Origin of the sequence: Nocardia donostiensis, assembly GCF_002081715.1 — a bacterium.
GTDB lineage: Bacteria > Actinomycetota > Actinomycetes > Mycobacteriales > Mycobacteriaceae > Nocardia > Nocardia donostiensis.
In genome coordinates, this window is record NZ_MUKP01000028.1 from 1 (window position 1) to 57,671 (window position 57,671).

48 protein-coding genes, 1 tRNA gene and 1 pseudogene (1 of these 50 running past the window's edge) are annotated in these 57,671 nt (G+C 65.5%); 30 read left to right on the plus strand and 20 right to left on the minus strand.

The annotated features are described in order from the left end of the window. The first annotated feature begins 103 nt into the window (after nucleotides 1–103). A complete protein-coding gene (locus tag B0T44_RS17855; protein WP_175647899.1) occupies nucleotides 104–1,162 on the plus strand; it encodes an NAD(P)H-dependent flavin oxidoreductase in 1,059 nt (352 codons plus the stop codon). A gap of 97 nt (nucleotides 1,163–1,259) precedes the next feature. Further along, on the plus strand, nucleotides 1,260–1,652 hold the full coding sequence (locus tag B0T44_RS17860) for an SCO5389 family protein (protein WP_077114284.1): 393 nt from the start codon (nucleotides 1,260–1,262) through the stop codon (nucleotides 1,650–1,652). Nucleotides 1,653–1,807: 155 nt separating this feature from the next. On the opposite strand, the gene B0T44_RS17865 is transcribed toward B0T44_RS17860, so the two are convergent. Further along, nucleotides 1,808–3,445, minus strand: a complete 1,638-nt coding sequence (locus tag B0T44_RS17865) for a long-chain fatty acid--CoA ligase (protein ID WP_077114282.1) — start codon at nucleotides 3,443–3,445, stop codon at nucleotides 1,808–1,810. Between the two features lie 628 nt (nucleotides 3,446–4,073). Here B0T44_RS17865 and B0T44_RS17870 point away from each other — a divergent pair. After that, the gene (locus B0T44_RS17870) at nucleotides 4,074–5,561 is read left to right on the plus strand and encodes a flavin-containing monooxygenase (protein ID WP_077114279.1); all 1,488 of its coding nucleotides are present in this window, start codon (nucleotides 4,074–4,076) and stop codon (nucleotides 5,559–5,561) included. Next, nucleotides 5,552–5,624: transfer RNA gene (locus tag B0T44_RS17875), tRNA-Arg, on the plus strand. Before B0T44_RS17870 ends, B0T44_RS17875 begins: the two co-directional genes overlap by 10 nt. Nucleotides 5,625–5,832: 208 nt before the next feature. Here the strand turns inward: B0T44_RS17875 and B0T44_RS28110 are convergent. Both B0T44_RS28110 and B0T44_RS17880 read right to left on the minus strand, forming a co-directional pair. Continuing rightward, the gene (locus tag B0T44_RS28110) at nucleotides 5,833–5,958 is read right to left on the minus strand and encodes a hypothetical protein (protein ID WP_254893693.1); all 126 of its coding nucleotides are present in this window, start codon (nucleotides 5,956–5,958) and stop codon (nucleotides 5,833–5,835) included. A 117-nt stretch (nucleotides 5,959–6,075) separates the two neighbouring features. Then, complete coding sequence (locus B0T44_RS17880; protein ID WP_077114277.1) at nucleotides 6,076–6,582, minus strand: carboxymuconolactone decarboxylase family protein; 507 nt, start codon at nucleotides 6,580–6,582, stop codon at nucleotides 6,076–6,078. A 136-nt stretch (nucleotides 6,583–6,718) separates the two neighbouring features. Here B0T44_RS17880 and B0T44_RS17885 point away from each other — a divergent pair, with 136 nt between their 5' ends. After that, nucleotides 6,719–7,606 (plus strand): LysR family transcriptional regulator, encoded by an 888-nt coding sequence (locus B0T44_RS17885; RefSeq protein ID WP_077114275.1) that lies wholly within the window; start codon nucleotides 6,719–6,721, stop codon nucleotides 7,604–7,606. On the opposite strand, the gene B0T44_RS28590 is transcribed toward B0T44_RS17885, so the two are convergent. Next, the gene (locus tag B0T44_RS28590; protein WP_139347638.1) at nucleotides 7,597–7,839 is read right to left on the minus strand and encodes an acyl-CoA dehydrogenase family protein; all 243 of its coding nucleotides are present in this window, start codon (nucleotides 7,837–7,839) and stop codon (nucleotides 7,597–7,599) included. The two genes, B0T44_RS17885 and B0T44_RS28590, sit on opposite strands and share 10 nt — an antisense overlap. A gap of 505 nt (nucleotides 7,840–8,344) precedes the next feature. On the opposite strand from B0T44_RS28590, the gene B0T44_RS17895 reads away from it, so the two are divergent. The 6 genes from B0T44_RS17895 to B0T44_RS17920 all read left to right on the plus strand — a co-directional run bounded on the left by B0T44_RS17895 (nucleotide 8,345) and on the right by B0T44_RS17920 (nucleotide 14,277). Next, entirely contained in the window at nucleotides 8,345–9,319 is a 975-nt protein-coding gene (locus tag B0T44_RS17895) for an LLM class flavin-dependent oxidoreductase (protein WP_077114273.1), read from the plus strand. A 37-nt stretch (nucleotides 9,320–9,356) separates the two neighbouring features. Further along, a complete protein-coding gene (locus tag B0T44_RS17900; RefSeq protein ID WP_077114271.1) occupies nucleotides 9,357–9,887 on the plus strand; it encodes a cupin domain-containing protein in 531 nt (176 codons plus the stop codon). Continuing rightward, on the plus strand, nucleotides 9,887–10,333 hold the full coding sequence (locus tag B0T44_RS17905) for a Zn-ribbon domain-containing OB-fold protein (RefSeq protein ID WP_077114269.1): 447 nt from the start codon (nucleotides 9,887–9,889) through the stop codon (nucleotides 10,331–10,333). Before B0T44_RS17900 ends, B0T44_RS17905 begins: the two co-directional genes overlap by 1 nt. Continuing rightward, on the plus strand, nucleotides 10,330–11,502 hold the full coding sequence (locus B0T44_RS17910) for a thiolase family protein (RefSeq protein WP_077114267.1): 1,173 nt from the start codon (nucleotides 10,330–10,332) through the stop codon (nucleotides 11,500–11,502). Before B0T44_RS17905 ends, B0T44_RS17910 begins: the two co-directional genes overlap by 4 nt. 25 nt (nucleotides 11,503–11,527) lie before the next feature. After that, nucleotides 11,528–13,078 (plus strand): long-chain-fatty-acid--CoA ligase, encoded by a 1,551-nt coding sequence (locus tag B0T44_RS17915; protein WP_077114265.1) that lies wholly within the window; start codon nucleotides 11,528–11,530, stop codon nucleotides 13,076–13,078. 83 nt (nucleotides 13,079–13,161) lie between these two features. Then, entirely contained in the window at nucleotides 13,162–14,277 is a 1,116-nt protein-coding gene (locus B0T44_RS17920) for a TetR/AcrR family transcriptional regulator (protein WP_139347622.1), read from the plus strand. A 59-nt stretch (nucleotides 14,278–14,336) separates the two neighbouring features. On the opposite strand, the gene B0T44_RS17925 is transcribed toward B0T44_RS17920, so the two are convergent. Beyond that, entirely contained in the window at nucleotides 14,337–15,176 is an 840-nt protein-coding gene (locus tag B0T44_RS17925; protein WP_077114261.1) for a class I SAM-dependent methyltransferase, read from the minus strand. Between the two features lie 112 nt (nucleotides 15,177–15,288). Between B0T44_RS17925 and B0T44_RS17930 the strand changes: the two genes are divergently transcribed. Beyond that, the gene (locus B0T44_RS17930; RefSeq protein WP_077114726.1) at nucleotides 15,289–18,255 is read left to right on the plus strand and encodes an ATP-binding protein; all 2,967 of its coding nucleotides are present in this window, start codon (nucleotides 15,289–15,291) and stop codon (nucleotides 18,253–18,255) included. Nucleotides 18,256–18,267: 12 nt separating this feature from the next. On the opposite strand, the gene B0T44_RS17935 is transcribed toward B0T44_RS17930, so the two are convergent. The 4 genes and pseudogenes from B0T44_RS17935 to B0T44_RS17950 form a co-directional block, all read right to left on the minus strand. Then, complete coding sequence (locus B0T44_RS17935; RefSeq protein ID WP_217697409.1) at nucleotides 18,268–18,903, minus strand: hypothetical protein; 636 nt, start codon at nucleotides 18,901–18,903, stop codon at nucleotides 18,268–18,270. A 267-nt stretch (nucleotides 18,904–19,170) separates the two neighbouring features. After that, on the minus strand, nucleotides 19,171–19,887 hold the full coding sequence (locus tag B0T44_RS17940) for a histidine phosphatase family protein (RefSeq protein ID WP_081512264.1): 717 nt from the start codon (nucleotides 19,885–19,887) through the stop codon (nucleotides 19,171–19,173). 575 nt (nucleotides 19,888–20,462) lie between these two features. After that, a pseudogene (locus tag B0T44_RS17945) lies at nucleotides 20,463–21,203 on the minus strand (DUF1906 domain-containing protein); the annotation flags it as partial. Between the two features lie 910 nt (nucleotides 21,204–22,113). After that, nucleotides 22,114–22,983, minus strand: coding sequence for a phosphatidylinositol mannoside acyltransferase (locus B0T44_RS17950; RefSeq protein ID WP_077114257.1), 870 nt, complete (start codon nucleotides 22,981–22,983; stop codon nucleotides 22,114–22,116). Nucleotides 22,984–23,784: 801 nt separating this feature from the next. Between B0T44_RS17950 and B0T44_RS17955 the strand changes: the two genes are divergently transcribed. Next, nucleotides 23,785–24,381, plus strand: a complete 597-nt coding sequence (locus B0T44_RS17955) for a hypothetical protein (RefSeq protein ID WP_139347620.1) — start codon at nucleotides 23,785–23,787, stop codon at nucleotides 24,379–24,381. Between the two features lie 213 nt (nucleotides 24,382–24,594). Here B0T44_RS17955 and B0T44_RS17960 read toward each other — a convergent pair whose 3' ends face one another. Then, nucleotides 24,595–29,220 carry an FHA domain-containing protein gene (locus B0T44_RS17960; RefSeq protein WP_139347619.1) on the minus strand — a complete coding sequence of 1,542 codons (4,626 nt, stop codon included), beginning with the start codon at nucleotides 29,218–29,220 and terminating at the stop codon, nucleotides 24,595–24,597. 209 nt (nucleotides 29,221–29,429) lie between these two features. Here B0T44_RS17960 and B0T44_RS17965 point away from each other — a divergent pair, with 209 nt between their 5' ends. The 4 genes from B0T44_RS17965 (at nucleotide 29,430) to B0T44_RS17980 (ending at nucleotide 36,013) form a co-directional block, all read left to right on the plus strand. After that, complete coding sequence (locus B0T44_RS17965) at nucleotides 29,430–31,187, plus strand: WXG100 family type VII secretion target (RefSeq protein ID WP_077114251.1); 1,758 nt, start codon at nucleotides 29,430–29,432, stop codon at nucleotides 31,185–31,187. Nucleotides 31,188–31,360: 173 nt separating this feature from the next. Next, nucleotides 31,361–31,630 (plus strand): Fic family protein, encoded by a 270-nt coding sequence (locus B0T44_RS17970; RefSeq protein WP_217697408.1) that lies wholly within the window; start codon nucleotides 31,361–31,363, stop codon nucleotides 31,628–31,630. 837 nt (nucleotides 31,631–32,467) lie between these two features. After that, nucleotides 32,468–33,910, plus strand: coding sequence for a rifampin monooxygenase (rox, locus tag B0T44_RS17975; protein ID WP_077114246.1), 1,443 nt, complete (start codon nucleotides 32,468–32,470; stop codon nucleotides 33,908–33,910). A gap of 147 nt (nucleotides 33,911–34,057) precedes the next feature. After that, complete coding sequence (locus tag B0T44_RS17980; RefSeq protein WP_081512266.1) at nucleotides 34,058–36,013, plus strand: ABC transporter ATP-binding protein; 1,956 nt, start codon at nucleotides 34,058–34,060, stop codon at nucleotides 36,011–36,013. A gap of 237 nt (nucleotides 36,014–36,250) precedes the next feature. Here B0T44_RS17980 and B0T44_RS17985 read toward each other — a convergent pair whose 3' ends face one another. After that, nucleotides 36,251–36,748 (minus strand): C40 family peptidase, encoded by a 498-nt coding sequence (locus B0T44_RS17985; RefSeq protein WP_077114244.1) that lies wholly within the window; start codon nucleotides 36,746–36,748, stop codon nucleotides 36,251–36,253. A 317-nt stretch (nucleotides 36,749–37,065) separates the two neighbouring features. Further along, nucleotides 37,066–37,650 (minus strand): helix-turn-helix transcriptional regulator, encoded by a 585-nt coding sequence (locus B0T44_RS17990; protein ID WP_077114242.1) that lies wholly within the window; start codon nucleotides 37,648–37,650, stop codon nucleotides 37,066–37,068. A gap of 92 nt (nucleotides 37,651–37,742) precedes the next feature. Between B0T44_RS17990 and B0T44_RS17995 the strand changes: the two genes are divergently transcribed. The 4 genes from B0T44_RS17995 (at nucleotide 37,743) to B0T44_RS18010 (ending at nucleotide 42,150) form a co-directional block, all read left to right on the plus strand. Continuing rightward, nucleotides 37,743–38,342, plus strand: coding sequence for a class I SAM-dependent methyltransferase (locus B0T44_RS17995; protein WP_077114240.1), 600 nt, complete (start codon nucleotides 37,743–37,745; stop codon nucleotides 38,340–38,342). Between the two features lie 111 nt (nucleotides 38,343–38,453). After that, nucleotides 38,454–40,667, plus strand: a complete 2,214-nt coding sequence (locus B0T44_RS18000; RefSeq protein WP_081512267.1) for a CocE/NonD family hydrolase — start codon at nucleotides 38,454–38,456, stop codon at nucleotides 40,665–40,667. Between the two features lie 65 nt (nucleotides 40,668–40,732). Beyond that, nucleotides 40,733–41,734: an adenylate/guanylate cyclase domain-containing protein gene (locus B0T44_RS18005; protein ID WP_077114238.1), complete on the plus strand. Its 1,002-nt coding sequence runs from the start codon at nucleotides 40,733–40,735 to the stop codon at nucleotides 41,732–41,734. Nucleotides 41,735–41,898: 164 nt separating this feature from the next. Beyond that, nucleotides 41,899–42,150 (plus strand): hypothetical protein, encoded by a 252-nt coding sequence (locus B0T44_RS18010; protein ID WP_077114236.1) that lies wholly within the window; start codon nucleotides 41,899–41,901, stop codon nucleotides 42,148–42,150. 135 nt (nucleotides 42,151–42,285) lie between these two features. On the opposite strand, the gene B0T44_RS18015 is transcribed toward B0T44_RS18010, so the two are convergent. Then, entirely contained in the window at nucleotides 42,286–42,675 is a 390-nt protein-coding gene (locus tag B0T44_RS18015) for a hypothetical protein (protein ID WP_077114234.1), read from the minus strand. 410 nt (nucleotides 42,676–43,085) lie between these two features. Here B0T44_RS18015 and B0T44_RS18020 point away from each other — a divergent pair, with 410 nt between their 5' ends. The 4 genes from B0T44_RS18020 (at nucleotide 43,086) to B0T44_RS18035 (ending at nucleotide 46,132) form a co-directional block, all read left to right on the plus strand. Next, nucleotides 43,086–43,988, plus strand: coding sequence for a helix-turn-helix domain-containing protein (locus tag B0T44_RS18020; protein WP_077114724.1), 903 nt, complete (start codon nucleotides 43,086–43,088; stop codon nucleotides 43,986–43,988). After that, nucleotides 43,978–44,184: a DUF397 domain-containing protein gene (locus tag B0T44_RS18025; RefSeq protein ID WP_077114233.1), complete on the plus strand. Its 207-nt coding sequence runs from the start codon at nucleotides 43,978–43,980 to the stop codon at nucleotides 44,182–44,184. Before B0T44_RS18020 ends, B0T44_RS18025 begins: the two co-directional genes overlap by 11 nt. 213 nt (nucleotides 44,185–44,397) lie before the next feature. Continuing rightward, the gene (locus tag B0T44_RS18030; protein WP_077114230.1) at nucleotides 44,398–45,195 is read left to right on the plus strand and encodes an RluA family pseudouridine synthase; all 798 of its coding nucleotides are present in this window, start codon (nucleotides 44,398–44,400) and stop codon (nucleotides 45,193–45,195) included. Nucleotides 45,196–45,358: 163 nt separating this feature from the next. Beyond that, nucleotides 45,359–46,132 (plus strand): metallophosphoesterase, encoded by a 774-nt coding sequence (locus B0T44_RS18035; protein WP_077114228.1) that lies wholly within the window; start codon nucleotides 45,359–45,361, stop codon nucleotides 46,130–46,132. A 120-nt stretch (nucleotides 46,133–46,252) separates the two neighbouring features. Here B0T44_RS18035 and B0T44_RS18040 read toward each other — a convergent pair whose 3' ends face one another. Both B0T44_RS18040 and B0T44_RS18045 read right to left on the minus strand, forming a co-directional pair. Further along, nucleotides 46,253–47,308 (minus strand): AraC family transcriptional regulator, encoded by a 1,056-nt coding sequence (locus B0T44_RS18040; protein ID WP_077114226.1) that lies wholly within the window; start codon nucleotides 47,306–47,308, stop codon nucleotides 46,253–46,255. 32 nt (nucleotides 47,309–47,340) lie between these two features. Then, nucleotides 47,341–48,255, minus strand: a complete 915-nt coding sequence (locus tag B0T44_RS18045; RefSeq protein ID WP_077114723.1) for a cation diffusion facilitator family transporter — start codon at nucleotides 48,253–48,255, stop codon at nucleotides 47,341–47,343. Nucleotides 48,256–48,332: 77 nt separating this feature from the next. Here B0T44_RS18045 and B0T44_RS18050 point away from each other — a divergent pair, with 77 nt between their 5' ends. From B0T44_RS18050 to B0T44_RS18070, 5 genes are all read left to right on the plus strand, one after another. After that, complete coding sequence (locus B0T44_RS18050; protein ID WP_425436782.1) at nucleotides 48,333–50,513, plus strand: ABC transporter ATP-binding protein; 2,181 nt, start codon at nucleotides 48,333–48,335, stop codon at nucleotides 50,511–50,513. Beyond that, nucleotides 50,510–51,247 (plus strand): energy-coupling factor transporter transmembrane component T family protein, encoded by a 738-nt coding sequence (locus B0T44_RS18055; protein WP_077114224.1) that lies wholly within the window; start codon nucleotides 50,510–50,512, stop codon nucleotides 51,245–51,247. The genes B0T44_RS18050 and B0T44_RS18055 overlap by 4 nt, the downstream gene beginning before the upstream one ends. A 109-nt stretch (nucleotides 51,248–51,356) precedes the next feature. Beyond that, nucleotides 51,357–51,890 (plus strand): YbaB/EbfC family nucleoid-associated protein, encoded by a 534-nt coding sequence (locus tag B0T44_RS18060; RefSeq protein WP_077114222.1) that lies wholly within the window; start codon nucleotides 51,357–51,359, stop codon nucleotides 51,888–51,890. Continuing rightward, nucleotides 51,887–52,198: a WXG100 family type VII secretion target gene (locus B0T44_RS18065; RefSeq protein WP_077114220.1), complete on the plus strand. Its 312-nt coding sequence runs from the start codon at nucleotides 51,887–51,889 to the stop codon at nucleotides 52,196–52,198. The genes B0T44_RS18060 and B0T44_RS18065 overlap by 4 nt, the downstream gene beginning before the upstream one ends. 229 nt (nucleotides 52,199–52,427) lie before the next feature. Next, nucleotides 52,428–53,078 carry a DUF8020 domain-containing protein gene (locus B0T44_RS18070; protein ID WP_077114218.1) on the plus strand — a complete coding sequence of 217 codons (651 nt, stop codon included), beginning with the start codon at nucleotides 52,428–52,430 and terminating at the stop codon, nucleotides 53,076–53,078. 108 nt (nucleotides 53,079–53,186) lie between these two features. Here B0T44_RS18070 and B0T44_RS18075 read toward each other — a convergent pair whose 3' ends face one another. The 5 genes from B0T44_RS18075 to B0T44_RS18095 all read right to left on the minus strand — a co-directional run. Further along, nucleotides 53,187–53,366: an antitoxin gene (locus tag B0T44_RS18075; RefSeq protein ID WP_245839011.1), complete on the minus strand. Its 180-nt coding sequence runs from the start codon at nucleotides 53,364–53,366 to the stop codon at nucleotides 53,187–53,189. A gap of 166 nt (nucleotides 53,367–53,532) precedes the next feature. After that, a complete protein-coding gene (locus B0T44_RS18080) occupies nucleotides 53,533–54,027 on the minus strand; it encodes a hypothetical protein (RefSeq protein ID WP_139347617.1) in 495 nt (164 codons plus the stop codon). Nucleotides 54,028–54,747: 720 nt separating this feature from the next. After that, nucleotides 54,748–57,150, minus strand: a complete 2,403-nt coding sequence (locus B0T44_RS18085) for an ATP-dependent DNA ligase (RefSeq protein WP_077114215.1) — start codon at nucleotides 57,148–57,150, stop codon at nucleotides 54,748–54,750. Nucleotides 57,151–57,205: 55 nt separating this feature from the next. After that, nucleotides 57,206–57,442, minus strand: coding sequence for an antitoxin (locus B0T44_RS18090; RefSeq protein WP_245839013.1), 237 nt, complete (start codon nucleotides 57,440–57,442; stop codon nucleotides 57,206–57,208). 49 nt (nucleotides 57,443–57,491) lie between these two features. Then, nucleotides 57,492–57,671: the 3' portion of an MBL fold metallo-hydrolase gene (locus B0T44_RS18095; protein ID WP_077114720.1), read on the minus strand. It continues 951 nt past the right edge of the window; the window shows 180 of its 1,131 coding nt (coding positions 952–1,131); its start codon lies off the right edge, out of view; the stop codon is at nucleotides 57,492–57,494.

The following is a 57,671-nucleotide window of genomic DNA, read 5'->3' on the forward strand; positions in this document are numbered from 1 at the left end:
CGCCGTGACGGGAACTCTACCCGGTCGTGACCATTTCGCAACCTTGCCCGGGGTTTAGCCGGATATCCGCAGCTCAGCGGGGCAGATGAGCGAGACTCGGGGCGTGATAATCGATGAGCTGAACACACCGATCGTGCTAGCCCCGATGGCGGGAGGCCCCTCGACCCCTGAGCTCACGGCCGCGGTCGCCGAAGCAGGCGGCTTGGGCATGCTGGCCGCCGGCTACCTGAGCGCACCGGCCCTCGCCGACCGTATTGCCGCAACCCGGGAACGCACCACCGCCCCGATCGGGGTCAACCTCTTCGTGCCCGGCCCCCGCGCCCGGCCCGAGGACTACACCGCATATCTGGACGAACTGCGCGGCGAATACGAGGTGGGCGAACCCACCTACGACACCGACGACTGGGATGCCAAACTCCAGCTGCTGACCGATGAGCCGGTCTCCGTCGTGAGCTTCACCTTCGGCTGCCCGTCGGCCGCCGATATCGCGCGCCTGCACACCGTGGGCTCCGAAGCATGGGTGACCGTCACCAGCCCCGCCGAAGCCGAGCAGGCCATCGCAGCGGGCGCCGACGTGCTGGTCGCGCAAGGAGCCGAAGCAGGCGGGCACCGCGCCACGTTCACCGATCACCCCGAGGACGACCCCACCGACCCACTTGGCTTGCTCGCGCTACTGCAACTGCTCACCGCGCGCACCGAGCTGCCCGTGGTTGCGGCGGGCGGCATCTGCACCGGAGCGGGGATCGCCGCCGCACTCGCCGCGGGAGCCGTAGCCGCCCAACTGGGCACAGCCTTCCTACTGTGCCCGGAGGCAGGCACCAATACGGTAGTGCGCGCGGCCATAGGCAGCGACACCCCGACCATGCTCACCCGCGCCTTTACCGGGCGGCGCGCCCGTGGCCTGCGCAATCGTTTCCTGACCGAACACACCGCTTCTGCCCCGGTGGCCTATCCGGAAATCCATTACGCCACCGCACCCTTGCGCGCCGCGGCCCGGACTTCCGGCGACGCCGACGCGGTGAACATCTGGGCGGGACAGACTCATTCTCTCGTACCGAACCTTCCCGCCGCGGAACTGGTGCGTACCCTCGCCGCCGAGACGAAAACCGCGCTCGAACAGGCACTTTCCCGGAATCTATCACTTTCGCGGCGAAACAAGTGATCTTGACAACCACTATCGTTTAGACTCGATGGGCAGTGTTCTGCAGCCCCGGTGAACTCGAAATCCGCTGGAGCACAAGCCGACCCAGGAGAGCGATATGTCCCTCGATGTCCCCGCCGCCTTACTGGAACGCGCCGAACGTGGCGAGATAGAAGATGCCGACTTCGTCGAATGTGTCCGTACCTCGCTGCCCTATGCATGGGAAGTGGTCAGCCGGGTCGCCGGTGAACTGAAAACGGGCACTGCCGAATTCGCCGACAACGAAGTCCCGCCGCCGGACGAGGTGGCCCGCGGGCAGCTGCTGCGCGCCTTGGCCTCCGATGCCATCCGCGGCGGGCTGGAGCGGCATTTCGGCGTGAAACTGGCCTTCCAGAACTGCCATCGCGTGGCGGCTTTCCCGCTGTCGGCCGTGGGCAGCGAAACCTACAGCACCTTCATCAGCACCAGGGCGCAGCTGCTCAACCAGAGCCCAGAACTGCGCAACTGCTGAGCGTACGCGTACCTTCGTATTCGCTCCGGCCATGCGCATTTGAGTGCTCCTCCGCATTCGCGCTGAGTGTGTGTGGTCACTTCGCGAGCTCCTAGGAGAACAACAACAGACGATGGCCCGGTGCTTGTGCGCCGGGCCATCGTTGTGTGGGTGGATCAGGTCAGGGTGATGATGGTGAGCTCGCCGTCGGAGTACTGGGCGCGCAATCGCTTCTTGTCGAACTTGCCGACGCTGGTCTTGGGTACCTCCGCGATAAACGTCCAGTTCTCCGGCAGCTGCCATTTCGCGAACTTGTCCGCCAGGAACTCGCGCAGCTCCTCGGCTTTCGGCTCGGATCCCTGCGCGGGCACGATCGCGACCAGCGGTCGCTCGTCCCATTTGGCGTCCGGGATACCGATCACTGCGGCTTCCGCCACGGCCGGGTGGCCCATAACCGCATTCTCCAACTCGACCGAGGAGATCCATTCGCCGCCGGACTTGATCACATCCTTGGACCGGTCCACCAGGGTCAGATAACCGTCGGGACTGATCTTGCCGACGTCACCGGTACGCAGCCAACCGTCGTGGAATTTTCCGGGATCGACAGGACTGCCGTCGGGCGAATAGTAGGAGGCGGTGATCCACGGGCCGCGCACCTCCAGCTCGCCCAGGGATTTCCCGTCATTGGGCACCACCTCGTCGTTGTCGCCGACCAGCCGCGCCTGCACACCGGCGGGGAAACGGCCCTGGGTGATCCGGTATGCCCATTCGTCTTCGCCGGTCACCCCGGCAGGCGGGCGGGCGACACTGCCCAGCGGGGAGGTCTCGGTCATCCCCCATGCGTGCAGCACTTGCACCCCGTGCTTTTCCTGGAATGCGCGCATCATCGCGGGCGGGGCCGCCGCACCGCCGACCACAACCGAACGCAGATGCGTGATGTCCTGCGGCGCGGCCTCCAGCGCGGCGAGCACCCCGCCCCAGATGGTGGGCACCGCCGCCGCGAACGACGGACGCTGCGCGGCCATGATCTCCAGCAGCGGCCCTGGTTGCAGAAAACAGTCCGGCATCAGCAGGTTCGCGCCCGACATCAGCGCCGCGTACGGCAGCCCCCACGCGTTGGCGTGGAAGAGCGGGACGACGGCCAGCACGGTGTCGGTGCTTTCCAGGCCCAGCCCGTTCGGCGCGGCCGCCTGCATGGCGTGCAGCCAGTTGGAGCGATGCGAGTAGACGACACCTTTCGGGTCGCCGGTGGTGCCGGAGGTGTAGCACATGGCGGCGGCGTTGCGTTCGTCGACAACGGGGAAATCGAAGGTGTCCGGCTGGGTGGCGAGCAGTTCGGTGTAGGAGTGCACCTGCACGCCCTCGGGTGCCTCCACTGTCGCGACATCACCGTTGGCCACGATCACGTGCCGGACCGTTTTCAGCTTCGGTAGCAGCGGGTTGAACAGCGGCACCAGCGAGCCGTCGACGAGCACCACCTGGTCTTCGGCGTGGTTGGCGACGTAGACGACCTGATCCGGGAACAGCCTGATGTTCAGTGCGTGCAGTACCGCACCCATCGCCGGAATCCCGATATAGGCGACCAGGTGCTCGTTGTTGTTCCACATGAAGGTGGCCACCCGGTCGCCCTCGCCGATGCCGAACCCGCGCAGTGCGTTCGCCAACCGGGCTGCGTCGGCGCCGACTTCGCGATAGGACATGGTGCGCACATCGTCGCCGGTCCAGGTGGAGACCGTGGAATCCCCCAAGAACGTGGACGCGTAGCGCAGTAGCGTGGCCAGCGACAGCTGGTCGTCCTGCATGGTGCTCAACATCGGAATTGCCCCTAACTCATCAGGCGGAACAGACGTAACGCGGCGCACTCACCTCACCGGAGCAGAACTCACGGAATGGCGCATGACCCACATCACAGTCGGGAGACTACCCAAGAGTAGGCATACGCGGGAGCCGGTCATAGAACCCGATCCGGCCGGTAGGCGCCACGACCGCCAGACCCCGGCTACCTGCGCCCGCGATAACACCCGGAGCCGGTAGACACCTCCAGTGCCGGCGGCACCCCCTGCACGCCGCCGGCACTACGCCCGGACATACCGGACGCGTAAATGGTGATAACCGCCGTGGCACATCTGTGCCAATACTGGCCACGAAATGAGACCCGAACGAGATGGAAGCCGAGTAGCATTCGCCCGCCCAACGCGAGCGATAGACGAGGCGATACCGCTTTGACCTGGCTATTCCGTGGAACCCCCGCAGCAGCTCATGGGCCGCAGGTTCACGCACATATGCACGCGCATACCGTTGCGGGTGGCAGACAGGGGCTGACCATTGCGTTCAGCCCCTGGGCTCGGACCGCCACGGTAACCCACCTGGTATGGCCGAAAATGTGGATCGACTGACCGGCTATCTCTTCGGACCTGCCAACCCCCGGCTTACTCTCGATACATGGCAACGCCGTCGATCACGATTATCGGAGCCGGGTTCGGTGGGCTCGGCATGGCACTGGAACTGCTGCGCTGCGGCATCGACGACTTCACCATCCTGGAACGCGCCGATGATCTGGGCGGAGTGTGGCGGGAGAACACCTACCCGGGTGCCGCCTGCGATGTGCCTTCCCCGCTGTACTCGTGGTCGTACGAACCACGAACCGATTGGCCGCGGCGGTTTTCCGAACAGGCCGATATCCATGAGTACATGCACCGGGTCGTCGACAAATACGGTCTGCTCGGCCGTATTCGCTTCGGTGTCGAGGTGACCGACGCCGAGTTCGACGAGCAGACCGGTCGGTGGCAGGTCCGCACCGCCGACGGCAACCAGCTCACCACCGATGTGCTGATCTCCGCGGTCGGTCAGCTGTCGCGTCCCGCGATGCCGAATATCCCCGGTATCGACACCTTCACCGGCGCGGCCTTCCACTCCGCCGAATGGAACCACGACGTCGACCTCACCGGTAAACGAGTCGCCTGTATCGGCACCGGCGCCAGCGCGATCCAGTACATTCCACGCATCCAGCCGATGGCCGAGCACCTGACCCTGTTCCAGCGTTCCGCCGCCTGGCTGCTGCCGAAACCGGATGTGGAATACAGCTCACGCCATCACGCCATGTTCAAGCACTTCCCGCCGAGCCGCTGGGTGGAACGTTTCGGGATCTGGCTGTTCTTCGAAGTGATGGCGTTGGCGCTCACCGACCTCCCCGGCATCCGCAAACCCACTGCCAAGCTCGCCGACAAGTTCCGGGAAAAGCAGGTGCCCGACCCGGTGCTGCGCGCAAAGCTGACCCCCGATTACGAGGCAGGCTGTAAACGCGCCCTGTTCTCCAACGACTACTTCCCGGCGCTCGGCAGGCCCAATGTCGCGGTGGAAACCACCGCCATCGAAGCCATCACCCCCACCGGTGTGCGCACCGCCGACGGGGTGGAGCACGAAGTGGATGTCATCATCTACGGCACCGGCTTCAAAGGCACCGAATTCCTGGCCCCCATGAACATTTACGGCATCGGCGGCCGCAAACTCGCCGATGCCTGGGCCGGGGAAGGCGCCCGCGCCTACCTGGGTATCTCGGTCCCGCACTTCCCGAACCTGTTCCTGATGTACGGCCCGAACACCAACGTCGGTTCCGGCTCCATCATCTACATGCTCGAATCGCAGGCCCGCTATATCCGCCAGATCATCGAATACCTCGTCGACCGCCCCGGCCGCACCCTCGCCGCCCGCGCCGAGCGCGAACAGCAGTGGGACGACTGGCTGCAACAGCGCCTGAAGGACACCCCATGGAACTTCTGCTCCAGCTGGTACCGCAACGCCTCCGGTCGCGTCACCAACAACTGGCCCGGCGCCACCCTGCTCTACCGCTGGAAAACCCGCCGCTTCGACCCCACCGACTATGACCCGGTAGACTCCCACCGTCCCGGTCCACCGGCCAGGCCCTCGTAGCTCAGGGGATAGAGCACCGCTCTCCTAAAGCGGGTGTCGCAGGTTCGAATCCTGCCGAGGGCACAGTCATCACTGCGTTTACATAACTCAGCGCGGTATTTTCGGGTCGCAGGTTCGATTCCTCGAGGACTCCGTTTCACCGTTCAGCTTCGATTTACGATCTATACGCGTAGGTCAAATCGGTGCGACTGCAGCCGTCGTCGCGACTGATATTCCCGGCAAGCGCACGTGATGACCCTGCCCGGCTCCCGAATCGACCTGTTCGCTGTAATCAGGCGGGATGCCCGGCGAGGTAGCCGAGCCACTTCCGGATGCTCGACCAGCGTGGGCGTAGATCGACGAGGGCGGCGAATTCGCCGCCCTCGACCACGTGGAGGTCAGCGCGGCCTGATCCCACCGCCCCGCTCGTCCGGGCGGGGCGATCCACGCACATCCCGCAAGGAGCACCATGTCCACGGCATTCGAACCGGTCCACCTCGCGGGCAGGCGGCTGACCAACCGCATCGCGATGGCGCTACGGGGTCGGCACGGGAGTCCACTGCCGAGACGGTGATACCCCGGGCAGTGGCTTGCCGATCACAGCGAGCGGGACATAGAAGTTGACCTCGCCGATCACCATTGCCAGCGTAGCGATCTCCCGATCGCTGTAATGGCTCGATACTTGTTCGTACAGGGCATCGGAAACGCGCTCGGTCGAGGCCGATGGTTGCAGCACTGCTTCGACCAGAGCCAGGGCGGCACGCTCGGCGGCGGAGAAGTACGGCGAGGTCGGCCAGGTCGCAACGGCGGCGATCCGTTCCTCGGATTCGCCGTTCTTACGCAAGGTGGAGGTGTGCAGGACAGCCAGGTACGTGCTCCCGACGATCTGTCCGGCACGCAGCTGCACCAATCCGACAGTGGCCTGGTCGATCGTGCCGTTGCCGGTCACGCTACGCAGTGCTGCGGCGGTCTGGCCCATCTCCGGCACAAGCTGAACCGGATTCGGCATACGCGAGACCGTCGTCTGTTCCGCGGTGGTCATTGTCATGTTCCTTCCTCTCCACCGACAGCCGATCAATCGCTGTCGTGCGAGATCAACGATCGGCTCGCGCGGCTGGAGGAACAACGGCGAAGTGTGCAACGCTGCGTTAACCGCTGTATTGACAGACGAGGTAGACGTGGAGATTCGCGATATCGAGATCTTTCTGACGCTGGCAGAGGAGCTGCATTTCGGTCGCACTGCTGCCCGGTTGCATGTCTCGGTTGCCCGTGTGAGCCAGGCGATCAAGAAGCAAGAACGCGCGATCGGCGCCCTGCTGTTCGACCGTGACAACCGCAATGTTCGGCTGACCGCTGTCGGTTCGCGGCTGCGGGAGGATCTCATTCCGGTCCGCGACGGTTTACACGCCGGTCTGCAACGGGCCCGCTTGTCCGCGCTCGGCACGGGCGGCGCGCTGCGCGTGGGATCGCTGCTGCTCAGCGGCTACGACCTCGAGCGGTACTGGGCCTGCTTCCGTGAGCGGCATCCACAGTGGGAGATTCAGCTGTCCTTCGCGCGGTTCGTCGACCCGTTCGCCGGCTTACGTCGAGGCGATATCGATGTCCTGATCGCCTGGTTGCCTGTCGAGGAGCCCGACCTCACGGTCGGACCGACCATCACCGTCGAGCGGCGTATCCTCGGCGTTTCGGCGGACCACGCGCTGAGTGCTCGAGCGTCTGCTTCGGTGGGGATGCTGAGCGATTTCTGCCACCCGACCACAGAGTCGGCACCGAACTACTGGGTGAACAGTTTCACGTCCGCGCGGGCTTCGCATGAATCGCGAACAGGGCGGTCCCGCGTTGTCACCAACACGGAGGATCTCGTTCATCTGACCGCGACAGGTGACATTGTCACTGTCCAGCCCTGCCATGCGGCCCGCTACTGGAATCGACCGGATCTGCGTTGGCTACCGATCACCGACATGCGCCCGCTCCGATATGCGCTCGTGTGGAAGACATCCGCCGAAACCGACGTGATTCGAGAGTTCGCCGATGTGGTGCGCGAACTCGGGCCACGTTACGAGTAGCGCAACCTCCGCCACCTGTCTCCACAGTGTGCGGGCCCGGCCGTGGAACGACAAAGGCTCGGCTCGAGCATGAATCCGTAGCCACCGAACAGTTGCAGGCAGCGGTCGAGCACTTCGCCCTGCGCTTCGGTGGCGTGCGCCTTGGCCATGGACGCCGCTGAGACGTCGAGGGTGCCGCCCAGGTAGGCCAGCCCACATTCGTCGACGAACGTGCGAGTGGTGCGCGCGAGGATCCCGCAACGGCCGCCGCGCTATCGGCCGGCAGCAGCCGTTGCGCGCCAGCTGCGACATCACGTAGCCGAATCCCGCTCCGTTTTCGCCGAGCAGGTTCGCGGCGGGCACCCCGCATATCGGTGAAGAAAGTTCCGCGGTGTCCTGGACGTGTAGCCCGATCTTGTCCAGACGCCTGCCCACGCGGAACGATGCTTCATCTGGGCCTCCCGGATCCATATCGGATTCCGAACCGCAATCCGCGCGAGCAAAAATCTATTACCAATGTACTTACCGATGCTAGCCCGCAGGAGACCCCCCACACATCACCTACTCCAGAATTTATAGCTAGGAGCTATCGTCGCTAACTTGCAGTTCATACTCCGAGAGACTGCCCGTAGCGTTGCAGATGGAGAGGCAACCTATTGATCAGCAAAACCCGAGATGCTAGCCTGTGGTCCAGATCATATCTAATGGCAAGATACTTATTGCTCCGGTATCAAGTCCGGCCGTCGTGGGAGAGTCCCGATGTCACTAACCTTGTCGTGCTCACTTACCAGTTCGCTGCGCAGTCATGAGCACACCCGAATCGCCGAAGAACTGGGATACACGCGGGCATGGTTCTACGACTCGCCCGCGCTGTACGCTGATGTCTGGGTGCAACTCTGTCGCGCCGCGGAGATCACCGAACGAATCACCCTGGGTCCTGGCGTACTGGTGCCTTCCCTGCGTCACCCCATGGTGACCGCCTCTGCCATCGCGCAACTGGTTTCGATTGTGGGCACCGAACGGGTCGTGGTCGGCGTAGGCTCCGGGTTCACCGGCCGAGTCAGTTTGGGGCAGCGTCCTTCTCGGTGGCGTGATGTCTGCGCCTACATCGAAGCCGTCAAGGGCCTACTTGCCGGCAAAAAGGTCGAATGGGACGGCGGCCTCATGCAGATGCTGCACGAGGCCCCGTTCGCGCCCCCGCGGCCGATCGAAGTGCCGTGGCTGGTCGCCGCCGAAGGCCCCAAAGGCATCGCCGCCGCACGCGAACACGGCAACGGCGTCCTCTCGGTCACCAAACCGATCCCCGGATTCGACTGGAGCGCCCAGGTGGTGTTCGGCACCGTACTGGAACAGGACGAAAGCCCCGGCACCGAACGCGCAATTGCCGCGGCGGGGCACGGCGCGAGCGTGCTACTGCACGTCGCTGCCGAATTCGGCATGTTCGACCTGATCCCCGGTGCGCAGGAATGGGCCGAAACCGCCTACAGCGATGTGCCGGAAAAAGAACGCCACCTCGCCCTGCACGAGGGGCACCTGCATTCGGTGAACGACCGTGACCGCCCGTTCGTCACCACTGAACTGATGGCCGCCACCGGCGCCGCGCTCGAACCCGCACAGTGGCGCAACAAGCTCGCAGAACTCCGCGAGGCGGGGGTTACCGAAATCGTGTACCAGCCGGCCGGCCCGGACATCCCCCGTGAACTCGAGGCATTTGCCACGGCCTTCCAGAACTGATCACCGCCATCTCGAACAACCGAAAGAGTTGACACACATGAGCAATCGTCGCGTCGTCATGGGTACCTCGGCAGACGGGAACACGGTCGTACTGAGCGATGGCCCCGTCGAGCCGGTAACCGCAACCCTCCTGCCCGGCGTCGAGATCTACCGATGCTGGGAGCTCGACAAGCCCTCGATACCGGTCGCAGCAACTGAAGACGGCGGCCGTAAGTCCACGTTCTTCCCTCCCCCCGGCGGCATCAGGTTCGGTTTCCTGACCATCCCGCCAGGTATCGATTACATCCCCGCGCCGGACGCCGACCTCAACGCTGCGGCGGCCGAGATGGAAGAGAAGCTGCCCGGAGCGGCGGCGACGTTCTCCACCGAACGCCCTGGCGAACACACCACACAGTCCGTCGATTACATCATCGTGCTGTCCGGTAGCGCCGTTATGCGCGCACCCGGTGTGGAGGTGCGACTGAACAAGGGCGATTGCCTGATCCAGAACGGGACGCCGCATGCGTGGTTCAACGACGGCGACGAACCACTGGTCCTCGGCTATACCTTGACCGGCGTGGAGGGCTGATGACCGGCCCCGACACCGGTCCGACGCCCATCGCCGACCACCTGTTCACCGGTGGGCCCGATCGTCCGCGCCTGATCGGGAGCCGGTGCCCGCACTGCTCGGTCATGACGTTCCCGATCCAGTCCAGCTGTCCGCGCTGCGGCCGTTTCGACATGCGCGACACCGAATACGCCGAAACCGGCTCGCTGTGGTCGTTCACCACGCAGAACTTCCCCCCGAAATCCCCGCCTTACGCCTACCCACCCTCCCCGGATTTCGCGCCGTACGCCGTGGGATATGTGGAGTTCGCCGGCCAAGGACTGGTCGAGGGCCGGATCGACTGCACCGACCTTTCGGAGTTGCGGATCGGTATGCCGATGCGAACCGGGATCTGTTCTTTCGGCGGAGCAGACGCCGGACCCGAACGATGGATCCACTGTTTCCGACCGATAACGGACGAGGTATGAGCACTACGGACGTGGCGATCGTCGGAATCGGCCTCTACCCGTTCGGCAGACACCCCGGGGTGTCCGCCGTCGCGATGGGCGCAGCGGCCGCCCGCACCGCATTGCGCGACGCCGGCGTGGAGTGGAGCGATATCCAGTTCGCGTACGGCGGATCCTACGGCGCCCATATGGTCGGCGGCGAGGGCACCACGGCCGATTCGATGGTGCGGTGGCTGGGGTTGACCGGTCTTCCGTTCGTCAACGTCTCCAACGGTTGCGCGACCGCCGGCAGCGCAGTCTCGATGGCATACAATACAGTCTCCTCCGGCCAGGGAGATCTCGGCCTGGTGGTCGGCTTCGACAAACATCCGCGCGGTTCTTTCGACGTGGACCCCACCCTCTTCGGCCTGGAGCAGTGGTATGGCGAGACCGGGATGATGCTGACCACCCAGTTCTTCGCAATGAAGATCAACCGGTATCTGCACGACCACGGGATCGATCCCTCCGTACTCGCCGCGGTCGCGGCCAAGAGCTACCGGCACGGCGCCGCGACCCCGACGGCGTGGCGACGGGAGGCGTTCTCCGAGGAGCAGATCGCGGGATCGCCCATGCTGAACTACCCGCTGACCAAGTACATGTTCTGTTCTCCCAGCGAAGGCGCTGCTGCTTTGATCGTATGCCGCGCCGACCGCGCGCATCGCTACACCGATACGCCCGTCTATATCCGGGGAGTCACAGTGCGCACCAGGCTGTTCGGCTCGTTCGAGGTGTTCTCCACCTCGCTCCCCGAGCAACGGGCACCCGCTCCCACCGTCGCCACCGCGGCGGCCTGCTTCGATATGGCCGGAATCGGCCCGGAGGAGGTGCGGGTGGCGCAGCTACAGGACTCCGAGGCGGGCGCCGAGATCATCCACCTGGCGGAAAACGGATTCTGCGCCAACGGCGATCAGGAGCGAATGGTCCACAACGGGGACACCGCCATCGGTGGAAAGCTTCCCGTCAACACCGACGGGGGGTTGCTGTGCAACGGCGAACCCATCGGGGCGTCCGGTCTGCGCCAGATCCACGAGATCTGCGTCCAGCTCCGCGGACAGGCCGGTGCCCGCCAGGTACCCGGCAACCCGAATGTCGGCTACACCCAGGTCTACGGCGCGCCCGGTGTCGCCGCGTGCACCGTCCTGACAACTTGACGCATCCCACCGTCCAGGACAACCCATGTACCTCACCCAAGGACTGCATCGCGCAGTCACCCTCGACCCCGGCGGGATCGCTACCATCCACGGTGATCGCGTCCGCACCTTCGCCGAACAGGCCGACCGTGTGAGCCGATTCGCGGCCGGTCTGTCCGCGCTCGGCGTCAGGCCCGGCGACCGCGTCGGCATGCTGGCACTCAACTCCGACCGATACATCGAGTATCTCCTCGCTACCTGCTGGGTCGGCGGAGTCATCAATACGGTCAACATTCGCTGGAGCGTCGCCGAGATCGCCGATTCGATCAACGATTGCGACACCCGCATCCTGTGCGTGGACAACAGCTTCGCGGATCTCGCCGATGCGCTGCGCGAACGCTGCTCCGGACTGAAACACATCGTCCACTGCGACGATGGCCCGCCTCCCGACGGTTTACTCGGCGTCGAGGATCTCATAGGGAGCCACGCGCCCGTCGAAGACGAACGGCGGGGCGGAGATCAGCTGGCCGCGCTCTTCTACACCGGCGGCACGACGGGCCGCGCCAAGGGTGTCATGCTCAGTCACGACAACCTGCTGGCCTCCGCGCTCGGTTCGATATCCACCTGCGGTTTCGCGGCGCCCGGCGGCGCGATGCTGCACGCCGCGCCCATGTTCCACCTCGGTGACCTGACAGGCTGGGTCGCACACACCCTGCTCGGTAACACCCATGTGGTGATCCCCCGCTTCGATCCGGTGGAGGTATTGCGCGCGGTCCACCAGCACAGCGTGACCGACCTGCTGTTGGTGGCGACCATGGTCCAGATGGTGTTCGAACACCCCGACGCCGACACCGTTGATCTGAGCAGCCTGCGCCGGTTGGTCTACGGTGCCGCACCCATCCCCGCCACGGTGCTAGAGCATGTTCTCGCGAAGATACCTCAGCTCGAGTTCATCCAAACCTACGGTATGACCGAGCTATCGCCCGTCGCGACAATACTGACCCCCGACGACCACCGTGCGGGTGGCGACCGGCTGCGTTCGGTCGGCCGAGCCGCGGTGCATTGCGAGGTTCGCGTCGTGGATCGGGACGACCGGCCGGTCGCACCCGGTGTCGTCGGTGAGGTCGCCGTGCGCGGCGACGGCGTGATGCACGGATATTGGAATCTCCCCGACATCACCGCCGAGGCGCTGCGCGGCGGCTGGATGCACACCGGCGACGGTGGTTACCTCGATGCGGGCGGCTATCTTTTCTTGGTCGACCGGATCAAGGACATGATCATCACCGGAGGGGAGAACGTGTACTCGATAGAAGTGGAGAATGCGGTGACCCGCCACCCCGGAGTCGCCGTATGCGCGGTGGTGGGCGTCCCCGACGACCGTTTCGGCGAGCGCGTCCACGCGGTCGTGGTTCCGCGTCCCGGAACCCGGCCCGAACCGGAGGAGATCCGCGCCTTCACCAAGACGTTCATCGCGGGATACAAAGTGCCACGCTCCATCTCGTTCACCGAGGAACTGCCACTCTCGGCGGCGGGCAAAGTGCTCAAACACGTCCTGCGTGAACGGCTCGCCTCAGCAGACGCCACGGACACCTTGTGACAGACAGCTCGGCCGGCGGGGGCGAGAGCACCGCCCGCCGACCCCGGGATCGCCGGCTCAGGGTCGCCCGGGAAGCGGCGGAAATGTTCGCCGCCCACGGGTTCGCGGCGGTCCGCATGGACGATATCGCGCGTGCTGTCGGTGTGACGGCACGCGCACTGTACCGTCACTACCCCAGCAAACACGATCTGCTGTTAGCGGTGGCGCTGGCCTCCCAGGACGGTTACTACACCGCGTTCGAGGCGGCCGACGCCGTCGAAACCCCGCACGACCGGTTCCTGGCAGCGATCACCGCACTGGTGCAGGTGACACTCGACGAGCGTTCGCATGCGGTGCTCTGGCAGCGCGAGGCACGGCATCTGCGCCGAGAGGACAGGGCAGCCGTGCGAGGCAGGCTGACTGCGATAGCGCACCGCCTCGCCGAGCTGATAGGCCGGTATCGGGACCAGCCCGCGGACGATCCCACCGTGGAACTGCTCGCCTGGGCGGTGCTGTCCGTGGTGACGAGCCCGGGCCACCACACCCGGACGCTGCCCCGCCCGGAAGCCGACCGGCTCCTCATCGAGGTCGCCGATACCCTCGCCCAACTGAAGCTACCACCACCACTGGCAGGAACCGTCCGGGTCACCGCACGTCACCTCACCTCGCGACGCGAACGCATTCTCGCGGAATCGGCACGTCTGTTCGGCGAGCGTGGCTATCCCGCGGTGTCCGTCGAAGACATCGGTGAGGCGGTCGGCATCCTGGGCCCCAGTGTGTACCACTACTTTCCGGGCAAGCAGCACATTCTGGGTACGCTGATCAACCGAATGTACGAGTGGGTCACCTTCGGCCTGATCACGGCAGGCGAGGAAAGCGAACCCTCCGAGGCCGTAGCGCGAATGACCGGGTTCTATGTTTCCTTGGCCCTGCGCTTCCCTGATCTCGCCGGCATCGCGGTCACCGAGGTGCTGTACCTGGGGGAGTCGGAGGCGGAGTCCCTACGCCGGGTGCGCTCGGAACTCGTCGCCGAATGGGCAGGCATGCTGGCGGCGGCGCGACCCGACCTCCCCATACCCACCGCAAACCAATTCGTCGAGATCGTCATCGCCCTCACCGGCAACCTCGCCCGCACCCCGCACCTCCACTCCTCCGACGTCGTGGACCGCATCACCGCACTGGCCGAAGCTGTCTACACCACTGCGCTCCCTATTCCCTGACGGGCCGATACCGCTGACCGAGTAGGCTATGCAGAACGCGGTGAACCCGTTTGTGCCGGTCACCCTCGAGCAGGCTTGTGCGCGGTGTACAACCACCCCCGGACGGGAATCCACACGAGGTCGGTCTCGTGCGGCCGCAGCGTCGCTTCGACGGCGGCCTTGGCTTTGCGTACGGCCATCGCGTCGGCGCCCGCGACGAACGAACGCAGTTGGGCGTCGAACAAGAATTCGGTCGCGTCGCGGCGGTCGCGGCCGAGGACGGCCCGGGTCTCGAAACCGGTCGCGGTGACGGCGGCGAAGCCCGCGGCGGTGAGTACGTCGCGAACCTGATCGGGATCGGCGAAGTCGGTGCTACCGGGGGCGAGGACGGCGAAACCGGAAGTCGGCAAGTGCTCGGCCAGCGCCGCGAAGATCGCGGCAACGGAGTCGCCCGGCTCCCGATGACAGGTGAACACCAGCCGGCCGCCTGGCTTCACGGCGGTGGCGATGTTGGTGAACGCGGCGACGGAATCTGCGAAGAACATCACCCCGGCGCGGCTGATCACCGCGTCGAATCGGTCAACGGTGAACTGGTGGACCTGTGCGTCGCCCTGCTCGAACGTGACGTTGGTGAGCTTCTCGGATTCGGCGATCTGTCGTGCGCGGACGAGCATCGGCTCCGAGAGATCGAGCCCGACTACTTGCCCGCGGTGGGCCATCCGGGCAGCGGTGCGGGTGGTCTGCCCCGTCCCACAGCCGATATCGAGCACGTGACTGTGTTCGCCGAGCGCGGCGGCTTCGAAGAGATGCTCGTTGTAACCGCTGGCCATGGTGTCGTATCGGACGTGGTGATCGGCCCAGTGGTGTCCGTCAGCTCCGTTCCATACCTGGAACTGCTCGGTGTTGCTGATGTGCGCCATAGCGATTCTCCTTGGGGACGCGGTCGTTGGGATCGACTGTGTCCCACGGCCCTGCTGAACCGGTGTCGGATGTCTGTCACCGACCCCGATGGCCACCCTGGAGAATCGTGGTGTGCGCATCGAGGTTCTGGGTCCGCTGCGGGTTGTCGCCGACGGCCGGAGCGTGGGTGTGGGTGGGGTGCGGTCGCGAGCGCTGCTGATACGGCTGGCGCTGGAGGCGGGCCGTGTGGTGTCCACGCGGACACTGGTGGAATCGGTGTGGCCGGAAGATATTCCGGATCATCCGGATGCCGCTCTCCACTCGCTGGTGGCGCGGTTACGGCGGGCGCTGCCCGAATCGGCGATGCTGCTTGCGGAGTCGGCGGGTTACCGGCTGGACGTTCCCGCCGAGACGGTCGACGCCGTACGTTTCGAGCGACTGGCAGAGGAAGGGCGCCAGGCCCTCGGAGCCGGGCACCGCGGCGCAGCCCAGGAACTGCTCACCGAGGCGCTGGGGTTGTGGCGGGGCGAGCCGCTGGCCGATGTCGCTCATCTGCCGTTCGCAGCCGCGGTGGCCGCGCGGCTGGACGAACTGCGGCTGACTGCCACCGAAGACCGGATCGAGGCGGTACTGAGCGGGTCTTCCCCAGAGCGCGCTCTGCTATCGGTGGAGCTGAGTCAGCTGATTGCCGCCAACCCGCTGCGGGAACGATTGCGTGGCCTTCTCATCCGTGCTTTGGTTGCCAACGGCAGGCAGGCAGAGGCGCTGTCCGCGTACGAAGACTACCGAAGCGTGCTCGCAACGCAATTGGGTACCGATCCCGGCCCGGAACTGCGCGAGCTGCATATGCGAATGCTGCGCGGAGACACGGAGTGGTCGCACATCCGCGGGAACCTGCGTGCGCCGTTGACAAGTTTCGTCGGCCGCGAGGCCGATCGGCGTCAGGTCGGCCGGCAGTTCATGGACAATCGGCTGGTGACCTTGGTCGGCCCCGGCGGAGTGGGCAAGACCCGCCTCGCCACCGCGACCGGCGCCGAGCTGGATATCCCGGTCTGGCTTGTGGAGCTCGCGCCGGTGATACGTCCTGATGAAGTGCCCCGCGCGGTGGTGGCCGCCCTCGGCCTGCGGGACTCGGCGGATGCGACATCTCGTCTGGTCGAGATGCTCGCGAACCGTGAGGCGGCGGTCATCCTCGATGGTTGCGAGCATGTGATCGGGGCGGCAGCACAGCTGACATCGGAGCTACTCGGCCGTTGTCCCCGGCTCCGGATACTGGCCACCAGCCGCGAACCGCTCGGTATCACCGGCGAGGTGCTGTTTGCGGTAGCGCCGCTGGAAGCGGGTCCCGCGGCGCAGCTGTTCACCGATCGGGCGCGAGCCGTGCGACCCGATTTTGTGCCGAGCGACGATGTCGATCGGGTCTGTCACCGCTTGGACTGCTTGCCGCTGGCCATCGAGCTGGCCGCCGTCCGCCTGCGATCAATGTCGATCGAAACGCTCGCTGCCCGGCTGGACGACCGATTCCGGCTACTGACCGGCGGCAGTCGCACCGCGCCTCCCCGGCACCGGACGTTGCGGGCTGTAGTGGAGTGGAGTTGGGACCTGCTGACCGACACCGAACGCGCCGCGGCGGAGCAAGCAGCCACCTTCCCCGGGAGCTTCTGCGGTGAGGCCGCCGAATATGTCGGCCTCACCGCAGACACCCTGCATGCTCTGGTCGATAAATCGCTGCTGGAGTACGCGGGGGACCGATACCGGATGCTCGATACTGTCCGCGAGTTCGGTGTCGAGCAGCTGGCCGCGACTGGCCGCCTTGCTGCCGCTCGCACCACCCATGCCGCCTACTTCCTCGAGCTGGCCGAACGGGCAGAACCGCACTTGCGCGGCTCCGGACAGCTCTCGTGGCTCACGCGCCTCGATACGGAACGGGACAACATGAACGTGGCACTCGCGTTCGCCGTGGACAGCGAAAACACCGATACAGCCGTCCGATTGGGCGCCGCACTCGGTCAGTTCTGGACCGTTCACGGCGCTCACGCGGAAGCCACCGGGAAACTGCGCGAGGTCCTCTCGATGCCCGGTTCGGCCCCGGCCGAGGCCCGACTGCGCGCGATCGCCGCCTACCTGCTCAACGCGACCTTCGCGGGCAGTCTCGGCACCACCGCGGCCACCGTGGAACGCCCCGGCGCCACGCATGAACCGATCGCGGCGTTCATCTGTGCCCTGCTCGCCCTCGCGACCGGCAAGACCGACGACGGATTGGCAACGCTGGAACCGCACCTGGAGCACCCCGATCCGTGGACGCGAGGAATGCTGTGGTTCGCACGCTCGCTGTTGCATAGTGCAGCGGGCCGGGCCGACAACGGCCGACTTGCTATCACCGCAGCCGTCGAGGGGTTTCGCGGCTGCGGTGAGCGATGGGCGTTGTCGCTGTCGCTGATGTCGCTGGCAAGTACATTGATCACTGCCGGTGACACCGTCGAGGCCCTGACCATGCTGGACGAGGCGGCGCTGCTCTCCCGTGAACTCGGCATCCACGACGGGCAGCAAGCCTGGCTTGCCATGGTCCGCATCGACGCCGGAGATATCGATACCGCGCGCAAGCAATTGACGGAAGTTCTCACCCGGGGCGCCGCTCCGCGCGAGGTCACCCTCGCCCGGATCTCCCTCGCCGACCTGGCTCGTCACGACGGCGACCTCACCGAGGCGAAGCGGCACCTCGGCTACGCCGCGGATGCCACTGATCCGCCCGAGCGTGCCTTGTATGCAGCCGGTGCGGGATATCTCGCCGCGGCTACCGGCGATTTCACCGCCGCCGCACGCTACCTGGGCGAAGCGCGAGATATCGCCGTCGGCCTGCCCGATATGCCGATGTTGGCCCATGTGGCGGTCGGGATGGCCGACCTGGCCCACCGGCGAGGCGAGCCCGATCGGGCATCGGAGATTCTCGGCGTGGCCCACGCATTGCGGGGCGGCCCCAACTCCGGTAACCCCGACGTCGCGCGGTTGGCAGCTGCTCTGCGGGGATACCGAGACGATTATGAGCGCGGATGCGGCCTCGGCCCCGCGAGCGCACTCGCCGAGGTCCAGGCATACTGACCGCGCCTGCGGTCACGACCGCGCGGCCTTCTCCCGTTTCGCTACGTACCCGGCGCGGCAGCCGCGGCAACAGAATGCATACAGCTCGCCATCGATCTCGATGGTGGGGGTGTTGTCATCCAATGGAACGAGCACTCCGCACATCGGGTCCTTCAACGCCTTCCCCATCTCCGCGTCCTCGCGGTACGGATCACTGAGCATCTCGACGAGGTCTTTGGACTTCACCATCTTTCCGAACATCCCGATGCTCCCCTCCGAGATCCCGAGGACGTGGACCTGTACCGTCGGCCGGCGGTAGGGCAGCTCCCGATCGTCGAACTCGTCGGAGATGATGCGTGTCGCGTAGGAGATCAACGTCTCGCTCAAATCCTTCCGCCACGGTCCCGGAACATGAATTCGGACCAGACAGTGCGGAGGATCCTGATCGGTAAGGGCATGCTCACCGGCAACCCAGACCTGCGGCTCGTGCACCACCACTTGAAACATCGACGCGAACACGGCCGCCGAACGGGGCGCCATCTCGTCTCCGCCGCCGTCGGGTTCGCCGGCCCCCAACTCGTGGATCGTGCCCAGACGCCGGGCTACCCGCCGCCGTTGCGCCGGATCGAGCGCGCCTTCGGACAAGAACAATTCGATGAACATCATCATCTGTCACCTCCCCGCGCAGCGTCCCGAAGCGGCCTGCTGGATCGCTGTCGAATCACTGCCGCCGGTCGTTCGAAGGCACCTGGTGGTTTGACGGATCGGTAGTGCGCACGACTTTTTCGGGTGCCGCAGGGGCCCGCCGTCATCGCCAGGGCATGGGCCGCCCAACTCTGCTGGCAGCGGCCCATGCCCTGCGCCTCGCATCGCGGCGGTCAATTGCCCACCAACTCACCTGCCGACGCGGACCGCGGGGGACAACGAGATGCGGGTTCAGGCGGCGGGATGGCCGTCCCACGAGACGAGCTTCCAGCCCTTCGCCGGGGTGCCCTTCACGACCACTTGGCCGGTGTTGTGTAGCGGATCGGACTGCAGCTTGCTCATATCAGGATTGGAGACGGACATGAGTACCCAGAACATGATGGCACCGCCATGGGAAAAGATCACCGCACGCTTGCTGCGGCGGTCCTGGATATCCTGGATGGAGTCGTCCATGCGCTTTTTGAACTCGTGACCGTTGATCGAGCCGGGGATCCGAGCATCCAAGTTGCCCTGCAGCCACTGGATCGGTGCAGCCAAGTAGCCCTCGCGCGCGTCCTTCTCGGGCGTGCCCTCGTAGATGCCGGCCTCGATCTCGTGCAGTCCCTCTTCGACGACTGTGGAATGACCACAGAGCTGCGAGGTCGGCTCCGCCGTCTGTTGGGTCCGGATCATCGTCGACGCGTAGACGCCGTCGAACTTGCAATCGGCCAGCAGCCGGGATACCGCAGCGGCTTGCGCCCACCCCTTCTCGGTCAGGCCGGGTCCGGGGACAGAAGTGTCGATCAAACCGGAACTATTGCCGGCCGATTCGCCGTGGCGGACAAAGGTGAGGAACATTTCACCTGTGTGTGGTGCTGCGGCCGCGCTACCTGCTCCGGCTGCCATGAGCGCCACCGCGGCGATGATCGCTCCGATCATCGCAACCAGGCGAGACTTCATCAGATTCATAGGGACTCCGTCGTGGATGGGTCGGACCACACTGGGACGTGCCAGTGGCTGGAGTCACACTAAGATCGGCTCGACAGGCCCCCAATAACGCGTCCCGGTGGACGGGAACCTTCGGCCATCTTCTTACCCGCCCACACCGCAGGCTTCGCGAAAACGGTCAGCGGCGCCGACTACAGTCGGGAGGAACATCCTCCCAGGACAGGGTCACGTTTCCCATTCGCAGGTGGATTTGCGCGATGGGATGGGTGAGGGCGTCGATGAGACCGTTACCGGAGAAGCGGATCCCTTTGACCGAAGCATCGGGGATCTTGTGCCCCCGCCGAGAGCACAACATCGACGCAGGTCTATCCTTTGAACTCGCCAGGGAGATCGGCCTCGAATTCTTCCTTGATCCGCTGCGCGGTACCTTCACCGGCCAGCTTGTCGAGAATCTCAGCCATGTATCGCTCGGTCAGGGCTGCCCGTTTGTCGATCCAGGCCAGCATGAAACTGGCATCGACCGGGATACCGCGGTAGTTTTTGATATCTTCCGTCCAGGCCACGTCGCCCGCCTCTCCTGAGCCCGATAGTGTGTCCCTGCTTATGGACCATTGGCCGTAATCGGCGGCCAGAATGTCGTTCACATCGACCGAAGAGCCGTCGATCAACGGCCCAGGATTGCTCGGGGTATCGATCACCCGCTGGAACAGCACCGCCGCCGGCTCACGTGCGCCATACGACCAGGCTCTGGTCTGCCAGGCCCAATACTTACCCTCGCTGGTGCGGCCGATCACGCTGTCCTCGATGGCCCAGGCGCAGACCCGGGAATGGCCATAGATACCAGTGCGAGCCAGGCCGATGACCTCGTTGACACCCCGGAAGAAATGCACCGCGGTCTGGTTCCACTGCTGCAGCGAAATATCCTCATCCACCGAGAAATAAATCGGTCGGTCGGCGGGACCCCCTGCCGCGCGGTGCCGTTCGTCGGCCTCCCGGGCCATGCGTTTGCCACCCTCGTAGCCGGTGGTCCAATCGCTGGGCGCAGCGGGGTTGCCGGGCTTTCCGAACTGCCACACGCTGGCCACATCCACTCCGGCGGCCCTCAGTTGGTCGGCATAGCGCTTGGTGATCGGTTTAGCCTGCATCCATTCGGCGCCAGGACGCGGTGGTGATACATAGGCGATGACCGCCGAATGCCCGGCGCTCTTGATCGCCTGCGGATCGATCAGGCGTGCTGCGAAATCGATTGCGGTACCCACAATTCGCCCTCCTGTCGGTAACGAACATCGGAACCTCGCAATAGGAACCGAGACGATAAGTGGGTGAGGTGCGCTCATTGTCCCAGTTCTCCGCACGTAGCGGCGGCTTTTCGTCCCCGAGGGTTCACGTAAGCGTCCTTGGCCCCGGGTCGCCACCATTCTCAGCCCACATCAGGCGATGCCAGAATTTGTGAACACCCGCCTACACCGCCTGCTCCGCGCTGGTTGTCGGAGGAGCAGGGAATGATCGGGGCCGCGTCCTACGCAACCCCTGCCGATGGCGCCCGAATCTGGTACCGAGATACCGCGCACACAAATGGGAGCCCACCCATATTGCATATCCAGGGCTTGGCGATCCGGAGTCCGCGACGGTCACGCCGGCCTCCGGCGACACCGCCGCGCTGGTGCCGTTGTTCTACCCACCTGCCTGGGTCGCCGACCGCCCCGAAACACACGCCCGCGTCAACGCTTTCCTCACCCGGCGCACCCCACCCATACCACGGTTAGCTGGATGCGCCCACGAGTTCCGCCCCGTGGATCCGGGCGGCCTTTTGCATCCCGTCATCCAGGGTCATCAGTGGGTAGGAGAGGCGCTGGGCCAGCGCGATATACCAGGCATCCGCGTAGGGTGATACCCAGCCGCTGCTGCGTTTGCTTCAACTCTTCGTCCCATGTGGCGATAGCTCGCCGCTGCAGTTCCCGCCGAACATCAGCTGCCATCAGGTCCCGCAGATACGCCGAGACCGACTTGTGTTCAGCACGGGCTTTCTCCGCGATCACCGCGGCCACTTCATCCGGGACGTCTCGCACTTGAACCGTCGCCATTGCCCGCTCTCCTCCGCATGATTACATGCAGTAATTCATGCGCAGGACAGCATGCATCCGTGGCAGGAATGGGCCGATCTGCTAGAGGAAGGCAGCCCCACCATCAGTTAGCGCCTCGTGGAAAACTCCGAGCCCTCACTGATCGCGTCCAACGCCCCAAACCTCACCCTTCGGTCCAGATTCGTTGCATCATGTGCCAGTCGGCAGGATGGGCGGCGATCCCCGCGGCGAACCGGTCGGCCAGTGCCTGGGTGGTGCGCTGGACTCCGCCGGAGGTGTCGATCGGTTCGCCGACGGAAAACCCCCACCCGGCCGGGGCGAACCAGCAATGCACCGGTAGCAGTGGGGCACCCGTGTCGATCGCCAGCCTGGCCGGGCCGGCGGGCATGCGGGCATGCTCACCGAAGAACGTGACCGGGACGCCTGAGCCGGACAGGTCGCGCTCGCCGAGCAGGCAGACCAAGCCACCCGCGCGCAGTCGGTCGACCAGCTGCGGGAACGGTGGTGTCGCGCCACCGGTCAACGGGATGATGTCGAATCCCAGATGCTCGCGGAAACGGACGAACCGTTGAAACAACGCTTCCGGTTTCAGTCGTTCGGCGACAACGGTGGGCGTGCCGACCCGCTGGACGAGCCAGACTCCGGCCAGATCCCAGTTCCCGCTGTGCGGTAGGGCGAGTATCGCGCCGCGGCCGTCGGAGTGGGCACGGCGGATGTGTTCCAGCCCGGTGGCCGAGGACTCGATCTGCTCCGCCAGCTGTACAGGGTCCATCGCCGGTAGCCGGAAAGCCTCCCGCCAGTACCTGGCATAGGAGCGCAGGCTCGCCCGCAGCAGGTCCTCAGGTACCTGTTCAGGGGCGACCCCGAGTACGCGGGCGAGGTTGCGTCGTAGCTGGGGCGGGCCGCCGTTTCGGCGCGCGACATGATCGGCTCCCTTATCGAACGACCAGACCGCCCACCGCTGTGGCAGGGCGCGGAGCAATCGCCAGCCCGCCGCATAGCCGATCCCTTGCGCAGATGCGGGTATTTTCATCGCGCGTCTGCTTCGTTACGCGCCGTTCTCGGGTGACGCGGAGCCCTCGGGCCTTGTCCGGTGCTTTGTCGTGGCAGCCCGGAACACAGGTCGGTGATCAGTGCTGCTCGTCGGTGTCATGTAGGGCTCGGGGTCGGCGGGGGCGTGGCTGAACAGTCCCGACGTATCGTGCATGCTTGGTACTCCTGTTGTGTGTGATGCTCATCCGCATAACGGTCAGAGCGGGATTTCCCGGTGTCGCAAACGCTTGTGACGGGGGTCGCCCGTATTCCCCCGCGTACTTCGGATTCGGGGCGCCGTGGAGACGAGCCGAGCGGGCAAGCAGAACCTATCGGCAAGTCATTGCCGAGCGCAGTACTACCGGGTTCTTGATTACCGACTTCGTGGGCATCGGCAGGGGAAGGTACGTGTTCGGTAGCGTCATGGTCGACGTTTCCTGACTCGGTCATTGACGGACCGGATTGACGTGAATCGGTCGATGACATGACCCGGGGGCGGTCACGTGCGGTGGATCGCCGCTCCCTATCCTACGCGCTCCATCTGCCGGTTTCCTGACCAGCCGTAACGCCGCGAGCAGCCCGTGCACCGACGGGCCTGCACAAGAGGACGGCCAACCGGGCTGCGGGGACCAGAGCACCGGGAGCTGATGCCGCCTGGCCATCTGGTTCAGTGTGACAAGGTGCTGGTGTGGTTGGGCGCTTACCTCGGTCACGGTGACCGGCAGCGCCGCGGCCCGCAGCAGGCGGTGGCACCCCGGGAAGTGACGCCGTCACCGCCCTGGTGTCCACCGCGGAGGCAGGCATGGTGACCAGGGCGGTGCTGGTCGAAGTATTCGGGGCCAGCGGCCGCTTCGATATCGACGGCGCGCTCCATCAGTTCCAGCTGGCCGGCCTGGTCTCGACCACGCCGGAGGCGATGCCCGCGGAGGCGGCGATCAGCCGGGTCCGCGACTACATCACCGGACGCGAGCTCGACACCACAGGGTATCCGCTGTCGGAGCTGGTCGCCGAGCGATTCAGCGTCGGCTGGATGGTATACGCGCCCGTGCCGGAAGGTGAGATCGCGATCGGCCGAGCGGTGTTCTATGTGGACGATGACGGCGTGCTGGAGCATTCGACGTCATCGGTCGCGCCGGCGACGGTTATCGCCGAATTCGAGCGGGCCTTCGCCGAACGCAATGGGCTCGAGAAAGTCCCCCCTCCCCGCACGATGACTGATATCCAGCGGCCCAGGGAATTCGGAATGTGTCTACTTGTCCTCGAGGTCCGATTCGTCCACACCTGCGTCGCGCAGGATGCGCGACAGGGTAGCGGGGTTCACCGTGGCCTCCGACCGCTGATCGGGGTTGCGCCGGGCCGCGGGAAGCAACTGGTCGTACCCCGGGTCGCCCGGTCGTAATTCCTCGACCGCGGCGTAAAAAGTGCCGTCGCTCGTCTTGCCGTATCGGTGTCGCAGGATCGTCACACCGTCCTCGGCGAGCCTGGGCGGGCCACCGTCGTGCGTGTCCACCATCTCTGCCATCCTCTCCGTTGCCGGCTGCGGCCCATCGGTCCGGGCTGTGTAGGCATCCATTACCGTTCACATCGCCTCGACGCTCCGATTATCGCTCGGTTATAAGAAGGCGCCGTCGAAGAAAGCGTTCAACTTGGCGGCGGCCCCCACATTGCCGTTGGCGAAAGCGAGCAATCGGCCAGGCCCGCCCACCCAGGCAGAGAACGCCGCCGCGAACAGCTCCACCGGGGAGTTGTAGTGATTGTTCCAGTCCGGAGCGGTTTGAAGGGTTCCGATGACCTGCGCATGCAGCTGCTGCCAGTCGTCTTCCTCGCTGCGCCACCCGTAGGCGTCATCGGCAGCATGACCGAACTCGTGCCAGACCAAATCGCCGTGTGCCCGATCCCCGAACGCCCTGCCTGCATCGACGTACAGACGCCCCTCAGCAGGAACGTACTCGCCGCTTACCCACTTCCATTTCACGCGGTTGTCGTTCGGATGGAACTCGGTTTCCTCGAGACCGCGCAGCGCCCACACCGGCTTGTTGCCGATGACGATGCCACCGCCCTGGTCGTTGAGGAACTCGGCGACTCGTACGTAGATGTGCTCGGGCACGGCGGCCAAATGCTGCAATGCCTTCAGGGTCTCCGGCGTCCGATCGACGAGTTCGACGAGCGGCCCACCCTCTGGCGACTGGTAGGCCACGGTGAACTCCGTGTCGGCGCCGAGCCCGATGCTGTCACCGGAATACAGTGGCGTCTTCTCGCCGGGCGCGATTTCTCGGCCGTTGACATAGGTGGGCGCCTCCGCTGCCTCATGTGGAGTGACCCAGAGCCGGCCGGACGGGTATGCCCCCAGCACAGCATGTTGTTCGGAGAGCAGGTCACGCATAGCGGAGTTGGCCAACTCGGGTGGCAGCACGGCGTCCCGTCCGCTTCCGAGCACCACAGGCTCGCCGGAGGCAATTCTCAGCGGCTGATCGCCGTATGCGCCGGTGAGCTTCACTCCCACCTCATAAGGCTGGTGGGAATAGCCGGTACTGAATTGCGCAGCGCCGAGCCAGCCACCCATACGGAGCCTGTCGTCCGGGAGCATCATTGCTGTCTTCCCGGGCTCCATTTTGTTCCCATTGACCCAGGTTCCAGCCCCCGTGTTTTCGTCACGCAACCACAGCAGCCCGTTCATGTCACGGTAGATGGTGGCATGATGCCCTGGCGCACCAGCCGATGCGAATTCACTCGCCAAGGGTGAATCCGGATCGCTGCCCAGTTTCACTACCGCACCCCGCTGCAACGTCAACGGCGGCATGTCCTGGTCATCGGACAGTCGCAGCTGCACCGGACGTCCCTCGCCGTACACCTCGAGTTTGCCCACGTGGTGATCGAAGGAGACCATGGCGTCAGGGCCCACATATCGCTTTTCACCAGGCGGTATCGGCCTGCCGTCGACCTCGATACGAGGGCTGCCCTCGGAATCCGACGAACGTACCCATATCCGGCCGTCGAAATCTCGTCCCACGAGTACTGCGCGCATAGGCTCCCCGACCATCCGCGAGAAACCGTTTCGGATGTCGACCAGAGTCTGTTGCCCTGGCTCCAGGGTCACCTTTGGTCTGCTCTCGAAACCGAAATGGGCAGCGGGCGAAGTGGTATCCGGGTGTGCCGCCGTCCGTACCGCGGCCACGAAGTCGGGGCCCAAGCTCACCTCTGCACCTTCGGTGAGCGTCACCCACCGCCCCGTCGGGATCCTCTCCCCATTCACCCACACCCCCGCAGGCTCCCCGGTGTCGCGTATCCGCACCCGGCCGTCGTGGTCCAGAACCATCGCGGCATGCTGGTCCCCGACCCCAGAGGAATGCCGCAGCTGCGATGAGAAGGGGGAACGCGCATCGGTTCCGATCTCTACCGCTCGACCGGGGTCCAGTCGCACCGGAGCACTGTGCGCACCGCTGCCGAGCATCACTTGGACCGGTTTCACGTCGCCCACCGCATATACCGGAAGAAAATCGATCGAGTGACGGACGGGACCGTACTGCAGAGTGTCGCCAGGGTGCAGCAGACGCCGCTCCCCCATGGCCAGCCGTTCACCGTTCACATGAGTGTCATCGGAACCGCGATCGACAACCCACACCCGGCCGTACGCGTCGACCTGAATCGCCCTGCTCAGGCCGAAGCTCGCCTCCTCACCGGGGCGTATACCCAGCTGGTTGGCGTCCTCGTACACTCGCACCAACGTCTGGTCGCGAAAGAACTCGACATCGAGTCGACCGGTTCTGTCACCCAATTTCACCGTTTCACCGGGGTCCACGTACCGTTTGTCGCCGCCGACCGCCTCGTCACCGACTTCCACGCGGGGGGCACCGTCCGTATCGGAGGCCGGGTCCCGCACCCATACTCGCCCATCGAAATCGCGTCCGACGATCGCCTGCGGTAACGTGCCGCTGCTCCGAAGCTCGGCGGTGCCGATATCGACAAGAACCTGCTCACCCGGCGCCAGCGAGATCGGCGGCTCATCCGGCCCGAACGACAATCCGGCGGGCGGGAGCCGCGAATCGTCGACCGATACGGTCTTGGTCTCGGCAACGAAATCCGGCCCCAACGCCACTTCGTCGCCGTCGGCGAGAACCCACGCCTGGTTCCGGGCCAGTTTCTCCCCGTTGACCCACACTCCGTCCCCACCCCCGTCGTCACGAATCCACACTCGGCCGGACTCGTCGAGTCCCACCACCGCGTGCTCTTCGGCAATCCCGGATCGGCCCCGCAGCTGGGATACGAACGGTGAGGTTTCCGCAGTGCCGAGCACGACCGGCCGGTCGGGGTCCACGCGTACTGGCGGTCCCTCGCCGAATTCCAGTCGTACCGGTGAGCGTTGGTTCGATCCCTCGTGGGCGCCGGGCTGGACGGGAACCGGGTCGGCGACAACCTGGCTCGGGCTGTCGCCGGTATCGCCGGTGTGCCCTGCCGGTGTCGCGCCTCCGTCGTCGAACGTGCTCACGTCCACGTCGGGTGGTGGCGCCACCCGTGGAGCGGTAACACGTTCCGGCCCGGACGTTTCGGGGGCGTGCTGTTCCAGCTCGTCCAGCCGGTGCCGCATCGCGTCGTGAACATCGCGATAGCCCGCCGCTTCGTAGATGGGCCGCAGCTGCTCGACCCGGGCCCGGATTTCCGCTATCTCCGATCGGGGAAGACTGTGGTCTTTCCACTTGATCTCGCCGCTGGCATCCCGTTCGGCGAATTGGCGCGCGAAGACGCTGGACTGCCTGCCGTCGGTAGGTGCGGCGAGGTGGCCGGGGCTGACGTTCCACACCTGCCCCGAGCCATCAAGGACCCATTCATCGGGACTGCGACCACCGACCCCGGTCAGCACATCCAGGATCCCCAAGCGCGTACCGGAGGGTGTAGCAGCCAACCGCTGGCCCGCACCCGGTTCCCGCAGGAACACCTCAGCTCCGGATTCGCCTGGGATCACCTGTGTGTAGATCTGATCACCGGCCAGATGCACCGCGGGCGACCGCGCGCCCACCGCATCCGCGATCAGGGCCGTGAAGAACCGCTCGTAAGCCTCATTCTTGGTCGGCACCGTTTCCCGCAACAGCTGTGTTCCGTCGTGGAATGTCAAACGCTCGATGACGCGTTCCCGGCCGCCACCAGCGACCGGAAATGCCTCGGGAACCGGTTCCACCACTGGTGGCGGCTCCGAACGCAACAGCTCCTCGACTCGGGTGGAGAATCTCCCCTGCCGGGCCACCGACGCGCTGAGCTCGTTCCGGGGCATCGAAGACCATCCAGGGCTGTGGACGCGCAGCCCCGACCCTGCAGCGCCGACGAAGCCACCGGCGAAACCGGTCACCGCGGACTCCCGCACCATCCGGAAAATATCCCCGAGCGACTGGATCTCGTCGCCGTGGATGATCAGCGATGGCACCGCCCCAGCCACCCCACCCGCCAAACCACCCGCTCCGCCGAGCAGCATCGTCCTACCCAGATGTGAACCGACCAGGCCGGCCCGCGACGTAGGACCCGAACCCAGAAACCGCCCGAACAGTCTCGGCGCCAGCCGCCGACCGACCTCCGCACCCACCACCCCACCCACGGTGCCGCCGAGAACCATCTCCAGAAACGCCGCCACGTCGAACTCGTCGCGCACGCCCGACTGGATATCCCACACTTGCGCGCCCACACTGATGGCCCCGCCGGACAGCGCGCCGATCTTCCCCGCATGGATCGCCCCGTGCAGCGCCGCACGCCGGGCGGCACCCGTGGCCACATTGTCGGCCACGCCCACAGCGAACCGCGACACCGCCATCCGCATCGTCTGCTCGGCCGCCAACCTGTCCGCCAATGCTTTGAACCCGCCGCCGTAGATGAACAGCGCCGCGTCGTATGCCAACTGGGCTGCCAGCACAACCCCCGTCATGATCAGCAGATGCTGGGTTTGGATCGTCATATCCGCTGTGTCGTGACACTGGCGTCCCAAGCTCTCACACAATGCGGCTTTAGCACGGAGCGCGGCGACGATCTTGCCGTTCCGTTCCGACATACCGTCACGTGTTCTGCCGGAGACCGAACCTTCGGCGACGGCGCTTTCGGCTTCGTAATCGTCGGCTTGCGCGTTCAGCTCCGTACAAGCCTTCAGGTACGCGTCACCGCATGCGCGCATCCCTTCCGAGTCTGTTCTCGGCCAGTGACCGATCACCAGATCCCGGACCACCAAGGGAAGACCGGCCACCATTGCCAATGCGTCCACGTCGGCTCGCCCTCCACACCTCCAGTCGCGGCATCACCGCTGAGCCACCGCACTGGCACGTCGACATGGCACCGCATCCGGCAATGACGGAGCCGAGCTGTCGCCGCAGGTATTTCATACAATCGCAACAGCCGTGCCCCCAAGGTTGGGAATTCGTGGTCCATCGATGCCGCCGATAATGGCGTCACGCCATCTCACGGAGCTTCCTCATGCCTGAACGCTTTTTCGCGGATCCGGAGCAGCTACGGCGCCAAGCACCCGAGTTCGATCGAATCGCGGACGGTGTGTCGGGAACGGTGCAGGAACTGGAAGCAGCGCTCGCCGCAGCGGGCGCGCCGTGGGGCGACGACGACGCGGGCACAGCATTCGCACGCAGCTACATCCCGGAGAAAGAGCAGGCCCTGTCCGACCTGAACACCTTGGTTCAGGTGCTCCAGCAGTCCGGCCGCGACCTGGAGCAGCTCGCGGACAACCTGTCGCATATGGACGACATGGGCAGACAACAGATCGCGAACAGCGACCCCGCGTCCCCCCGGACCAGCGCGACACCTCTTCCGGTCCACGTCGGCCCCGGCTACCCCTCGGACCCGTTTACACCGACGACGCCCGCCGCGCAGCCTGCTCCAACGGAGCCACCCGCGACCACGCCCCCACCCGTCAGCAGCCCGGCCACCGTACCGGAAACCGCAGATGAGGCGCCTCGTGTCCCGACGGGAACACCCGGCGACGGACAGGCAGACAGCTTCCCGGCACACGACCAGCAGCAAGGACAGCCTGCGGACGGTTCGCCCAGGAACAACCCCCCGGACAGCACGCGCGACAGCGCACCAAGCCCCAGCGGACCCCCCACCCAGCAGGCAAGCACGAACCGAACCGCACCCCCACAGCCTTCCACCGCGACCGCCCGGCCTGCCGCATCCGCCGCGACGCCGCGCCCGCTGCCCAGTCCGTGGAGTAGCCCGTCGTCACCCACCAGCCCCTGGGGCGCCCGCCCTACCGCCACCGGTCCCACCGGCCCCGCTGCTCGTCCCCCGCGGATTTCCGCGCCCACCCCGGGCACGCCCGGCGCCGGACCCCCTCGGATCCCGCCCCGTCCCACCCAGCCGCAATCCCAGCCCGCGCAGCCGCAGAAGGCCGAGAAACCGGACCGGAAACCCAGTGCACCGCGCCTGGCTGCTCCGCTCGCTGAATCTCTGGCAGCGCGGTTGACCCGGGAGTTGGCCGAACGCCACCGCATCTGGGCATTCGGCTTCGACACCAGCGGCGTGCCAGACGAAACGCTCATGGAACTCGTCGCAGCCGTAGACACCATCCTGCCCCGGCACCCGCAGATCGACCTGCGCGCCATCGGTATCGGCGAGCTACCAGACGGGGAACTGACCAGGCTGGAATGGGAAGCGGAACCGGCGGCCGCTCCCGGGAAGCCCTCGAACGGTGCTGCACAACCACCTGCGGGCAACCCCCCACACCACCTGTTCACCGCTCGCATCGTGCTCGCCGCACACGCCGCAACCAACCCCGAGTATCTGGAAGAAACCATCGCCGCGGCCGAAAGCTCACGGCAGCTCGCAGCGAGAAGCGCACGACGCCCCGTGTACTCCTCGATAGTGCGGGAACTAGGCGCAGCCCTCGACGTGGCAGGCGCTTTCCGCGCCCACCGCTCCGCCCACCGCGCCCTCCTCCTCGAATACCTTCCCCTCCACCCACCCTCGCAAGACTCGCTACAGGGCATAGTTACCGGGTTCCGGCGATGGCGCGCCCAACTACCCGGCCGAAGTTTCCGGCACGGCCGCTTCGATCCCGCCGCAGCACTATCGGAGGCCTTCACCGAGGTGGTCTTGAACACCTCCCAAGCCACCCCCGCCGCCAGAGCGTTGCACCGCCTGCTGGTCCACACCGCGGAAGCGAACATCCCGACAACGAATCAGCCAGCGAAAGCGCCTTATTCATCACACAATTTGCGGTGAATAAGGCGTAAGACCGCCGCACGCCTCGCCGATCCACTGACCGAATCGGCGATCTGTGGTTGGCGCGCGCCGACCGTAGTTCACGGCGCTTCTACAGCCTCTCAGCTCAGATACAACAAGACCGTTCCGCGTATTACACGAGCCTGGAGCGCACCCAGCAGGGTTCGCTCGATGTGACCGAATGGCTGCTCTGGTTCCTCGACGCACTACACCATGCGATCGCCCACACCGAGATCACCATCGACACTGTTCTGGCGAAAACTCGGTTGAACCGGATCCTCGACGGCTTCAACGGAAAGCTCACCACCCGAAAATGGGCGATCATCACCAAATACTCACAGGACACAGCTCTCTGTGACATCAACGAACTGGTCGAACTGGGCGCCCTGCGGAGATCAGCTTCCGGAGGCCGCAGCACCTCCTATGAACTTGTTCCCGGCTGACCAGCCGCCGGCCTGTCGAGCCGTGGACTTCGGCGCATCGGTCTCGAGCGATGACTGTGTAGCGGAGACGCTCTGACCAGCGATAAGTCTTTGCCAGGGGGGATCGGTGAACAGTCCGGTCCCGGAAGGAGGTGAGAGCGATGGGTTCCTTCGGGTTCGATTTCGGCGTCGGCCTCGATCTGTTCCTCAAGTGGCTGGCGGTCACATTCGGGCTGGACTTCGGCCTCAGCTGACCATCGGTCCGGCACACAGCTGCGGACGGACCCTTTCTTGCCGTCCCAGCGTAGGAGGCAGTGGGCAGTACGCCTTCTCATGCGCGCTGCCCACTGGTAAAGGGGTACTCGTACGACACCAGAGCCCGACGCGATCGGGTACATGCGCCGCGACATCTCCGGGACCCGACAGCAACGCGACGAAACGTATATCCGCAGTCTCGCCATCACCGGGACCCCCGAACACACTTACGTTCGCTGGGCGCCCGCCGAGATGCACGATTGAAACCTTGCACGTTCCAGAAGAGAACGGTCACAGATCAAGGCCGACCCAGATACGGCAGCACCGCCCTCAGCGGAAAAAGCAAAGGCAAGGAGGACACATACTCCTTGCCACTCTCAATGTATAGCGCACAGGGGGTCTTGCGGCAAGACCCGGGTTGTGCCGCAGAATCTCCAGCCGAAGCCAGAACCTGCGGAAAACAAGCCTTCGCGAAGTATGTGTGCTGTGGCGACGTAGGGGTCTTGCGGTGCGGTTGCGGGCGCCAGGTACGGAAGTGCGGGTGTGCGCCGGACTGCGCGGACCAGCTGGCCGAAGTGCAGCTTTGTCGAACGAGGGGTTTTCATGATCGATGTGATCATTGCCGGCGGCGGACCGACCGGGTTGATGCTGGCGAGTGAGTTGCGGCTGCACGGTGTGCAGGTGCTCGTGCTGGAGAAGGAGACTGAGCCGACCAGGCAGGTCCGGTCGCTCGGCCTGCACGTGCGCAGTATCGAGGTGATGGATCAGCGTGGTCTGCTGGAGCGGTTCCTTGCGCACGGGCGGCAGCACCCGGTCGGCGGTTTCTTCGCCGGTATCGATAAGCCCTCCCCCGACCGGTTGGACACCGCGCACGCCTACGTTCTCGGCATCCCGCAGACCACCACCGATCGCCTGCTCGACGAGCATGCCGTCGCAGTTGGTGCCGAGGTCCGGCGCGGCTGCGAGCTGGTCGGGCTGAGCCAGGACGAACACGGGGTGACCGTTGAGCTGGCCGACGGCATACAGCTGCGTTCGCGCTACCTCGTCGGCTGTGACGGCGGCCGCAGCACGGTGCGCAAGCTGCTCGGTGTCGGCTTCCCGGGGGAGCCTGCCAAGGCCGAGACGCTGCTGGGCGAGATGGAGGTGGACATGCCGCCGGAGACGGTGGCCGAGGTGGTGGCCGAAATCCGCAAGACCCAGAAGCGGTTCGGCCTCGGCAAACTCCCTGGAGGCGAGTTCTACCGCGTCGTCGTGCCCGCCGACGGAGTGGCCGAGGACCGTGCGACCGCGCCGACCCTCGAGGAGTTCAAGAAGCAGTTGCGGGTAATCGCCGGTACCGACTTCGGAGTGCATTCGCCGCGCTGGCTGTCTCGGTTCGGCGACGCCACCCGGCAGGCCGAGCGCTACCGGGTCGGCCGGGTGCTGCTGGCCGGTGACGCTGCGCATATCCACCCACCGGCTGGCGGGCAGGGCCTCAACCTGGGCATCCAGGACGCGTTCAACCTCGGCTGGAAACTGGCCGCCGAGATCGACGGCTGGGCGCCGGAGGGACTGCTTGACAGCTACCACACAGAACGGCACCCAGTGGCCGCCGAGGTGCTGAACAACACCCGCGCGCAGATGGAACTGATGTCCACCGAGCCGGGCCCCCAGGCAGTGCGCAGGCTGGTGTCGGAACTGATGGACTTCGAGGAGGTGAACCGGTACCTGATCGAGAAGATCACCGCGATCGGGATCCGCTACGACTTCGGCGAGGGGCATGAGCTGCTCGGCAGGCGGCTGCGAGACGTGGGATTGAAGCGGGGGCGCCTCTACGAGCTGATGCACGGCGGCCGCGGGCTGCTGCTCGACCAGACAGGCCTGCTGTCGGTGGCGGGTTGGGCCGATCGGGTCGATCACATCGTCGACGTCAGCGAGGAACTGTACGTTCCGGCGGTGTTGCTGCGGCCGGACGGCTACGTGGCGTGGGTCGGTGACGATCAGCAGGATCTGCTCGGCCGGCTACCCGAGTGGTTCGGCGCTGCCGCCAGCCGAGCGCGCAGTTAGGGCCCAGAAAGGGCGGAACCTATCACCCGGATACGAGGCCCGAATCGCCTGGCATGAAAAGACTCCGAATCAACATCGGCAGACTGCCCCGACCGACCACGATCGAAATCGGTGGTTATCGAATGGGAACGCGTATTACATTGCGGCATGCCTTCCGCCGACGCGATCGATACGATCGACAAGAGCTCCGATCCGTGGGCCGCGTACGACGCAGCCGTCGCCGCCGCTGGTTTCTGGACGATGGCACGCCAGCTCCCCGCCACCTTCTTGCGGGTGTTGCAGGAATGCTGGCAGACGAGCCGTCGCGATACCGCAGCGCTGGTGGTGTGCACGCTCTTCGCCGAGATCGGTACCGCGGTCGGGTTGCTGGCCACGACATCGATCTTCGATCGTCTTCTGGAAGTGGGGCCGACACCCGAGCGTGTCCGGGCGGCGGCTCCTGCCCTGTTCCTCGTCGCCACCGTGCTGGTCGTGCGGGGTGCGCTGCGGGAAGGCGCGGTGTGGGCCAAGTCACGGCTGGGTCCGCAGCTGCGCCGCCGCCTCCGGACCCAACTGCTGGCACTGTCCACGAATACCCAGCTCACAGCTTTCGACGACGACGTTTTCAACAACACGCTGCATCGCATCCGGGAACGCGCCCCACACGCGATCGAGGATCTACTCGACAGCGTGCTGCGTTTGCTTGCGGGCGTGATCGGGCTGGCGATGGTGGCGGGTGTGCTGGGTGTGCTGCATCCGGTGCTGCTGCCATTGCTCCTGCTCGCGCTGGTGCCTACCTGGTGGGCGGCGGTGCGGTCCGCCCGGATGGCATACGAGGTGTTTTCCTCGTCCAGCGGCGCGGAGCGCAGGATGGAAACCCTCACAAACCTGATGGCCGACCGCGTGCCCGCCGCCGAGGTGCGCGCTTATACGATGCGCTCTTTCCTGCTCGCCGAGTTCGACAAGCTCGCCCGGCGTGTGCAAGACCGAATGCTGCGGCTGGAAAGCAAACAAGCGGTGAGTCGTTCGGTCGGAGCGGCTCTCGGCGGGGTCGCCACCGGCCTCGTCTACCTGGTCCTTGGCATTCTGCTGTTCACTGCGACGATGCCATTGGCGGTCGCGGGCACCGCGGTCATCGCCATCCGTACGGCCATGAACGCCCTGCGGGAACTGGTGGAAAGCCTCAACTGGAGTTATGAGAACGCCCTGTTCTACCGCGACTATCTCGATTTCACCGCAGACGCCGTAATACGGAAGGAACGGGAAGGCGGTGTCCCGGTGCCCGCTGACATGGACAGGATCGTCGCCCGCGATATCACCTTCAGCTACCCGAACGCGGAACGCCCTGCACTGCGCGGTCTCAGCATCGAGATCGAACCGGGCGAGGTCATCGCTATCGTCGGCGAGAACGGCTCAGGCAAAACAACTCTCGCCAAAATCCTGAGCGGCCTGTACGAACCGGCTACGGGAACCGTGACCTACGGCGGGATACGCCTGCAGGATATCGACCTGGCTCAGTTGCGCAGCCGGATCGCCGTGGTCGCACAGGATTTCACGCACTGGCCGTTCTCGGCCAGGCAGAACATCACCATCGGCCGCCACGACCGCCCAGACTCGGACGCCGCGCTGGCCGAGGCGGCCCGGGCATCCGGCGCCGACCAGGTCATGGCGCGCCTGCCCGAAGGCCCGGACACCCTGCTCGACCCCACTTATCAGGGCGGAGTCGAGCTGTCCGGCGGGCAATGGCAGCGCATCGCGGTGGCGCGTGGCCTCTACCGTGACGCTGCCCTGCTCATCTGCGACGAGCCGACCGCCGCACTCGACGCCCGTACCGAGCACGCCGTCTTCGAAACGATCCGCGAACACGCGGCCCAGCGCACCGTCGTCTTGATCACGCACCGTCTGGCCAGCGTCCGTTACGCGGACCGGATCTATGTGCTCGAACACGGTCGGGTCGCCGAACAGGGCACGCATGGGGAATTGATGGCTCGCGACGGTATCTATCGCGAGTTCTACACTCTCCAAGCACAGGCGTATCGAGATCCGGAAACGAATATCGGTGACGGCGCGGATACCTTGCCGGGGGCCGAAGGTTTTTCCGAGCTGACCAACCACCACACGTAAAGGACACCCCGCCAGGTGCACGGTTCCATTCGTTCGAGGTGGTCGGCGAGGATTTGCTGATGCTGACGGTGGTGGTGTCATCCGGAAAACGCTCGGCCGGGCCTGTTTTGGGCATCGACGATAAGGATGCCTATGAGGGGTTTGCCCGATACTCCTGATGGAGCAGCACGAATACGGTCCCGGCCCGGCCGAGCGGTTCGGCCGACACTACTGCCGTCGAATTGCTTTGATCAGCCGTCAGAAACGCCGCGCGCCACTGACGGGCATGGATGACACCGGAGCGAGTTCCACGCCCACCCCGTATGTCGCGGCGTGAATGATGGTGCCGTTGCCGGCATAGAGTCCCGAATGACTGCCGCCGTAGTAGGCCACCACGTCGCCGGTTTGCAGCTCGTCCAGCGAGACCGGGGTGCCCGCGGCGAGCTGCTGGTAGCTTGTGCGTGGTACTTCCCGGCCTGCTTGCCGGTAGGACCATTGCACCAGTCCGGAGCAGTCGAAGGCGTTGGGGCCGGTGGCGCCCATACGGTATGGGGCGCCCAATTTGGTGCGTGCGGCCGCTACCGCGACCTCACCGGTGGAACGTTGCGGGGTGACGGAATTCCCGGACGGAGCTTGGATTCCGGGAATTCCGCTGGGTATCGGTATCTCGTCGGGGATTTCGAGAGTGCCGACGCCGATGATCGTGAAGGGTTGAGCTGTTGCGGGTGCGGCGCCGAAGAGGACGGCGCCGATCATTGCGGCCGCGGCAACAGCGATTGTGGTACCGCGGCGAAGGTGGTGCTGTACAGAATCCACGTTTGCGGTCCTCCGTGCTCAGGTCGAGAGCCGGAGATTGCGAGGCCCGGGGCCGGGCTTTCACCGACTTCTCGAACAGCTTTTGGAAAACACCACAGCTATGTGTCGGTCCAGCAAATCCGAGGAGCAATGCTTCGCCCTCATCGCGGCCATCGTGTAAAACGACACGGCAAAGTTGGATAACGAATCGATAACGTTCTTGCGCCGCTCGGTTATCGGATGGGGATTCGGATCGACAAAAATTGCCCGAATTCGGGTTATGACCGGCGGTAGCTTGCCCGCAGATGGAACCGCTCCCCCTGCGGCCCGTAGATGCTCAGGTACTCGACCGGATGCTCGTCGGCATTGCCGAACCAGTGCGGCAGATGGGTGTCGAACTCGGCCACTTCACCGGGAGTGAGCACCATGTCCCGATCCCCCAGAATCAGCCGTAACTTACCGTTGAGGACGTAAATCCAGTGATAACCCTCGTGGATGCGCAGATCAGGCTCGCGGTCGGCCTCGCGTCCCGACAGGATCTGCTTGTACGCCTGCAGGCCGCCCGGTTTTCGGGTGAGCGGGATGAAGGTCTGCCCGTGCCGGGTCACCGGACGCGCATACACTCGCGGGTCACCGGTCTCCGGCGCGTTGACCAGCTCGTCCAGCGGCACATGATGCGCCTTGGCCAGCGGTAACAGCAGCTCCAGAGACGGTTTGCGCTGCCCGGACTCCAGCCGCGACAGCGTGCTGACCGGGATACCGGTCACCTCCGACAACGCAGCCAGCGTCATCCCGCTGCGACGGCGCAGTTCCCGCAACCGCGGACCTACCGCCCCGATGACATTGTCGAAGTCGGACACCACAGTTCTATTGCAGTTCTGGCAAATTTCTTTGTCAAGCGCACCGGAACGCTCGCAAGCTGGTCGCAAGTCACGAGTAGAGACGGAGAAACGAGATGGACCAGCAGTTCTGGGACGAGTTGTACGGAAGTCAGGACCAACTGTTCAGCGGGTTGCCCAACGATGTGCTCGTCGCCGAAGTCGCCGGGCTCGAGCCCGGTCAGGCCCTCGACGTCGGCTGCGGGGAGGGTGCCGACGCCTGCTGGCTGGCCGAGCAGGGGTGGCAGGTGACGGCGGTCGACGTCTCCCAGGTCGCCCTGGAACGCGCCGCGAAAATCCGCCCCGACGTGTCGTGGTCGCACGCCGACCTCGCCGCCACCCCACCGCCGCGCCGTTCGTTCGACCTGGTGACAGCCCATTACTTCCCGATCGAGCACGAACCGGGCCACACCATCGTGCGCGGCTTGATCGACGCCGTCGCCCCGGGCGGGACGCTGCTGTTCGTCGGCCACGACCCCGCTGATTTCCCGGACGAACACGAACACGAACACGATTACGATCCCCGCGATTTCTACCTGCCAGGGGAAGTCGCCGACCTGCTCGACGACGAATGGGTGATCCTCGTCAACGAAACACGAGCGCGCACCCGCCCCGGCCCGCCCGGCACCCATCACGTAGCCGACCTGGTGCTACGAGCACAACGCAAGGCACGCTGAGCCGCTTCCACCCGCCCTCCCTCCGCGCGCCACCCCAGTTTGTCAAGAGCAGATTGCTATGGTCTGCCCACCTGTGCGCGGAACCGGGTAGCCACGAAGCGGAGGGAATTCATGCGGCTGAACCGTCGGGCTCGAGGTGTGACGGGTGCGTTCGTGGTCACCGTGGCCGCGGTGCTGGCCGCGGCGACCGCGATATACGACCCTGGTGAGCAGCAGCTCACTCCGGCCGTCTCGGGTGAGGAGCTGGCCCGGCAGTGGACGCACACCCATGACGGGCCACAGCAGTTCCCCGACGTGCATACGGAATCCGACGTTCCGATCACCATGAGCGACGGTGTCGTACTGAAAGCCAATGTGTACCGGCCGATGCGGGACGGTAAGCCTGCCGATGGGCAGCTGCCGACGATCGTCACCATGACGCCGTATTCGAAACTGATGACCAGCCTGGTGGACGCGGCGATGAACCTGCCTGGCCTGCAACCGTTGACGATGGACCTGGTCGGGCGGATCAACCTGTCCGGAACACCGCTGAGCGGGTTCCATGAACTGGTGCACGCCCTCGACGGCGGCACCGTGCCGACGGTGCTCGGTATCGATCAGAAGCTGGTGCGCAGCGGATACAACCTGGTGTCGGTGGACGTCCGTGGCACCGGTTTGTCGCAGGGCGTATGGGACACGTTGGGTGCGCGCGAACAGCTCGATACCCGTGAGGTCATCGAATGGGCGGCCGGGCAGCCGTGGTCGAACGGGAAGGTCGCGATGAGCGGCGGGTCCTATGCCGGGATCAACCAGCTGCGTGCCGCCGAGGACGCGCCCGAACCGCTGGAAGCCATCTTCCCGGTGGTTCCGGGCAGCGATCTGATGCGTGACGTGGTCGCACCGGGCGGCGGTGTCGGCGTCACCTTCCTTCCGCTGTGGTTGACCTCGGTGAACCGAGCCAAGCTTGTCCCGGATGTGTCGTCGATGCTCAACGGCACTTTCGACTGGAAATGGCTCAGCGACCGGATCGCCGACCCGGCCACCAATTACGATCTGCTCGCTCAAGCCCTGCTCACGCCGACATTGCACGAGGTGCCCGACGCGCTCGCGAATGCGCTGGACGAGGACAGCGCATTCCGGCAGAGCATCCTGGGCCACCCGGAGCGGGTGAATGTGCCTGCGTTCGTCTACGGCGGCTGGCACGATATCTTCGCCAACAGCGCCACCGACCTGTACAACAGGATGCCGCTGCCGCCGGGACAGAAACAACTGATCGTCGGCGACACCTACCATGCGAACCCGGGTTCGGGCACCGGGAAGAACGGGGCGCCACCCCGTTTGGATGTGTTGCAGCGAGCCTGGTTCGACCACTGGCTGAAGGGCGTCGACAACGGAATCACCGAATATGGGCCGGTCATCGTCCGCGAACAGGGCGGCGGCTGGGTGACTCTCGACCAGTTTCCGCAGCGGGGAATGACGCATCGCCGGGTCTATCTGTCCAACGAGCCGAGCGGATCCGCCCCGCACAGTCTGCACGACGGGTCATTGACCACCGAATTACCGCAGCAGCAGGCGAAACTCACCGTCGCGCCCGGGATCACCACCCTGTGCTCGCGCGATGCGGCGCAAGGCTCGGCGGGTATCACTGCCTTGATCGACGCCTGCACCAAGGACTCCCGGATCGCCGAACGTAACGCGCTCACCTTCACCAGCACCCCCGTCGCCGAAGCAACCTCCATTTCCGGTCCGATAGCCGTGCACCTGAACACCGTGCACGACGCCGGCGACGGCTACTGGAATGTCACCGTCAACGACGTCGCCCCCGACGGCACCTCCACGGTGCTGACCACCGGTCAGCTCACCGCTTCACTGCGTGCCGTCGACGAAACCCGCAGCACCCGCTCCGCGAGCGGCGACTTCACCGACCCGCACCATCCGATCACCCTCGACAGCATGCTCCCCGTGACGCCCGGCGAACCGGTCACCCTGGATATCGCGGTCATACCGACCCAGGCGGTCCTGCAGCCCGGCCACCGGCTCCGCATCGACGTATTCGCAGGCAACTCCCCCAAAGCGGTCCCGTTCCGCCCGATGCTCAACAACACCGAACTCAAACCGCAACACCTGGTGCTCGACCCGAACGCGCCGAGCTTCGTCAACCTGCCCACCGACCGGCCGCTCACTCCGGTCGCCCAGCCGCGGACCGACCAGGGGCAGCCGAACGCTCAGGAAGCTCCCTCCGCAGCGCCTATTCCCCCGGCTGCAAACCAGGTTCCGGCCCCGCCTGTGCCCACCCCCGAACCGGCGGAGACTCCTCGCCCGGCGCACGCCCCCGAACCGGCATAAACTTTCCACAGCAGCGGAAACAGTTGCCTCCGACATAAAAACCCTATGATCCGTAAAGTTTCCCCATGGTGTCGCGTGAAATGCCCGAGCTGGTTCAGTCGGTAGTAGAGCAGTATCTACTCGACGGCGGCCGGCGCTACAACCGCAACGATGTGGTTGAACGGTCGGGGGTCCCGCCCGAGGTGACCACTCGGTTATGGGTAGCGCTCGGCTTCCCCACAGGCGGGGACGAAACAGAACTGGACTACACCGAGGCCGATATCGCCGCACTACGCGATTTCCGGGATATCCGAGTGCTCGCCGAAACCGATATCCGCAGGCAGGCCGCGACCGCACGCACCATCGGGCAGACCATGGCCCGGCTGGCGGAATGGCAGGTCGATCTGGTGCTCGACGAGATCACGCGGCGGATCAGCGAAGCCGCGCCCGATGCGGACCCGGCCGAGGTGGCGAAATCAGCGACCGAGGCAACGGTGGCGGTGCTGGAACGGTTGCAGGTGTATGCGTGGCGGCGACATCTGGACGCGGCGCTGTCGCGGACACTCGACGGCGCGGGTACCGGGGAGGATTCCACGCGCGTGCTGGCAGTAGGGTTCGCCGATATGGTCGGCTACACCCGGCTGACCCGCCATCTGCACCCCGATGAACTCTCCACCCTGCTCGAGGCATTCGAGACGACCACGACCGCGGCGATCACCGAGAACGGCGGCTGGGTGATCAAGAACGTCGGCGACGAAGTGATGTTCGCGGCCGAAACGGCAGTCCAAGCGGCCAGGATCGCGCTGGATATCCAGGAGACGACAATGACCGTCGACACCACGCCCGAACTGCGGGTCGCGCTCGCATACGGGCCGGTCCTGCAGCGTTTCGGCGACCTGTACGGCTCGGTGGTGAACATGGCGGCCCGATTGACCGGCGTCGCCCGCCCCGGCACCGTGCTGATCGACGACGGCGCGGCCGCAGAACTGGCAGGCGACCCCGAGTTCAGCATCAAACATCTGCGCAGCGTCCGGGTGCGCGGCTTCAACCGGCTGCGCCCACACGTACTGCGCCCAGCCCGGCCCTGACCCGTCCCCTACCGGCCGGGCAGGTCGAGGCGATGCGTGCCGGTCACCCTTTGAATCCTGAGCAGCAAGCCACGGTTAACCAGTTGACCAGGGCATTGGACGAGCTACCGCCCTACGAAGGGCCGGTGACCCGTCGTGTCGAGGTTGGATGAGAGAGGACAGACATGCCTGAGGAGTTTCGCGGCAAGATCTTCACACCACCAGAGGAGGTGGAAAACAAGCTCAGCGCTGAAGAAATCGCCGCAGCCAATGCCAGATTCGATGAGTTCGAACGACGCCGTGCCGCCGTCCCGCCCGAGAAGCAGATTCATCTGCGGGACCGGTTCGGGAGTGAGGATGCACTCGGCACCGACCGGGAAGAGGAGTACCTGCGCGAGGTCGAGCAGCGTAAGCAACGAGGCCAGTACTGGGGATAGTTGCAGCGAAAGACGCGCCACCTGCAGCGACCGGCACAATACGGCGAAAGTGGCCGCCTCACTGCCTACGGCGGCCGTGTTCGAGTGGATGAACCAGCGGGCCAATACCCCGTCTTCACGAGTTGTGTATGCCGATCACGCCAATCTCCCGGCACTGAAGACCTTTTCGGTGATCTCAGTATTGGAATCGCGCGACACGTGGTCGTAGGCGGGATGCGGCAGGGTATCGCAACGTGAGTAGCCCAGGGGGACGACAGTGTCCCAGTATGCGGCTTTCACCGCATCCCACAGCAGCCAATACTTGGGAAACCATTCACGGACAAGGGCAAGGTCAGGACGAGCTCCGTCTTCGCCGAAGTACACGCTTCCCTGCCTGCCGTTGGGGATATCGACCGTGGTTCCGTCCATACGGATCCGGTAAGCCGTGGCGTGGCAGCGGTAGTCGGTGAACGACTCCATCTCAATGCGTGAACCCGCCATCCGCCAGGTAGCCTCTCCATCCTCGATCGAGGTGGTATGCAGCATGCTCGCCGCCTCTCTAGGCGAACCGACTGTAGGTCGAGAGCGCGTACCGGCCTCGGTCGGTGATTTGGTAACCGCCATGTCCGGCCCAGCCGCCCGTAACGATGAGTCCCCCGGACCGGAGACGCATCACGGCGTAGCGTGCTTGCCAGCCAGTCAGTCCGGACGTCTTTACAAGCGCTGCGACAGAAAGGATCCCGCCAGGCTCCAGCGCCGACAGCACCGCAGCCTGGGCCCTGCTGAGTCGAGTGGTTCTAGGCATGCGATGACGATGTGTCATGCGTTGCAGTCGGGGGCAGGGCTCGACAATTTCGCGAAAGTTGTGCAAAACCCCAGTACGTAGGTTGATCCGGCCCGTACGATCCTCCCAATTTGGCACGAACAGTTCGGCCGGAACGAAACAAGGGGTGGACATGACAGACGACGAGCCTGAGGACACCGGCAGCACCTTGCCGCGCAGGCAGCTGGGCCGATTGCTGAGGGAAGCACGCGAGGCGACCGGCATGAGTCTGGAAGAGGCAGCCCGGCTCATGGAGTGGGGCAAGAGCACATTGAGCCGTCTCGAGCGGGGCAAGTCCGAACGGGTGCGAGTCCGAGAGGTCAGCGGCCTCTGCGAACTGTATGGGACCGACGATGAGAAGACCGCGGCCATCAAAGAACTCGCCGGGCAGGCCCCGGTCCGCTCATGGTGGCGAGGCTACAGCGACGTCATCGCAGCGAAGTTCAAGCCGTACATCGGATTGGAAGCTGGCGCCAGCGAGTTGGCAATCTTCCAGCCCTTGATTGTGCCTGGCTTGCTGCAAACTGCTGACTACGCGAGAACCCTTGATAAGCAGTACTTTCCGAATGACTCGGATGAGGAACTCGAACGCCGCGTCGCGCTCCGAATCCAGCGCCAACACATCGCCACGCGGCGTCGTCAGCCCGTCCGGCTTGTAGTAGTTCTGCACGAGGCCGTGTTGCGGACCGTCGTCGGCGGGCCGCGCGTGATGGCAGCTGTCTGTCGGCACATAGCCGACCTGAGTACTCGCGAGAACATCGAGGTTCGAATCCTGCCGTTCCGCGCGGGGTTCCCTACCGGCATCGTGGTGTCGCCGTTCATCATCATGACGTTTCCCAAGGACAGCAGGGGCAAGCCGGTAGAACCGACCATCGTGTTTGCTGAGAGCTTCACCGGGGACGTCTATCTTGAAAGCTCGGATGACGTGCGCCGGTGTCGCGAGACCTTCCGTAGCCTTCTGCGGGCGACGATCGACGTTCGCCCCAGCCGTGACCTACTGAGAGAAATAGCAAGGGAGTATGAGAGTGAACGTTGACCTGACCGGGGCACAGTGGTTCAAGTCCAGCCACAGCTCCGGGGGGAGTGAATGCGTCGAAGTCGCGTTCTTGCAGGGCGGCGTGGTCGGCATCCGGGATAGCAAGGATCCCACCGGCCCCGCACTGGTCTTCAACCCCGGCGAGTGGGATGCATTCGTTGATGGTGCGCGCGATGGCGAGTTCAATCGCTCGTAGGCGTCCACACCCATGGCATGTACACGGCCCGGCCCGTTATCCGACAAATTGGGCCTGATTTGTGCCGGAATCAGGCACGTATCGGGGTTGCGCGTGCGTTAGGCGGTGCCGGGGCCGGTGAGGCCGATCCGGTCGATCGAAGAGGCGATTTCCGCACTCAGCGGTCACTACCGCGTGCGCTAGCTGTGCGACATCTGCACCTAGGCTCGGCACGTGGATATCGACTGGCCCGACCTGCGCGACCGCTGCCGCATTCTCGAGGACGACGCGGTGCTCGCGCTGAACAAACCCGCCGGGATCGCGGTCACCGGGGAACGGCACGACACCGATATCGTGCAGGCCGCCGAGGCTGCGGGTGAAACGCTGTATCCGGTGCATCGGATCGACAAGGTGACTTCCGGGCTGGTGCTGCTGGCCAAGGAGCTGGCCGCGCATGGCCCGTTGACCAGGCAGTTCAATAAGCAGACGGCGCGGAAGACGTATCTGGCGGTGGTTGCTACGGGTGCCGAGCCGCTGCCCGATGCCGGGGTGATCGAGCTGCCGTTGAGTGTGGGCCGCAAGAACCGGGTGCGGATCGCCGCGCCGCGCGAACGGATCCAGCACGAAGCTGGCCGCTGGTTCGTCGCACCGGGTGATGTGCTGGACACCAAGAACTATCCGTCGACCACCCGCTTCGCGACCCTCGCCCGCCACGGCGACCACACGGTTCTGGCGCTGCGCCCGGTTACCGGGCGCCGTCATCAGATTCGGGTGCATCTGGCTTGGATCGGACACGCCATCATCGGTGACCCGTTGTTCGACAAATCCGGCACCCACCAGCGCGCTCACCTGCATTCCTGGCGGCTCACCCTGGCCGCTGACTGGCGCGCCGGAGCACAGCTGGACCTCGAGGCTCCGCCGGACCCGGCCTTCTGGCGGCCGTTGCCATCGGAGCTGCTCGACGCGTCCGCGATGCTTCAGCGGGCGGCGTCTCTGCTGGACACAACCTCTGTGCGGGGTGAGGGCAGGTAGTGCCGCAGTCCGCTCGGCCGGGCACAGCCGCGGCGGCAGCAGCCGACGTAGTGGTGGGACTCATGCCGACGCGGGATCCGGCACCCAACTAGCCTGGGTGGCAGGCCGCGGCGCGGCCCGTTTCTGCACGGCACCGCAGTAATCCCAGAGAAAGCGACAGCCGATGATCCTGGTGGCTCAGGTCAGCGATACACATTTCGATCTCGGCGCCCGTAATGCCGAACGCGCGGAGCGAGTGATGGCGTATCTCGCGGATCTGCGCCGCAGGCCCGATGTGATCCTGGTAACCGGTGACATCACCGATTCCGGGCAGCCGGACCAGTACGCCGAAGCGCGTATCGCTCTGCTAGCCGATATCCCGGTGTATGCGTTACCCGGAAACCACGACGAACGTGTCGCCTTCCGTGAGGTGCTGCTCGGTGCCCAACCGTCGGACAGCCCGATCAATCAGGTCCACCGGGTCGGCGAGCTGACCATTGCGATGCTGGACTCCAGCGTCGCGGGCGAATCCGGTGGGCGGCTGGCCGAGGACACTTACCGCTGGTTGGCCGATGTGTTGGCGGAAACCCCCGCTGAGGCGTCGGTGCTGCTGGCGCTGCATCACCCGCCGGTCCGGCTCTACAGTCCGGTCATCGACGATATCGCCCTCGCCGAACCCGAACGTCTCGCCGAACTCATCGCAGCCGACCCTCGTATCCTCGGCGTCCTCGCAGGCCACGCCCATTCGGCGGCGGCGAGCACCTTCGCGGGCCGTCCGCTGCTGATCGCTCCGAGTACCGCCTCCGTGCTCGGCGGGGAGTGGGAATTGGCGCTTCCGGACCGGGTGATGGATTACGGGCCGGACCCGGCGATCGCCCTGCACATGGTCGACAACCACCGCCTGACCACGCATTTTCGCACCGTCCCCATGGGCGGCTGGATCGGGGACCCGTACTGACCGGTCAGGTGCGTGGCAGAGCCCTAGGCGCAGCGGCAGGTGGGATCGGCTCGGTGGCACGGCCTGCTACCGGACGGACGATGCCGCCAGGCTCAGCAAGCGGCAGCTCCGGTCAGTCCATCAATAGCGCCGGGCCCGCTCGCGGCGGTACGCCGCCGGGGTCACTCCGGTCCAGCGTTTGAACGCGTAGATGAACGTCGACGCCTCCGCATATCCCAGCCGGATCGCGACATCGCTGACCGACAGCGGGGTCGCGGTGAGCATTTCCTCGGCGAGCGCTTGCCGTACTTCATCGAGCAGCGCGCGGTAACTGGTGCCCGCCGCGTCGAGGTGGCGACGCAGGGTGCGGGTGCTCATGCCCAGGTCGGCGGCGACGCTATCGATACCGGGTGGGGCGGTGCGGCCGTCGGCGCCGCCGCGGGGCACCAGGCGGGACCGCACTTCGGCGGCGATACCGGTGCGAGCGCGGCGGCGGTGCACCAGGTCGCGGCATTGGGCGAGGCAGATGGCGCGGGTGTGTTCGTTGGCTTGTGGTAGCGGCTGTTCGAGGACGGCTGGGTCGAGGGCGAGCACGTTGCGCGGCTGATCGAAAAGGGGCCGCACCAGCATGAGCTCGGCGATCCGGTCGGCGTAGGGCGGTTCGGGGAAACGGAATTCGGCCCTGGTCAACGCCAGCTGCCTGCCCAGTAGATCGCTCATCACCTGGTGCATCGCGGTCACATCGCGCTCCACCAGGAACCGGCGCACATCCGCGGGCAGTGATTCGTCGTGGATTTCGGCGCAGAACTCGTCGTCGCGCCACTGGGTGACCGGAAGGCAGAAGGTGAAACTGAGGTCCAGGTAGCGCAGCGCGAAGTCGATCGCCTCGCCGAGGGTCGGGCTACTCACGCAGGCGAACCCGAAGATGCCGAAGGTGGTGATCCGGTAGCGGCGGCCGACCTCGATGCCAAGGGCGGGGCGGTCGGGCAGCGCCCGCACCAGGTTGCGCACCACGGCGAGTTCGGTGTGGGCGTCGATCTGGGTGTCCGGGTCGGGGAGGAGTTCCTCGGTGAGCGCGGTGCCGTCGAGCAGACCGGCAGCGGGCACACCCAGCTCACCCGCGTAACCGACCATCAGCGCAACACTGGCGACGCTACGTGGGAAATCCCAGTCCCGGATCGCCGGTTCCTGCACCACCCGGACATTATGGCCGGATCAACGGCCGGGTATCACCAGGCGAGCTCGGCGCAGCGGCGGGCTGTATCGGAGCTTTCGATCTGCAATGTCGCGTGATCGATGTGGAACTGCTCGGCGAGTATGCGCTGGGCGGCGCGCAGAATCTCGTCAGGGTGGCTGGAGCCGCAGGTGGTGATATGTGCGGAGGCGACTTCCATACCCGAGGTGAGGGTCCATACGTGCAGGTCGTGCACGTCGGTGACGCCGTCGACGGCGGCGAGTTCAGCGGCGACACGTTCCACGTCGAGTTCTTCGGGGCTGTGCTGGAACAGGATGCGCAGCGAGCGTTTCGCCAGCACATATGTGCGCGGCAGCACCCACAGGCCGATGGCGACACCGACGACCATATCGGCGTAGTACCAGCCGGTGGTGATTGTGATGGCCGCCGAGATCAGCACCCCGATCGAGCCGATCATATCGGCGAACACTTCGAGGTAGGCGCCGCGCACGTTCAGGCTCTCCTGCGCCCCACGCCGCAGCAGCAGGAAGGAGATCACATTCGCCACCAGCCCGACCAGGCCCACGATCAGCACCGGAAGCCCGGGCACCTCGGGCGGTTCCCCGAGCCGGGTCAGCGCTTCGTAGAGCACGTATCCGGCTACTCCGAACAGCAGCACGGCATTGGCCAGCGCGGCGATCACTTCGGCGCGGTAGTAGCCGAAGGTGCGGGTGTAGGTGGGGCGGCTGTTGCGGGCCAGCAGGATCGCCGACAGCGCCATACCGACACCGACAACGTCGGTGAGCATATGGGTGGCGTCCGATAGCAGTGCCAACGATCCGGTGCCGAATGCGACGGAGAATTCGACCAGCATGAATACGACGCCGATCGTCAGTGCTATCGCGAGCAGACGCAGGTGTTTACCCGAGGCGCTCTGCGGCCGTAGGCCGTGTGAATGATCATGTCCCACGCCCCACAACATATGCGTGAATGCGCATGGTTGCAAGGGCTTCGTTTCGGGCTGGCAGACTTGAGCCCGTGAGTGATCTGCCCGCGCCCATCGGCCCCAGCGAGCACACACCCGGTGCACGCGACTCCGGGCAGGCCGAACGCGGGCCGCTACGCCCGATCGAGCTGGCCACCGGCGCGGTGCTGGGCGGGGCGACAGTCGGGTTGGTGACCGTTGGTTCGGTCGTCCCGTTCGCCGCCGCGTTGCAGCTGGTCGCCGCGGTGCCGCTCGGCCTGCTCGCGCACCGGTACCGGCTACGCGCCGTGCTCACCGCCTCGGTCGCGGCCGCCCTGGTCACCTTCGTTGCGGCCGGACTGATGCCCGCGATCGGCATGGCCGCATCGGCGACCATCGGCGGCATTATCGGCGGGGTCAAACGCAGGAACGGCGGGATCGTCACGGTCTTCGGTTCAGCGCTGCTGGCAGGCGCGATATGGGCGGCACTGTCCGTGGGTTTCCTACTGGTGTTCTCCGCCTCCAGAAACCTGCTGTTCGACACCATTCGCAACACCGCCGACGGTGTGGAGAAGCTGGCCGCGCGGCAAACGCAACTGGAACCGCTGGGCCGGGCCGTGTCGGATATCACCGAAGCCGTCCTGCACTGGTGGTGGATCTACATCAGCGCCTCGGTCGCGGGCGGTCTCGTCATCACCGCACTGTTCTCCTGGTTCGTCCTCGGCTCGGTCCTGGACCGGCTGACCTGGCTCCCCGGCACCGACCGCCTCGACGCGCCCGTCGACAACCGGCCCATCGAACCGTTACCGGTGACGCTGCACAACGCCGGTTTCCGCTATCCAGGCGCAACCACCGACGCGCTGGCCGGTATCGATCTCAGCGTGCGGATCGGTGAGTTCGTCGCCGTGGTCGGTCACAACGGTTCCGGGAAATCCACGCTGACGCGGCTGCTCGCCGGACTACCACCCACCTCCGGTGTCGTCGACCGTCCGGGCTCGGCCGGGCTCGGCCATCGCGGCGGCACCGCGCTGGTGCTGCAACGCCCGGAAAGCCAGACCCTCGGCGTGCTCGTCGCCGACGATGTGGTGTGGGGCTTGCCCACCGAACTCGCCGATGAGGTGGATATCGACGGCCTGCTGCGGGAAGTGGGGCTCGACGGGAGGGGCGAGCAGGAGACCGCGACCCTGTCCGGCGGCCAGCAACAGCGCCTCGCAGTAGCCGCGGCGCTGGCCCGCAAACCCACGCTGCTCATCGCCGACGAAGCGACCTCCATGATCGACCCGGACGGCCGCCGCGAACTGGTGCAACTGCTCGCCGAGCTGCCGAAACGCCACCGTATGGCGGTCGTGCTCGTCACCCATCACGAAGCCGACGCCGCCGCCGCCGACCGCATCGTGCACCTGGCGGACGGGCACGCCGTCGACCGGCTGCCCGCCTGGCCGAAACCGGCCCGCGACACCCGCCGCCGCCCCATGGGCGAACCCATCCTGGAACTGCGCGGCGTGCGCCACACCTACAACCGCGGTACCCCCTGGGAGGCCCCCGCACTGCACGGCGTCGACCTGACGGTCCGTCGCGGCGAGGCGCTGCTGGTGGTCGGCGGCAACGGATCGGGAAAATCGACCCTGGCCTGGATCATGGCCGGGCTCATCGCACCCAGCTCCGGGCAATGCGATCTGAGCGGTAAACCGGTCACCACCCAGATCGGGCGGGTCGAGCTGGCCTTCCAGCATTCCCGGCTGCAACTGCAACGGCAGACCGTCGGCGAGGAAATCGCCGACTGGGGCGGGGAAACCACCGGCACCGGCGCAGTCGGCAAAGCGCTGGATGCGGTCGGCCTCGATCGTGCCCTGGCCACCCGTTCCATCGAGGAACTCAGCGGTGGCCAAGCCAAACGGGTGGTTCTCGCCGCGATGGTGGCGAGCAGACCGCAGGTGGTGGTGCTGGACGAACCGCTGGCCGGGCTGGATCCGGAAGGCCGCGCCGACATCGTCGAACTACTCGCCCGGCTGCGCGACGCGGGCCTGACGCTGATCGTCATCTCCCACGACGTCGAAGACGTCGCCGCCATCTGTGACCGCACCGTGCACCTACGCGCCGGACGTATCCCCGAAGCCCAGGCGGTGCAACTGCTCGACACCAACGCCGAACGCGATACCGCACCCATGCCGATGCGCCCGCCGGGTGCCCCCCGCCTGCCGCGGCCGGGAGCCGCGTGGCAGCTGGACCGCGATGCCCGGCTCGACCAGGGAGGCAGCCGATGAGCACGGTACTGCTACGTCAGGTTCCGGTGTCCAGCCCGGTCCACCGGTTGTGGGCGGGCACCAAGATGATCGGGGCCTTCCTGATCAGCGTGCTGCTGATGTTCCTGCCGAGCTGGCCGATCCTCGGCATCATGATCGTGTTCCTGATCCTGGTCGGCGCACTGGCCAGGCTGCCGCTGGGCACCCTGCCGCGGCTGCCGTGGTGGTTCTGGGGCCTGATCGGGCTCGGTGCGCTGATCAACCTGCCGGTCGGCGGGCAGGCGGTGCTGCGGTACGTCCAGGTGGTGGTGTTCGGGTTCATCCTGGTTGCGGCGTCGTTGCTGATTGCGTGGACCACGCCGATGAGCGATATCGCTCCCGCGCTGGCCAAACTCGGCGCACCACTGCGCAGACTGCGGGTTCCGGTCGACGAACTGGCCGTCGTCGTCGCGCTCACCCTGCGTGGGCTGCCGCTGCTGTTGGAGGAGATCCGGGTGTTGCGCGCCGCCCGCCGGCTCCGACCCAAACCCCCCTTGCTGCAACGCACCACGGACCCGATCATCGATATCCTCACCGCCGCCATGGCGGTATCCACCCGCCGTGCCGGTGAACTCGGTGAGGCGATCACGGCGCGCGGCGGAACCGGCAGGCTCACCGCCTCCTCCGCCTTCCCCGGCCGTAAGGACGCGGTCGCGCTGCTGGTTGTCGTCGCGGTATGCGTGGGGTCTGTTGCTGCCGAACTCCTGGTGTTCTGACAGTGCAGGGCGGCCGGAGATGGAATCCGTGAATTCGTGGGAACCGACCGCCGGTGTGCTGCGTCCAAATGAGTATGCGGCTCGATCCGGTAACAGCAAGGGGTAGGCGATGAATGACGACCGCGCTGCGGCGCGCGCCCGCAACGAGGCATTGCGCGACCAGGTCGGACAACTGCTGCACACCTATGAACAGCAACGCAAGGATCTGGTTGCGGCGCAGGAACGGTTCGCCGCCACCCAGGTGACCGCCTGGTCTTCGGACAATCTGGTGCGCGTGGTCAGCAACGCCGCCGGTATCCCGATCGAGGTCACGCTGGAACCGGAAGCCTTCAAACGTTCCACCCCTGCCAACCTGAGCCACTCGATTACCGAGGCCGTCCAGGATGCCGCCCGGCAGGCCGTAGCGGCGTCGGAGCGGGCATTCGCCTCGGTGGAGACAGCCGCCGACGATATCCCCGACCTGTCCGACCTGGTGCCCGGCGCGCCGAGCCTGCGCGAACTGGTCGATTCACTGATCCCGATCCCGGTTTCCCAGCAGCAGGCCGAACCCGAACCCCAACCCGTCGAGCGGGACGCGCGCGACCTCGAAGAAGACGAGGACGACTACTACCGCAACCGCAGCTACCTCGAGGATCGCCGATGAGCACGCTACGCGCCGATATCGACGCCATCCGCGCCACTCAGCCCGGCTTCCAGAACGTCGCCACCCAGGTCGCGGAGGTCTTGACCACCCTAAGAACCGCGCTGGAAGCCGAAGGCGAATGCTGGGGCGGCGACGAAATCGGCGCCGGCTTCGCCGGGAACTACAAGCCGGGTGCGGAAAAAGCGTTGAAAGCCGTCGAGATCCTGAGCAACACCCTCAGTGCGATGGCCACCGGCGCCAACCTGACAGCAGGCTCCCTGCAATCCCAGGACGAGGCCATCGCGGCAGCGCTCGGCAAGAGCGAATAGCCCATCAATAACCATCAATCCCCCCTTTTGTCCCTCCGAAACGAACGCTAGGTCTGCCAAATCCCCGAACCTGGCCCCCGGCCAGGCAATTTCTTCGTGCCCGCCGGAGGCTCAGCAGTAGGGTGGCGCGGATTGGCTGAGGATTTGCTCAAATCAGCTCTGCCGCCCGGGGAATGAACGACGGCGTGCGGAGCGTTCCAGGGAACCTGATGAAGGATGGGACAACTCAATGATTCTCCGCAAGATCGCTGCGCTGGTGGTGCCGGTCTCCACTGCACTCGTCGTGGCGGCAGGCACCACATACGCACAACCGGCAGCACCCGCGCCGATGCCGGATATCGGTTACGAGGTGAAGCGGGTGGGCGATCACATCGTCTCCACGCTCACCAACGGAGTATTCGAGGTGACAGGTGATTCGGTGCAGATCAAGAACGCCGAAGGTAGGGCAATGGTCACGCTACCGCTGGTGTTCCGGCACGAGGGAAGCGAATACCCGATCGACCACATTGTGCGCGACGAGGGGCGAGTACTGGAACTGACACCGGTCAAGGATGAAAGCCGCGCCCGCCCAGCACCTGTCACACCCGTCGCTTCACCGATGGAGAACCAGATGGCGATGGATGCATTCCTGGCACAGTTCGGAATTGCCTCGGCTATCGGCGGATTCGTCGGGTTGGTCATCGGTGGATTGGTCGGCGGTCTCGGACTGCTCGGTGGGCCGGTGGGGCTCGCGAGCATTCCCTTGGGCGCCACTGTCGGCAGTATCATCGGCACGATCATCGCGGGTGGCCCAACCCTGATCATCGCCGGTATCGAACTGATCAACGCTTTGAACGCTCCTCCCGGCACCACCCGGTTCGCCGAGCAGGCGCGCAACTGACCACCAACCAACGCCAACGGCGGCCGCGCTACTAGGCGCGGCCGCCGTTGGCGTTTATTGTTCGGAGCCGCTATGCCGCCTACGGCACACCGTGGCAAGCACACACGCTCACTGCTGTTTGCGCACAGCCTTCTTCGCGGCCTCCTGCGCGGCATCGACCTGGCCGGCGTACTTGCCGCCGGTCTTCTTGTCTACGAGGTCCCCAGCCTTCTCGATCGCCGTATCCACCTTGTCGGCGTTCTTCCGCGCCAGACCCAACGCCTTGTCGGCCATGCCCTTGAAATCCACGCGAACTCCTCGCTCGTACCGCTGACAGGGTCACGATAGCGGGTGCGCCCGGCCTTCCCAGCCAGAAACACATGGGAGCGGTCCACCATTCGACGCTCGGTGAATGCTTCGGTCTGCAGACTCGCAAGCTTTGCGGACTGGGGCCATGACGTGATGCAGGCACCGGTCACGCTGCGGCGGCCAGGGCGGATGGGGGATGGAAACCCCAGAACCTCCCATCGATTACGGCTATCGAAGACCGGGTTGGGTTCTCCCACCATTTCAGCCAGGGAGGGCCGTCGGTAGCGTCCTTCAGCGGTGTTGCTTGCAGCGTGCCGTCCGGGTTGTGAGCTTGCGTCAAGGTTTCGCCACTCGGGGCGTAAATAGTCCTGTCCAGGCCGTGTGATTGCGCACCGCGAGCTACCATCTCGGCAAATGACCTTTCGCCGTCAGCGAGGCCGCAGCCGTAGAAAACCACGTCGCCACCGTTGAGCTCCACGAGTCGCCAGAAATCAGGGTTTGTGACCAGGAAGTTGCCGAAATTCCGCCCGTCCATACGCACTATCGCATGCACCGGATTGCCGGACGCGTCGAATCCGGTCTTTACGTTGGCGTTGAGCCGATTCCGAAACGCATGCGAACCGATGAACAATGGTTTCGTTTTTCGCCGGGATGGTGCCACGCTGCTGGCACCACTGTGGCGCGTGAGCGGTCCGCATATATCGAACGCCCAGGCACAGTGAAATCACGTATGGCGTCCTGGGTGATGATTTCGTACTCTACGTCGCCACGACGATCCAGCGCTCGGTTCCAGGCCGTTCGCCCTGGGACGTCGACAACCTTGGTGTTGAAAGCGAGGTCACGCGGGATCCCGTTGGCATCGGGCAGGATATGGTATTGGACTGCTGAAGCGGGAAATCTTACTCGGACGTGATTGCGCTCCCACTCTTCTGGATACTGCTCCCCTGGCCTCCTCCGACGCCAGATTCTGCCGGTCAACCACACCTCATGGCCCAGGGGATGCCTTGCTGTCGGCTGGAGGGACAGCGCAGTCCGGTCATCCTGCAGCAGACGGTGGGCGTATGCGCGGGCCTCATCAGCTGCTCTGTGCACAAAGTCCAAGTAGGTTTGCCCCACAGGCGTTGCGACATTGTCTGCGAAACGGGGTCCTATACCGCAAAACAAACGGGAAAGTCCAGGTGCGTTCATCTCCAGAGACCTAAGGCAGCGGACCAGGTACGAGACAGGCAGCAGAAACCAATACCGTTGGCAGCAGCTGTGTTTCAGTACATGATCCTATTCGCTTCTCAACCCAGAGAGGCCGCACCTTGGTGTTCTGTCTTGTAGATCACGCTCGCCCAACCGTTGTCAGCGCGGCGGCGTGAGCAGCTTCACAAGGTGTTCACACCTCGCCGAGCCAGGCCGGGTGCCAGAGACGACCGATGTCGGTCCAGCTCATGAAACGCACAGTTCCGGTGACCTTCGGAGTCACCCACACAGCGTCCTGCACCTCATCAGCAGTCATCTCGTTGCTGAACGGACTGGTTTTACGGCGCAGCTTCTTCAACCTGCCCGCCAGATCCCGCATGGTGTCGTCATCGAAACCGGTACCGACACGCCCCACGTAGATGAGTTTGCCGTCGTCGGGTATCCCGACCAGCAGTGAGGCGAACGGGCGTACCTCGCTGCGCCGCCAACCGCCGACCACCACCGCCTGAGTGCGCCAATTGCGTTGTTTCACCCAGGAATGCCCGCGCTTACCCGGCAAATACACCGAATCCCGCCTTTTAGCGACCACACCTTCAGCGCCCGTGTCCTGGCTCTGCTGGAGCGCATCGGCCCCGCTGCCCACGAACGGCGATGGCACCCACAGCGACGGTGTGGCCGCGGCCAGCGCCTCCAGCACGCGGCGGCGATCGGTGTAACGCTTACGCAGCAGCGAGGTGCCGTCCAGGTACAGCACGTCGAAGGCGACGAATTCGGCGCGTCGCGTATCGGCATGCAGCAGTGGCATATTCGCCACGCCTTGCTCGTCGAGCACCACGGCCTCACCATCGAGCACCACCCGATGTTCAGACAGTGCCCTGGCGAGTTGAGCCAGTTTCGGGAAACGCTCGTTGACGAGATTGCCCGCGCGGCTGCGTAACCGCAGAGCACCGTGGTCGATTTCGACGATCAGCCGATAGCCGTCCCATTTCGTTTCGAAAACCCAATCACGAGCACCCAGAACGGCGACGTCACCTGGGGTCGCGAGCATCGGGGACAGACCGCGAGGCAGCTCGGCGCGGGGACGGGTCTGCTCGCTCGAGTCCTCGTCGTCGCTACCGTTACCCGGCTCTGCGTCGCTGTGCCCGTGCGATCCAGCGCTCGAGCTCTGCGTGCCGGTACGCGATCGTCCGTCGCTTCGTGCCCTCCTGTCGCCGGTGCTCGGCTCCGCTCCGTCTGCGGCGAGCTCGGTCCGGCGGCCCGCGGTCTGATCGCGCATCAGGTGCATGAGCCACTGTTTGCCTTCGGTGCGTATCAATGCATAACGCCCCTGCAGCCGCTGCCCGGAGAACTTCACGATGACCTCGTCATCGCGCCATTTCTCGGTTTCGTAGGTGCCGCTGTCCCAGATCGTCATGGTCCCGGCCCCGTATTCGCCTTTGGGGATGGTGCCGTGGAAATCCAGGTATTCCAGCGGATGGTCTTCGGTGTGCACGGCAAGCCGGTTCTGCTGCGGCGAGGTCGGCGGCCCCTTCGGCACCGCCCAGGAGACCAGCACGCCGTCACGTTCCAGCCGCACATCCCAGTGCAGGCGGCGGGCGTGGTGTTCCTGGACGACGTACCGGTCGCCGGTTTCCGGGCGCGGCGGGCTGGGCGGGACAGGTTCGGGAGTCCGCTCCGGGTTGCGCATCGACCGGTATTGCGCGAGCGAATCGGACAGCGGCGGGTCCAATTCCGCGAGCAGGTCGCCGTCGGCTTCGTAGCGGGCCAGTACCTCGTCGAACCGTAGCTGCCGCAGGTTTTTCCCGTCCTCGATCTCGTCCCAGGTACGCGGTGCGGCGACATTCGGCTGCGCCCGGCCGCGCAGCGAATACGGCGCGATGGTGGTTTTGGCCGGATTGTTCTGGCTCCAGTCCAGGAAGACCTTGCCGGTGCGCAGCTTCTTCGTCATGGTGGCGGTCACCAGGTCCGGATGCAGCCGTTGCAGGTTGGTGGCGACCTGTTTGGCCACCGTGGACGCCCCGTCTGAGCTCAGCACCCGGTCCAGCGGAACATACAGGTGGACGCCTTTGCTGCCGCTGGTGAGCGGGAAGGCGCGCATCCCGATCTGCTCCACCATGTCGCGGACCGCGCACGCCACCTTCGCGCATTCGGCGAGGCCCACGTCCGGGCCAGGATCCAGATCGAACACCAGCCGCGTCGCGTGCCCCATCGCGTCGCCGTCGAACCGCCATTGCGGCACATGCACTTCCAGCGACGCCTGCTGACCGAGCCACGCCAGCCCGGCCTGCGACCCGATCACCGGATAGGTGGCTGTCCGGTCGGCATGGCGCACGGCGCGCCGCGGCAGCCACGACGGCGCGTGTTCGGGGAGGTTCTTTTCGAAGAACGAGGGTTCATCGACCCCGTCGGGCCAGCGTTTCCTGGTGACTGGACGGCCGGCCAGATGCGGCAGCATCGCGGGCGCGATAGCCGCGTAATAGCCGATGACCTCCCCCTTTGTGGTTCCCGTCGCCGGGTACAGCACCTTGTCGAGATTGCTGAGCTCGACCTCGATACTCGGCTGACCCGGTTCTCCCCCGTAACTTCGGCGCGTCATGGGTAAGCGAGCCGATGGTGGGAGCCGTCGCTGGAGCGGCCCCCGCCCACCGCTGTCAGCCCTGCGGCCCTGACGTGCCGCCCTGCGGGCCCGGCGCACCGCCCTGGGGTCCCTGATCTCCCGTTACCGCCTTGCGCGCGGCGTCCTTACCCTTCGCGATCTTGTCGCTGTACTTGCCATGCGTGCGCTGATCGACGAAATCGCCCGCTTTGTCGACGGCCTGGTTGAACTTCGCGGGATCCTTGGCCACGACCGCCCGGCCCTTGTCGACCAAGCCCTTCACACTGTCCATCAGCCCCATGGTGAAACGTCCTCCCTGTATTGCCGTTATCGGAAGTTGTTCACTCGATATCCTTCCACCACGAACGCGCTGGTGGGAGCGCAACGGGGTCGATTCGTTCGCCCGGCATCGGCACCGCGATCCCGGTACCGGCCGCCCGCGCGGCTCGCACCATCCGCTCCACCGGCTCGGACCAGCCGTGGAAAGCCAGGTTGAACGTCGCCCAATGGATGGGCACCAG

Excerpts from the sequence above, each read along its gene's own strand:
- B0T44_RS17860 (WP_077114284.1), top strand. The coding sequence starts at position 1,260 with ATGTCCCTCGATGTCCCCGCCGCCTTACTGGAACGCGCCGAACGTGGC.
- B0T44_RS17865 (WP_077114282.1), bottom strand. The coding sequence starts at position 3,445 with ATGTTGAGCACCATGCAGGACGACCAGCTGTCGCTGGCCACGCTACTG.
- B0T44_RS17870 (WP_077114279.1), top strand. The coding sequence starts at position 4,074 with ATGGCAACGCCGTCGATCACGATTATCGGAGCCGGGTTCGGTGGGCTC.
- B0T44_RS17880 (WP_077114277.1), bottom strand. The coding sequence starts at position 6,582 with ATGACCACCGCGGAACAGACGACGGTCTCGCGTATGCCGAATCCGGTT.
- B0T44_RS17895 (WP_077114273.1), top strand. The coding sequence starts at position 8,345 with ATGTCACTAACCTTGTCGTGCTCACTTACCAGTTCGCTGCGCAGTCAT.
- B0T44_RS17900 (WP_077114271.1), top strand. The coding sequence starts at position 9,357 with ATGAGCAATCGTCGCGTCGTCATGGGTACCTCGGCAGACGGGAACACG.
- B0T44_RS17905 (WP_077114269.1), top strand. The coding sequence starts at position 9,887 with ATGACCGGCCCCGACACCGGTCCGACGCCCATCGCCGACCACCTGTTC.
- B0T44_RS17910 (WP_077114267.1), top strand. The coding sequence starts at position 10,330 with ATGAGCACTACGGACGTGGCGATCGTCGGAATCGGCCTCTACCCGTTC.
- B0T44_RS17915 (WP_077114265.1), top strand. The coding sequence starts at position 11,528 with ATGTACCTCACCCAAGGACTGCATCGCGCAGTCACCCTCGACCCCGGC.
- B0T44_RS17920 (WP_139347622.1), top strand. The coding sequence starts at position 13,162 with ATGTTCGCCGCCCACGGGTTCGCGGCGGTCCGCATGGACGATATCGCG.
- B0T44_RS17925 (WP_077114261.1), bottom strand. The coding sequence starts at position 15,176 with ATGGCGCACATCAGCAACACCGAGCAGTTCCAGGTATGGAACGGAGCT.
- B0T44_RS17935 (WP_217697409.1), bottom strand. The coding sequence starts at position 18,903 with ATGATGATGTTCATCGAATTGTTCTTGTCCGAAGGCGCGCTCGATCCG.
- B0T44_RS17940 (WP_081512264.1), bottom strand. The coding sequence starts at position 19,887 with ATGAATCTGATGAAGTCTCGCCTGGTTGCGATGATCGGAGCGATCATC.
- B0T44_RS17950 (WP_077114257.1), bottom strand. The coding sequence starts at position 22,983 with ATGAAAATACCCGCATCTGCGCAAGGGATCGGCTATGCGGCGGGCTGG.
- B0T44_RS17955 (WP_139347620.1), top strand. The coding sequence starts at position 23,785 with ATGGTGACCAGGGCGGTGCTGGTCGAAGTATTCGGGGCCAGCGGCCGC.
- B0T44_RS17965 (WP_077114251.1), top strand. The coding sequence starts at position 29,430 with ATGCCTGAACGCTTTTTCGCGGATCCGGAGCAGCTACGGCGCCAAGCA.
- rox (WP_077114246.1), top strand. The coding sequence starts at position 32,468 with ATGATCGATGTGATCATTGCCGGCGGCGGACCGACCGGGTTGATGCTG.
- B0T44_RS17980 (WP_081512266.1), top strand. The coding sequence starts at position 34,058 with ATGCCTTCCGCCGACGCGATCGATACGATCGACAAGAGCTCCGATCCG.
- B0T44_RS17985 (WP_077114244.1), bottom strand. The coding sequence starts at position 36,748 with ATGATCGGCGCCGTCCTCTTCGGCGCCGCACCCGCAACAGCTCAACCC.
- B0T44_RS17995 (WP_077114240.1), top strand. The coding sequence starts at position 37,743 with ATGGACCAGCAGTTCTGGGACGAGTTGTACGGAAGTCAGGACCAACTG.
- B0T44_RS18000 (WP_081512267.1), top strand. The coding sequence starts at position 38,454 with ATGCGGCTGAACCGTCGGGCTCGAGGTGTGACGGGTGCGTTCGTGGTC.
- B0T44_RS18005 (WP_077114238.1), top strand. The coding sequence starts at position 40,733 with ATGGTGTCGCGTGAAATGCCCGAGCTGGTTCAGTCGGTAGTAGAGCAG.
- B0T44_RS18010 (WP_077114236.1), top strand. The coding sequence starts at position 41,899 with ATGCCTGAGGAGTTTCGCGGCAAGATCTTCACACCACCAGAGGAGGTG.
- B0T44_RS18015 (WP_077114234.1), bottom strand. The coding sequence starts at position 42,675 with ATGCTGCATACCACCTCGATCGAGGATGGAGAGGCTACCTGGCGGATG.
- B0T44_RS18020 (WP_077114724.1), top strand. The coding sequence starts at position 43,086 with ATGACAGACGACGAGCCTGAGGACACCGGCAGCACCTTGCCGCGCAGG.
- B0T44_RS18035 (WP_077114228.1), top strand. The coding sequence starts at position 45,359 with ATGATCCTGGTGGCTCAGGTCAGCGATACACATTTCGATCTCGGCGCC.
- B0T44_RS18055 (WP_077114224.1), top strand. The coding sequence starts at position 50,510 with ATGAGCACGGTACTGCTACGTCAGGTTCCGGTGTCCAGCCCGGTCCAC.
- B0T44_RS18060 (WP_077114222.1), top strand. The coding sequence starts at position 51,357 with ATGAATGACGACCGCGCTGCGGCGCGCGCCCGCAACGAGGCATTGCGC.
- B0T44_RS18065 (WP_077114220.1), top strand. The coding sequence starts at position 51,887 with ATGAGCACGCTACGCGCCGATATCGACGCCATCCGCGCCACTCAGCCC.
- B0T44_RS18070 (WP_077114218.1), top strand. The coding sequence starts at position 52,428 with ATGATTCTCCGCAAGATCGCTGCGCTGGTGGTGCCGGTCTCCACTGCA.
- B0T44_RS18085 (WP_077114215.1), bottom strand. The coding sequence starts at position 57,150 with ATGACGCGCCGAAGTTACGGGGGAGAACCGGGTCAGCCGAGTATCGAG.
- B0T44_RS18090 (WP_245839013.1), bottom strand. The coding sequence starts at position 57,442 with ATGGACAGTGTGAAGGGCTTGGTCGACAAGGGCCGGGCGGTCGTGGCC.